The organism is Janthinobacterium sp. GW823-FHT03B06 (assembly GCF_058796955.1).
The window spans coordinates 708,444-763,747 of record NZ_JBXAJE010000003.1 but is presented as its reverse complement, the minus strand read 5'-3'; the positions used below and the strand labels follow the sequence as shown (position 1 = coordinate 763,747).

Here is a 55,304-nt window from a genome sequence, read left to right as displayed (position 1 = left end):
GCCTGCTGTTTGCCGCGCTCGACGCCGACCAGGCGCGCCAGCTGCGCGTGGCCATCGGCAACGACCTGCCCCTGTATGGCACCTCGTCACTGAACCCCGGCGCCGGGCGCGGCGCCAGCGGCCCCGAGCTCGATGGCGCGCGCCTGCTGGACCTGCCTTGGCAAGTGCAGCGCGACCATCCGCAAGTGATGGTGTATCCGCAGCCGCCGCAGTCAGGCGACGTCCGCCCGACAGCCGATATGGAACGCCTGTACGCACTGGGCATCGACGCCTTCCGCGTGGCGCGCGAAGTGGCGCTGCGGCCGAACACACCATTCACGCTCGACGGCGTGACGGGCCGCCTGGCCGTGCGCTTTGAGAATGATCAAAGCGTGTTCGAACGCACGGAACAGGCCGCCACCTACCAGCAGGGCGTGCTGGGCACCTGGCCACCGGCTCCGCCTGCCGCGCCGCCGGTACAATAAGGACACCGCCATGCCGCCCTTCTGGAACAAACGGGAACGGGGACGGCAGGGGGAAGACGATGCGCTCGCGTATCTGTTGCTGCAAGGCTTGGTGCTGCTGGAACGCAATTATCTATGCAAGGGCGGCGAGCTGGACCTGATCATGCGCGATGGCGCCTCCATCGTCTTCGTCGAAGTGCGGCTGCGCAGCAGTGCGGCCTTCGGCGGTGCCCTGGCCAGCATCACGCCCGCCAAGCAGCGGCGCATGGTGGTGGCCGCGCAAACCTGGCTGCTGGGACAAAAAACCGTGCCGCCATGCCGCTTCGACGCGCTGGCCATCGATGGCGGGCGCATCAGCTGGCTGAAGAACATCCTCGATATGTAAGCATTTTTAACAGTGCTTGTCCGCCACGCCGCGCGCCTGCACTATAATCGGCAGACTATGAATAATCAACGCATCCTCTCGCACTTCCACGAAAGTGCCGAACTCAAGATCCAGGCAGCCACCGTACTGGCGCAACCCATTGCGCAGGCGATCGACCTGATGTTTTATGCATTGTCCAACGGCAACAAGATCCTCGCCTGCGGCAACGGCGGTTCCGCCGCCGACTGCCAGCATTTCGCAGCCGAGCTGGTGGGACGCTTCGAACGCGAGCGCTTTCCGCTGCCGGCCCTGGCGCTGACGACGGATACGTCGATCCTGACGGCCGTGGCGAACGACTACAGCTACCGCGAGATCTTCTCGAAGCAGGTGCAGGCCTTCGGCCAGGCCGGCGACATCCTGCTGGCCATCTCCACGTCGGGCAATTCGGCCAACGTGATGGCCGCCGTGGAAGCGGCGCTCGAGCGCGAAATGCGCGTCGTGGCGCTGACGGGCAAGGACGGCGGCGCCATCGGCAAGATGCTGACGGACGCCGACGTGCATATCTGCGTGCCGGCCGAGCGCACGGCGCGCATCCAGGAAGTCCACCTGACCACCATACATTGCATCTGCGACGGCATCGACGTCGCGCTATTCGGAGGAGACGTGAATGACTAAATTCGGTACTGGCCCAGGCTGGAAACGCGTACAACGCCCGCTGGCCACCGCACTGCTGTGCGGCGCCATGCTCACTTCGCTCACCGGCTGCATCGAATTGATGGTCGGCGGCGCGGTGATGGGCGGCGTTGCCGCGGCGGACCGCCGCACCCTGGGCGCCCAGACCGAAGACAAGTCGATCGCCGTCAAGGGCGAGGCGCGCATCCCGTCCATCGTCGGCGATGCGGGCCACGTGAATGTCACCAGCTTCAACCGCCGTGTCCTGCTGACGGGCGAAGTGCGCGACGAGGCGATGAAAAATGCCGTCGAGCGCGAAGTGCGCAATATCGAAGGCGTGGAATCGGTGGCCAATGAATTGATCATCGCCGGCCCGGCCAGCTATACCTCGCGCTCGAACGACGCGCTGATCACCACCAAGGTCAAGGCCAGCCTGGTCGACATGAAAACCATCTCGGCCGCCTCGTTCAAGGTCGTCACGGAAAACGGCACCGTCTTCCTGATGGGCCGCGTGACCCAGCGCGAAGGCACGGTCGCGGCCGACGTGGCACGCGGCGTGGGCGGCGTGCAGAAAGTGGTCAAGCTGTTCGACTACATTTCGGAAGCGGAACTGAAGCAATTGCAGCCCGATCCGCCGCAGCAGCGCACGACCAGCACGGTCAGCGATACGGTCCAGCAATAAACGCCTCCGCCGTTTGACCTACGGCGCCAGACTGACGATGCGTCTATAATGGCCGCATCGTTGCTCTACATTAGTGAAACTTTGCCATGTCCACTTCGCCCTCCGCAAGCAAGTCCTGGATCAAGCCAGCCCTCATCGCCGTGTTCGTGGCGGGCGTGGCGGCGGCAGGCTATCTGTCGCTCAATGACAAGCAACGCGCGCCGGACGTGACTTTCCACGGCATCCATGGCGAGAAAATTACCTCGGCCAGCCTGCGCGGCAAGGTGGTGATGGTCAATTTCTGGGCCACTTCGTGCACCACCTGCGTGGCGGAAATGCCGGACATGGTCGACACCTACAACAAGTACAAGGGGCAGGGACTGGAATTCGTGGCCGTGGCCATGAAATACGATCCGGCCAACTACGTGCTGAATTTCGCCGAAACGCGCCAGCTGCCATTCAAGGTGGCGCTCGACGTGACGGGCGAGGCGGCCAAGGCCTATGGCGACGTGGCCCTCACGCCCACCACCTTCGTGCTCGACAAGCAGGGCAAGATCCTCAAGCGCTATGTGGGCAAGCCGGAATTTGCCGAACTGCACAAGCTGCTCGAAACGGCCATCGCCGGCTGATCCAGTCCCCCGGTACCGCACAAAACCTTGTTGCTAAAGCTTGGCAACTTGTTATAACCTTCACAAGCGTGATCCCACTCACCTTGTGAAAGCCAGCCGTGTCCCCAGCCGCTCAATCGCTCGACCCGCAGCAACTGAAAGCCTGGCTGCTTGCCACCGGGAACAAGGACGCCACGGCGTTCCGCCAGCTATATAACTCCACATCATCGAAACTGTTTGGCTTCGCGCTGCGTATATTGCATAAGCAAGAGCTCGCTGAAGAAGCCTTGCAAGAGGGTTTTGTCGCCATCTGGAACAACGCCGCCGCTTACCAGAGCCATCTGGCCGCGCCGATGACCTGGATGGCCACCATCGTGCGCAACAAGGCGTTCGATGTGCTGCGGCGCAGCGACGATACCGTGGAAATCGATGCCGAACAGTTTGATAGCGAAGTCATGAATGCACTCCGGGATCCCCAGGCCACGCCGATCGAATCGCTGCAGATGAGCGGTGACGCCAAGGCGCTGGCGTTTTGCATGTCGGCCCTGGAAGGGCTGCACCGGCAGGTGGTCGCCCTGGCGTTCTATCACGATCTGTCGCACAGCGAAGTGGCGCAGCAGATGTCGCTGCCGATCGGCACCGTGAAGACGTGGATACGCCGCAGCCTGGAACGGCTGCGCACGTGCCTGGCGAAACGGGAGGCATCATGAATATCCGCGGCAATGACGCGCTGCGCCAGAAACTGGCGTCCGAATACGTGCTGGGCACCCTGAAAGGGGGCGCGCGGCGGCGTTTCGAAGGCTGGCTGCACAACGATGCCGATTTGCGCAATATCACGGCCGAATGGCGCCAGCGCCTGGAACCGATGGCGGAATTCGCCACGCCCGTGGCGCCGCCCAAGCGCGTGTGGCAGCAGATCGAGCAGCGCCTGCACCTGAAGCCGCAGGGCCGCTGGTCCTGGTTCCGCGATGCGCTGTCGTTCTGGCGTGGCCTGGGCATGGCGTCGAGCGCCATCGCCGCGCTGCTGGTGATCGTCGTGGCCACGCGCGTGATGGACGCGCCGCAGATCAGCTATGTCGCCAGCCTGACGGACGAGAAGGCGCAAACGGCATTGCTGCTGACGGCCGACAGCCGCCACGGCGCGCTCGAGGTGCGCATGGTGGCCAACGCGCCCGTGCCAAGTGATAAGGATCTGGAACTGTGGGCCGTGCCGAAGAGCGGCAACCCGCGCTCCCTGGGTTTACTCGCCGACAAGGGCAACGTGAAACTGGCCCTGTCCCAGCGCGCCATCGGCAACGACGTGGCCTTGCTGGCCGTCACCCTGGAGCCGAAAGGCGGTTCGCCGAATCCGAACGGACCGACGGGACCAATCTTGTATAAAGGTAACTGGGTAAAAATTTAACCCTAACGCAAAAATCCGGGGTCACACCCGTCGGGTCTGACCCCAGCAGTTGATTTGGGTTGCTTACCTTACTTTGGATACAGAATCATCTGCGTGCAGCGGAACAGGGCAATCGTCTTGCCCGTTTCCTTGCTTTTCACCACGGCATCCCACACTTGCGTGTTGCGGCCCTTGTGCTCGACCTTGGCCGTGCAAGTGAGCGTGCCTTCGCGGGCCGTGCCCAGGTGGTTCGATTTCAATTCGATGGTGGTGAAGTTGATCGCGCCCTCGGGCAGGTTGACGATGCAGCCATAGCCAGACGCCGTGTCGGCCAGGGTCACCACGCTGCCCGCGTGCAGGTAGCCGTTCGGCGCCAGCAGGTGGGGCAGCACGGGCAATTCCGCCGTCAGCTGGCCGTCGCCCACGGCCGTGATGACGATGCCCAGATGGCCGGGCAGGCGGCCCGTGCCGCGTTCATTCAACATTGCTACGGTGATCTCGGGATTGCTCATGCTGGTCCTTGTGCGGGTCGGTCCGGACAGCGGATCTGCCGGAAAATACTATGATGATAGCAACTTTCCCGGCAACGGTTTGAGCGCAGCTATTTTTTGCCGCGCCGCCGTTTCCACCACACTAGGGTCCCCGTCAGCAGGAATAGCAAGGGCATCAGGCCGAACAGCGTAATGAAGGCGCGCCCGGCCACGCCAAAGGCCTGGCCCGAATGCAGGGGGAATTGCCAGCCCAGGAAGACGTCTCCGGCCGGCGCCCGCAAGGGATCGCGTATGCGCAGGGGCAAGCCGCTGCGCGCGTCGAGGGTGATGCGCGTGGCGCCGTCGCCCTCGGCGATTTCGCCGGGCTGGCGCACGCGCACGTCGTACGGCTGGTCCTTTTTGGCCGGCAGCACGATGCGCGACACGCGCGCCTGCGGATACAGCTGCTGCGCGGCGGCCATCGCCTGGCCCGCATCGAGCACGGCGCCGTCCTGCTGCACATTCTTGAGTTTTGCCGTGTCCGGCACCGTCGACACGAACTCCACCAAGGGCACGATCAGCTGCGGCAAATTGAAATAGATGCCGGAAAAGGCGAGGACGGCCAGCACGGGCGCGGCAAAGAAGCCGGCCGCCTTGTGAAACGTGTAATTAAAGCGGGGCCAGGAGCCGCCATGCGACACGATCAGGGCGCGCCGGATCGCCGTCCACTGCAGGCGCGGCCACCACAGGTAGATGCCGCTCAGGGCCATCAGCAGCAGGGCCACGCCGGAAATGCCCGTGATGGTCTTGCCCATGTCGCCGGACAATAAATAGCGGTGCAAATGAAACATGCCCGACATCAGCAATGGCCGCGTGAGGCCGAAGCGTCCCCAGTCGCGCTCGCCTTTGACTTGCAAGGTGTAGGGGTCGACCATCACCTGGCGCACGATGGCCTGGCTGAAGAGGGATGGCTTGCCTGGCTGACGGTACGAGGCCACATACACGTCACGCGCATCGGCGGGCGGATTGAGCTGACTCGGCTTGCCATAGGCGGGGTCGGCCGCGAGCTGGTCCACCACCGCCTGCAGCGTGCGCGGCGTCATCTGGAACACCTGGCCAGGCGCGGGCGTGCTCGCCTGTAACAAGTTGGGATTCAGATACGCGTCGAGTTCCGGCATCCAGGCGATGGCGGAACCCGTCAAGCCCAGCAGGACGAACAGGGCGCCGAACCACAGGCCCACGTACAGGTGCAGTTTGCTGAGCAACCACTTGATCGAGCGTTGTGACATGGAAACTTTGGGAAATTTGGGCTGCGAAACGATAGCATGAAAGCCCCACAGTGAAAATCATGCACGGTCAGAAAGCGGCAAACCGAACAACACGCTCATGCGAACGTCTGAAATAGGATAAAACGAGCGTTTCGGCACCATTAGCGAGCGCATCGGCATCGCGCGGTTATGTTGCGCGACATACACTTTCCCCTATACTTATCGAAAGGAAAACTATGACCGCCTCCCGCTTCCTCGCCGCCACCTTGGGCCTCGCTCTTCACCTGGGCGCCCACGCCGCCGATTTCACGGTCACCAGCACCGACATCGCCCCCGGCCAGCGCCTCGCGAGCGCGCAAGTGTTCCAGGGCTTCGGCTGCACGGGCGGCAACCTGTCGCCGCAATTGTCGTGGAGCAATGCCCCGGCCGGCACGAAAAGCTACGCCATCACCCTGTATGACCCCGACGCGCCCACGGGCAGCGGCTGGTGGCACTGGAGCGTGTTCAATGTGCCGACCAGCACTACGTCCTTGCCTGCGGGAACGACAACCGCCACCTTGCCGGCCGGCGCCGTGCAAGGGCGCAACGATTACGGCGACAGCGCCTACGGCGGCGCCTGCCCGCCACCGGGCGACCAGGCCCACCGCTACCAGATCACGGTGTGGGCGCTGAAAACAGACAAGCTTCCCTTGGACCGGCACGCCAGCGGCGCCATGCTCGGCTACATGCTCAACGCCAACGCGCTGGGCAAGGCACAGCTGACGGGACTGTATGGCAGATGACATGGAGGCGGTGGCCCTGAGCGAGCTGCGCATCGCCCACGGCACCATCGAGGCGCGCCGCGCGCAAACCCTGCGCCGCGTGCCCGTCTTCCAGAGCGCCCTGTGCCGCGTGCGGCAAGGAACGAAACTGCTGGAATGGGGCGCCCGCCAGGCGCGCGCCGGCACGCACGACGTGGTGCTGATGCCGGCCGGACAGGAACTGGGCGTGGCCAACCTGCCCGGCGCGCAAGGCTACCGGGCGGAAGTGCTGAGTTTTTCGCCGGCCCTGATCGCCCGTTTCCGCGCGCGCCATGGCGGCCTCGTCGATACTCAGCTGCACCAGGCGGCCACGGCCAGCCTGTGCGTGCCGCTCGACCCGCACGCGGCGCTGGCCTGGGACCAGCTGACGGCCAGCCTGGCGAGCAGCATGCCGCCCGCGCTGCTGGCGCACCAGGCGGAAGGCTTGCTGCTGGCCCTGGCACTGGGCGGCCATTGCGGCCCGCTGCTGCTGGACCGCCGCGATCCGCTGGCCGCGCGCGTGCAGCAAGTGCTGCTGCTGGACCCGGGCGCCGACTGGAGCGTGGCCAGGGTTGCCAGCCATCTGCACCTGGGCGCCTCCACCCTGCGCCGCCAGCTGGCCCTGGAGCGGCGGCACTTCCGCGCCATCCTGGAAGACGTGCGGCTGGGACTGGCCTTGCAGGAATTACAATCTGGCATCTTACCCATCGGCGACATCGCCGCCGCCTGCGGCTACGCCTCGCCCTCGCGCTTCGCGGCCCGTTTCCGCCAGCATTACGGCCTGTCGCCGCGCGACCTGCGCGCCACCTTGTAAGCCCGCTCTGGCGCAAATCAAGCAACAAGCGCTGACAGCGGGACGATTTTCTTGCTACTATGCGCCCATGTCTTCCCGCCAGCCATCCCGCAAGCCTTACCCGGCGTCCGCCCTCGCGCGCACGCCGTGGCAGTTCTGCGTGGCGCTGTTCAGTGCGCTGGCCCTCGTGTTCCTGCTGTCGACGGCCGCCTCGCACCTGCACAAGACGACGCTCGACGCGGAAGAGTGCGCGCTGTGCGCCACGGTCATCGACAAGGTGGCCGACATCGCCGTGCCGCCGGCCATCGCCGAGCCGCCCGCCCAGTTACTGCCGTACCGCCTGCTGGCCCTCGCGCCCGCTACCCTGGCGCCCGTCGCCGCCCTCGTCCTGCCGCCCGTGCGCGGCCCGCCTGCCGCCTCGCTGTAGTTCCCACGCTGTTTTTATCCTTTTCAGGCTGCCCCTTGCCGCGCTTTGATGCGCGCCGGGCCGCCTGGCGTTGACTATTTTCGAGGTTTACCATGCAACACACACCACGCCTGAGCGCGCTGTCGCTCGCCCTTGCCAGCCTGTTTACGATGTCCGCCCATGCCGCCGAGCCTGCCGAAGCCAGCACCGATGCCGCCCCGCCAGAAATGCAAAAGGTGGAAGTCACCTCCGCCCATCTGAAAAGCGCGCGCATCGAACTGTCGCCGAAAGTCGGCACCACCATCTACAGCATCGACAGCCACATGGTCGACATGCTGGGCCAGGGCGACAACACGCCGTTCAATGAAGTGCTGCTGCGCTTGCCGGGCGTGTCGCAGGATTCGAAGGGATCAGGTGCTTTGCATGTACGCGACGACCATGCCAACGTGCAATACCGCATCAACGGCGTGCAGTTGCCCGAAAGCATCAGCGGCTTCGGCCAGTCGATCGACACGCGATTAATCGACAAGACGGATTTCATGACGGGCGCCTTGCCGGCCCAGTTCGGCCTGCGCACGGCCGGCATCGTCGATATTGAAACGAAGGAGGGCGGCATGACGCCGGGCGGGCGCATCGGCATCATGGTCGGCAGCCACGACCATGTGGAGCCGAGTGCCGAATTTTTCGGCAGCGTGGGCAAGTTCAATTACTACCTGTCCGGCAGCTACCTGGGCAATGCACTGGGCGTGGAAAACCCGCAAGCCACGCGCAGCGCCCTGCACGACAAGACGCGCCAGAACAAATCGTTCGGCAGCCTGTCGTATTTCCTCGATGACAATACCCGCCTGGGCGCCATGTTCGGCACCTATAACGGCCGCTTCCAGATCCCGAACAACCCGGACCAGGCGCCGGGCTTCTCGCTGGCCGGCCACAGCGATGCGCAGGCGGGCACGTCCAGCATCGCTTCATCGCAGCTGAATGAAAACCAGCGCGAAGTGAACCGTTTTCTCGTGCTGTCGCTGCAAAAAAGCCTGGGCGACGTCAATTACCAGGTGTCGGCCTTCCACCAGAATTCGGAACTGCACTTCACGCCCGATGCCATTGGCGACCTGATCTACAACGGCGTGGCCTCGGACTCGCGCCGCGCGAACAGCGCTTCCGGTGCCCAGTTCGACATCAGCTACAAGTTGCACCAGGACCACACCGTGCGCGCGGGCCTGGCCTACACGCGCCAGAAAACGACGAGCGACAACACGGTGGCCGTCTTCCCGGCGCTGGACGGCGCGCAAACCTCCACCACGCCGATCAGCATTCTGGACAACAGCGGCAAGACGGGCACCCTGGCCAGTGTCTACCTGCAGGATGAATGGCATATCAGCAAACCGCTGACCCTGAACTACGGCGCCCGCTTCGACAAGGTCTCGGCCTACACGAGCGAACAGCAATGGAGCCCGCGCGTCAACCTGGCCTACCAGATCGCGCCGGGCACGGCCCTGCACGCCGGCTATTCGCGCTACTTCACGCCGCCGCCGCAGGAACTGGCCGCCCAGGGCAGCATCGACCTGTACGCGAACACGACGAATGCGCCGGCAATCGGCCGGTCCGACAACGTCAAGGCCGAGCGCACGCATTACTACGATATCGGCATCAGCCACCAGGTCAATTCAAAACTGACCGTGACGGCCGATGTGTACTATAAAAAGATCAACAACCTGCTGGACGAAGGCCAGTTCGGCCAGGCGTTGATCCTGACGCCGTTCAACTATGCGGATGGCTACGCCAAGGGCCTGGAGCTGTCTGCCATCTACAGCGAGAAAAACTGGGGCCTGTTCCTCAACGCCAGCACGCAAAAGGCGCAGGGCCGCAACATCAATTCGGGGCAAGCCCTGTTTGGCGCCGATGAGTTGAACTACATCAGCCAGCACTATGTCTACCTCGATCATGACCAGAAATACACGCTGTCCGGTGGCGGCCACTATCACTTCGGCGATTCGCAAGTGAGCGCTGACTTCCTCTACGGCAGCGGTCTGCGCATGACGCCGGACGGCGGCGCACCGAATTCCGGCCATTTGCCCAGTTACTTCACCGTCAACACGGCGCTCACGCACACGTGGAAGAACACGCCGGTGGGCAAGGTGGAAGGACGGCTGGCCCTGATCAACCTGTTCGACAAGTCGTATTTGCTGCGCGACGGTTCCGGCGTGGGCGTGGGAGCGCCGCAGTATGGCGCCCGCCGCAGCATCTACGCCGGCCTGTCGACCAGTTTTTAACCGTTACCACCGTTACGCGCGAAGACAGCGGCAGGGAGCAACGCCTGCCGCTGTCGGTTGCCGTTAAGAAACGATCTCGTGGCGTCTATCGGGATGCTGTTTTAATGGGGAATATCGGCGATTGGTAGCAGCATGGTCAGCGGATCATCGGGGAGGGGCGTAAAACCATACTGTTGATAAAATTGCGTGCCTTGCGGCTCTTTGGCATCGACAAACAGGGCAAAACCGCCCACCTCCGCTGCGACCGATTGCACACGCTTCATGGCCGCTACCAGCAGCAATCGGCCAAAGCCGCGACGCTGATGCCGCTGCGCGACAGCAAGCCGCGCCAAGGTAAAGCCGGGTACGTTGCTGGGCAACTTCTTCATCATGGCGATGGGAATAGCCTCCTTGGGGGTCATGGTACGAATCGCCAGTGAAAAATAGCCAATAATTTCCGTAGGATCAGTTTCATCGACCAGCACGAACGTTCGCGATGCGCCATGCCGCTGATGCTGCCTTGCTATTGTCTGCAACCACGTATCCAATACCGGTGTGCCGCAATGAAACCTTGTTACATCATGTATTGCTTTCAGTGCTGTCACGAAGTACGCCATTCTCTACTTTCTGTGCATAATTTTCAAAAGCCTTCGTCAAAGCCGCATTCGGCCCCTGCGGGTTTTCCAGCAAATCGATCATCATGGCGGCGTCACGACGGGAATAGCGGATCAGGTATTCGCGATCGATGATCATTTCCGCCTTTTCCAATGCAGCTTGCACGAGGAATTGATTCAAGGTAGCGCCGGTCAGCTCAGCCGCTTCTTGAAGTTTCTCGGCAATTGAGCCGGAAACCCTGGCCGTAATACGGCCGCGTTCTTCAGTCACACTCATTATTTAGCTCGTGTCGTCGGGTTTGTTCGGGTGTCGTCGGGTATCCCAATGAGCATAGCACATGATGGGGACAAAGCAACCCTTACTGGAGACAAAATGTCACCATTATTCATTGCCCCATTTGATTTCGGCATGATGATGCGCCTGCAAATACGCATTTGCCTGGCTGAACGGCTTACTGCCAAAGAAACCTTTGCTGGCCGACAAGGGAGATGGATGGGGCGCTGCCAGCACCAGGTGCTTGCCGGGGTCGATCAGGGTGCGCTTGGCTTGCGCATAGCCGCCCCACAGGATGAACACAAGGTGTTCGCGCTCGGCGGACAGGTGGCGGATGGCGCTGTCCGTCAGCTTTTCCCATCCCTTGGCCGCGTGCGAACCGGCCGCCCCGGCGCGCACCGTCAGCACGCTGTTGAGCAGGAACACGCCTTGCTGCGCCCAATCGGACAAATCCGTGCGCGTGCGCGCCACGCCCACGTCGCTGTGTAATTCCTTGAAGATATTCTGCAGGCTCGGCTGCGGCGGCGTGCCTTCGGGAATCGAAAAGCACAGCCCCATGGCGGCACCGGGCGTGTGATACGGGTCTTGCCCCAGGATCACGACTTTGACTTGCTCGAACGGCGTCAGGTCGAAGGCGCGAAAAATGTATTTACCCGGAGGAAAACACGGCCCCGCCGCGTACTCTTCCTTCACGAAGGCGGCCAGGCGCTCCCAGTAGGGCTGGGCAAACTCCCCCTCCAGCCGCGCCTTCCACGATGCGTCGATGCGTACGTCCATGGCTCCCCCGTCAATCATGTTTTTAAAACATCATTGATCAGTATAGCCGCGTCACGTCCGGTACCGCGTTACGGTACGGCTGGGCAATGCCTATTTGTCGTCATAGTGATAACGGCAGGCCGCCACGTAGATGCAGCCCGCGTCGGGCAGATACACGAGCCGGTGCTGGCGGTCGATGCGGCGCGACCAGAAACCCGTCAGGTCGCCTTTCAGCGGTTCCGGCTTGCCCGTGCCCTTGAACGGATCGGCCAGGCATGCATCGAGCAAGTCGTTGATTTTTTGCAGGATTTTCAAGTCGTTCTCTTGCCAGAACAGATAATCCTCCCAGGCATGATCGGTCCAGGCCAGCACGGCGGCGCGCGCCTGCTGCTTGTTTTCAGTCTTCCGGTTTTTCATGCCGCGCCAATGCCCGTGGCTGCGCCTTGCCCGCCTTGATCTGCGCCACGGACGCCATCAGCCGGCTGGCATTCTTTGCCGTGCCCAGCAAATACAGGGTTTCCTCGATGCTGTTGTAGTCCGACAAGGACAGCATCACCACATGTTCGCCATTCACGCGCGTGATCACCGTAGGCGTATGGTCGTTGCAGACGTCGTCCATCACGCTTTTCAGGCCCGCGCGCGCCTCGCTGAAAGTCAGGATATTCATGCCGTGCCACCACTCCATGGAAAGTACATGCCAATAATTGTACAGGATATTGTACATCACCTCAATCAGGCAAAAAAAAGCCGCCACGCTATCGCGGGCGGCTTTGATGTGGCGCAAACGGCTTAGAAATTCAGCGCCGATTCCACGCCGGCGCTGTGCGCCTGTTCATCCGCGTGGTACGAGCTGCGCACCATGGCGCCCACGGCGGCGTGGGTGAAGCCCATTTTATAGGCTTCTTCCTCGAACATTTTGAAGACGTCCGGGTGCACGTAGCGGCGCACGGGCAGGTGGCTGTTCGATGGCGCCAGGTACTGGCCGATGGTCAGCATGTCGATGTCGTGCTCGCGCATGTCGCGCATGACTTGCAGGATTTCCTCGTCCGTCTCGCCCAGGCCCACCATGATGCCGGACTTGGTTTTGACGTCCGGGTACATGGCCTTGAAATCCTTCAGCAGTTTCAGCGAGTGCATGTAGTCGGAACCGGGACGGGCTTCCTTGTACAGGCGCGGCGCCGTTTCCAGGTTGTGGTTCATGACGTCAGGCAAGCCATCCTTGAACAGATCCAGGGCTTTTTCCAGGCGGCCACGGAAGTCGGGCACCAGCACTTCGATGCGGGTGTTCGGCGACAGGGCGCGCGTTTGCTGGATGCACTCGACGAAATGGCCGGCGCCGCCGTCGCGCAAGTCATCGCGGTCGACGGAGGTGATGACGACGTAGTTCAGGCGCAGCTTGGCGATGGTTTTCGACAGGTTGGCCGGCTCTTCCTTGTCCAGCGGGTCCGGACGGCCGTGGCCCACGTCGCAGAACGGGCAGCGGCGCGTGCACTTGTCGCCCATGATCATGAAGGTGGCCGTGCCCTTGCCGAAACACTCGCCGATGTTCGGGCAGCTGGCTTCCTCGCACACGGTCACGAGCTTGTTTTCGCGCAACACATCCTTGATTTCATAGAAACGGGTCGAAGCCGAAGCGGCCTTGACGCGGATCCAGTCCGGCTTTTTCAGGCGCTCGACTTGCTCGATCGGAATGATCTTGATCGGGATGCGCGAAGTCTTGCTGGCGCCTTTTTGCTTTTCGCTCGGGTTGTAGGCGGGAGCGGCGGGGGCGGTGCTGGAAATGGTCTCAGAAGTCATGGCTGCAAGCCCTTGACGGGCATGTTGGTTTGTTTGCTCAGGCATCCGCTGCCTGAGGCGCGCCTGCGGCGCTGTTTACTTCGCTTACATCGAGTAATACGGTCAATTCCTGGGCCAGGGCCCGCTGCACCTCGGCCAGCGGCGCCACGACGCCCATGCTGCGCATGTCCACCGTCTTCAGGCCGGAATAGCCGCAAGGGTTAATCCAGGAAAACGGCGCCAGGTCCATCGCCACGTTGAGCGATACGCCATGGTAGGTGCAGCCGTTGCCGCGCACTTTCAATCCCAGCGCGGCGATCTTCGCACCCTTGTCTGGCCCGCCGGCAATGTAGATGCCGGGCGCGCCATCGATGCGCTCGCCTGCGAGATTATACGCCGCCAGCACGTTGATGATGGCTTGCTCGATTTTATGCACGAACTGGCGCGCATACAGCTTGCCGCCCGGCTTGTTGCGGCGCAAGTCCATCAGCAGGTAAATCACCACCTGGCCGGGGCCGTGGAAGGTGACTTCGCCGCCCCGGTCCGTCTGCACCACGGGCACACTCTCGGCGCCGGCCAGCAGATGGCCGCGGTCGGCCGCCAGGCCCAACGTAAAGACGGGCGGATGCTCGACGATCCACAGTTCGTCGCGCGTGTCCGTCGTGCGCGCGTCGGTAAAGGCGCGCATGGCGGCAAAGGTCGGCTCGTAATCGACGCGGCCCAGCTCGCGGATCAGCGCCGTTTCGGTGCGGGTGGTGGTCATGACAGATTCTGTAATCAGCTGCCGGCGCCCTGCGGACGCTGCGGCGAAGCCGTGATTATAAGCCAGGCCGCCGTTTCATTCAGCCGCGGGCGCCGGCGACAACAGCAATCTGCCCAATTTTTGTGCAGCGTGGCGCACCTGGGCCAGGCTCAGGGCCGTGTAACCGAGCAGCACGGCCGGCGCCAGCCTGGCGCTGTGGCAAAAGTCACCGAGCGGCTGCAGCGCCAGCCCGTCCTGCGCCGCGCGCGCGCAAAACGCCCGTTCGTCGCCATCGGGCGGCAGCCACAGCACGCAATGAAAACCCGCTTGCTGGCCGGAAATCGTGTAGCGCCCGGGCGCCGTCTGCTCGAGGCAGGCCAGCAGCAGGTCGCGCCGCTCCTTGTAGGCCAGCCGCGCCTGGCGCAGATGGCGCACGAAAGCGCCTTCTTCCATCCAGGCGGCCAGCGCCAGCTGTTCCGTCACGCCCACGGACCTGCCCGTCAATTGCACGATGCGCAGCAGTTGCGGGCGCAAGGCGGGCGGCAGCACCATGAAGCCCACGCGCAGGCCGGCAAACAGGGTCTTGTTGAAACTGCCGCAATAAATCACGCGCTGGTACTGGTCCAGTGCCTTCAGGGCCGCCAGCGGCGCGCTGTGGTAATTGAATTCGCTGTCGTAATCGTCTTCCACCACCCAGGCGCCGCTGTCGTTCGCCCATTCCAGCAAGGCCAGGCGGCGCGTGACGGACATGGTCACGCCCAGCGGCGACTGGTGCGCCGGCGTCACGTAGGCGAGGCAGGCGTCCGTGTGCGCAGCCAGGACGGCGCAATCGATGCCCCCGGCATCGACGGCAATGTCCACGGGCACGGCGCCGGCCAGGGCGAACAGGGCGCGCGCAGCCGGATAGCCCGGTTCTTCCAGGCACACCTTGTCGCCATCGCGCACGATGCCGCGCGCCAGCAAGTCGATCGCGTGGCGGATGCCGGTGGTAACGACAATGTCTTGCGGGTCGCAGCGGATGCCGCGGTACTTGGCGAGGAAGTCGGCGATCTGCTGGCGCAGCTGGGGCAGGCCGGCCGGATCGGCGCTGCACAGCTGCTCCGGCGTGGCGGCCGCCAGCGCCCGCGTGGCGCACTTGGACCAGGCAGCCATGGGAAACAGGCTGGCGTCGGCACGCCGCGCCACGAAGGGCAAGCCGTCGCGCACACCCGTGTCCAAGGCAGGCGCGGGCACGCTGGCCGGCGCGGCCGGGGCGGTATCTGCAAATCCTGCCATCAAAAAGCGCTCCGGCACCACGGCGCACACGCGCGTGCCGGAACCGGGCACGCGCGTCACATACGCTTCCGCGTGCAGGCGGTCGAACACGGTTTCGATGGTGCCGCGCGACAACTCCCACCGTTCGGCCAGGGTGCGGCTCGATGGCAGCCGGCTGCCCGCCGGCAGCATCTTCGTCAGGATGGCCGAGCGCAGCGCTTCATACGCGCCATCCTGCTTGTTGACGCCTGCCTTGTCGAGCCAGCTGGTGGGACGAGGCAAGTCCAGGGCGTGCGGTGATTTTCCTCGCGGCATGATGATCGTCCAAGTGGTCCAATAAGTTTTCTGATGAGTGGCACTTCGCATTACACCACAACCAACCTACTCTCACCGTTCCGGTGCGCCAGCGGGGCGCACCCTTGCAAGGATCGTATAAAACAATGCAGAAACACATCGCTTTATGGGCCTGGGGCGGCATCGTGCTGCTGCTGGTCTGCCTGTCGCGCATCAGCATCGACATCTATCTCCCTTCGCTGCCGGCCATGGCCGATGCCCTGCATGCCAGCGATGCCCAGTTACAACTGACCCTGAGCCTGTTCATGGCCGGCTCCGCCGCCTCGATGCTCGCCTGCGGGCCGCTGGCCGACCGCTACGGACGCCGACCCGTGCTGCTGGCCGGCACGGGCATTTTTGTGCTCGCCAGCATCGTCTGCACCTTCACCAGCGATGTGCACGTGCTGATCGCCGCGCGCGTGCTGCAGGCGTTCGGCGGCTGCAGCGGCACCATCATCGGCCGGGTCATGGTGCGCGACCGCTTCGACCCCGCCACGCAGGCGCGCATGCTGGGCAGAATATCGATGGCGATGGGTTTGTCGCCGATCCTGGCGCCGCTGGCCGGCAGCGTGCTCGACGCGGCATTCGGCTGGCGCGCCGTATTTGGCGTGCTGTGCCTGCTGGGTGCGCTGTCGCTGTGGCTGATCGCCGCCTGGGTGCCGGAAACCAGGCCGGCCAGCGTCGTACCACAGGGCAATACCCTGGCGCTGTACTACCGCCTGCTGGGCGACAGATATTTCCTGCGCTATGCGCTGGCCATCGGCTGCGTGTATTGCACGTATTTCCCCTTCATCGCGGAATCGTCCGTGCTGCTGCAAAGGGGCATGCACCTGTCGCCTGGCGCGTATGCGCTGGTGTTCGGGCTGACGGTGAGCGGCTATATCGCGGGGTCGAGCCTGTTCCGCGCGCTGGGACCGCGCCTGGGCGCCGATCACATGCTGGGCGTGGCTGTGCTGCTGAATGTGGCGGGGGCGGCCAGCCTGTTGCTGGCGGGGACGTTGGCGCCGCAGCATGTGGCGTCGCTGGTGGCGCCCATGCTGCTGGTGATGGTGTCGGTAGGCATGGCGATTCCCGCCTGCCAGCTGGCCGTGCTGCAGCCGTATGGCACCCAGGCGGGCAGCGCCTCGGGCCTGTTCTTCTTCGTGCAGATGGCCATCACGGCCGCCTGCGGCGCCGTCATCGCCGCCATCACGGACGGCAGCGAAAAACCGCTGCTGTGGGTGACGGCGGCGGCCAGCGGCGCCTTTGCCGCCGTCTGGCTGCTCACGAAGAGCCGGGCCAGCGTGGCGGCAGCCAGCCTTACATGACGATCTTGACCATCGGGTGGCCCGACAGCGCCATGTACAGGGCGTCGAGCTGCTCGCGGCTGATGGCGCGCACGGTCACGGTCAGGCCCGTGTAATTGCCTTTGCCCGATGGACGCTCTTCCATGCGGCCCGCATGGAAGGTCGGGTCGTGGCTGATGACCAGCTCGAGCATGGTCGGCGCGAAATCGACATGCGTCGGACCCATGATCTTGATGGGAAAGTCGCTCGGATATTCGATCAGCGATTCGCTGGGAGGAATCGTCACTTCGGTCGGTGGGGTGGTTTGCATGGGAAATCCAATCAGTGCCGGTCAGAACAGGCAGCGCTTATCGCGCGGCGGCTGCATAAAGGCGTATTGTAGCCAACTTTGGCAGCGCCTGCGCCGGCCGCCATGGCCCCAGGGGCGCGGAAAAAAAAAGCCAGCTGGGTAAGCTGGCGAAAACTATTTCGTTTGGACAAAATAGCCGGAAAAGTCGATGCTGTCACTTGGAGGATAAGCAGTGGCCGTACTGTAGCCAAACCACGGCAGCTTTACCTCCGGTATGTGACGAACTGCGCATTTCGCGGCTTGAACGTCGATACGGCGCGACAGACGGCACGGCCGTCAGCGCTCCACTTCCTGCATCCGGCCATTGCGGCCGGGACCGCCGCGCTCGTTGTTGCGCTCAATGTTGCGCTCATTGTTGCGTTCACGGGGCGGATTGGGACGCTCGGCGCTGCGCGCTTCCTGGGGCGGACGGGCGGCAGGAGCCGGCATCGGCGGCGGCGCGGGCCGCGGCTGTGCCACCGGCGGCGGCGCAGGCAGGGATGGCGGCGGCGCCGTCTGCAGCACCTCGCGGCGGGGGCCACGCTCGGCGCGGGGCCAGTCGGCGCGGGGCCGCTCCTCGCCACGCCAGCCGGGACGGGCCGCATGGTCTTGCACAGGTGGCAAGGCCGGCATCGCCGGCATCACGGGCTGTTGCGGCACGGGCGGCTGCTGCGATTGCGCCGGCACGGGCGGGCGGTTCGGCTGCATGGGATGCGGCGCCAGGTGCGTCTGGCCGTCGTCCGTCTGCAGGCGGCCAGGGCGGCTGCCCCAGTCGCGCCGGGGCTCCCGGTCGCCGCGCGGCGCCTCAACGGGACGCTGCCAGTTGCCGGCCGGTGCAGGCGCGGTGCTCAACGGCAAGCTTTGCATGACGGGCGGCGGCATGGTGGTGCGGTTGCGGCGCGGCACGTCGACCGTGCGCGAGGCGCCAAAACGCTCGCCCGGCAGCATCGTCATGCCTTCGCGCCGTTCGCGTTCGCCCGCCACGAAACGGCGCCCTTCGGCGACGCGGTTGATGCGGCGTTCATAGTCCGCGCTGGCGCGGTAGCCGGGCACGTAGCGGTCGTGCGGCGACAGGGGGAACCAGCCGATACCGGGTCCCGGCCGCTGGCCGTGCTGCTGCCCATGGTTGCCGCCGACCCAGCCCACCAGGGCCGGCGCCCACGGCACGCGGCCGCGCTCGCGGCCCGGCGCCCAGCCCCAGCGGTGGCCCAGCAGCACCCAGCGGCCGTAGTGCGAGGGCGCATAGCCCCACGGCGCATTGTCGACCCAGGTCCAGCCCCACGGCGCGATCCACGTCCAGCGCCCGTCGCTGTACGGCGCCCAGCCGGCCGGCACCGCGCTGGGCAACCACAGGGGCCCGTATTGTGCGTCTTCCTGCCAGGCGCCGTAGCGGTCCAGCTCTTCATAGCCGGTGGTATCGTCCGTGACATAGCGCAAGGCCGGCGCGGCGGCGGGCAAGGCTTCGGGCCAGTGGTCGAACGCCACGCGCTGCACGGCGCCCGTGCGCAATTCTTCGTCCGTCAACTCGGCGCGCTTGCCGGCACGCAAGGTCACGCTGCCCGTCGCGCCATCCACGTCGGCCGCGCCGTCGAGCACGCTGACGACGCTGGTGCCGGGCTGGCGTCCCGCCTCGATGCGCACCCAGCCCGGCTGGGTCAGGATCACACGGGCCTGGGCCGTGGTCAGCTCGAAGCCGCGCAGCGCGTCCGGGTTGCGCACGCGCACGCTGACCGTGCCATAGCTGAGGTGCAATTTGAAACTGTCGTCATCGAGTTCGCTCACTTCCAGCTCGGAATCGCCATCGAGGCGCACGGCGGCCGCGCCCACGCGAAATTCCGCCAGCGCACCGCGCAGGGTGCTCAAGCGGTTATCCGTCGTGACGGGCCAGTTCAAGAGGGCGTTTTGCGCGTCGCCATCGCCGGCGCGCACCAGCACTTGCCCTTCGACGGTGGAAATGCGGCCCACGCGGGCGGGCGGGTCCTGCGCCAGGGCGAAGGCGCACGCCGACGACAGCAGCACGGCGCACACGGTGCGCAGGAAGGGGAGAGTCAGGGTCGGACGCATGGCAGCGCTCCAGGCAGGACTTACAGGGATGATTGCTACCGATTACATCCGCATTCGACGGACCTCGCAAGCGGGCTTACAAATGTTTGCATATTGACTTCGTTCAGGATGCCGCCTGGCTGCCCCGCTTGACGAAGAACAGGGCCGCGCCGACGGCCATCAGCAAGCCGCCAAAGAAGCGGTTCTGCTTTTTCACGGCGCGCGCATCGCGGAAAAAACGCTGCATCGACGAGGCAAGGAAGGCGTAGCTGTGCATGACGATCTGATCGATCGTACACATGGTGACGGCCAGGATCAGCAGCTGCGGCAACAGCGGCGCTGCCGGGCTGATAAATTGCGGCAACACCGCCACCATGAAAATGATGCCTTTCGGATTCGTCACGTTGGTCAGAAAGCCCGTCAGCACGCGCCGGCCCATGGAAGGCACCACGGCGTCGGCATGCAGGTCGCCCGTGACGGCCACCTTGGCGCGCCATTGCGACAGGCCCAAATAGATCAGGTACAGGGCGCCCACCGTCTTGACGATATTGAACGCCACTTCCGAGGCCAGCAGCAGGGAACCGACGCCGGCGCCGGCGATGCCCAGCACCACCAGCAGCCCCAGCTGCAGGCCCAGAATCGTGGCGCTGGCCTTTTTCACCCCGTACGACAGGCCGTGCGACATCGACAGCACGGCGCCCGATCCGGGCGAGACGGCGATGATGGAAGCGGCGATGACAAAGGTGATCCAGGTGGCGAAGTGCATGCGGTGTCCAAAAAATGGTGACGATGAGCAATTTTAACCCGGTCGGTGCGGCCTTGCCGGCCCGCCCTGAGGTAAGATCGCAGTCACACACTTCCTTGCCGTACAACCAAGAATAACATCATGAAAAACAACACTTTCCTCGCTCCACAATTTCCTGCCGCTACCGTGGGAGCGCACTGAGATGGCCGGCTCCAGTCTGCTGGCCCTGCTCGACGACATCGCCAGCATCCTCGATGACGTTTCCCTGATGACCAAGGTGGCCGCCAAGAAGACGGCCGGCGTGCTCGGCGACGACCTGGCCCTGAACGCGCAGCAAGTGGCCGGCGTGCGCGCCGAGCGCGAACTGCCCGTCGTCTGGGCCGTCGCCGTCGGTTCGCTGAAGAACAAGGCCATCCTCGTGCCCGCCGCGCTGGCCATCAGCGCGTTTGCGCCGTGGGCCATCACGCCATTGCTGATGGTGGGCGGCGCCTACCTGTGCTTCGAAGGTTTCGAAAAGATTGCCCATAAATACCTGCATCCGGACGACAGCCACAAGGCCGAGCTGGCGCAGGCGCTGCGCGACCCGCAGGTCGACCTCGTCGCCCTGGAAAAGGACAAGATCAAGGGCGCCATCCGCACCGACTTCATTTTGTCGGCGGAAATCATCGTCATCGCGCTGGGCACCGTGGCCGCGGCCACCTTTGCCGAGCAGGTGGCCGTCGTCGTCGGCATTGCCATCATCATGACGGTGGGCGTGTACGGCCTGGTGGCCGGCATCGTCAAGCTCGATGACGCGGGCTTTTATTTGTCCGCGCGCAAGGGTGCGGGCGCGCTGATGGATGGCGTGCGCGGCTTGGGCCGCATGCTCGTGTCGGCGGCGCCGAAACTGATGAAATTCCTGTCCGTCGTGGGCACGCTGGCCATGTTCATGGTCGGCGGCGGCATCCTGACGCACGGCTGGCCGTGGGCCAGCGCCATGCTGCACCATGTGGAAGAAGCGGTGGGCAGCGTGGCCGGCATCGGCCCCGTGCTGGCCGCCGTCACGCCCAGCCTGATCAACGCGGTGGCCGGCCTGATCGCCGGCGGCCTGGTGCTGGCAGGCGTCACCGCCGTGTCCGCTTTGTTGCGAATGATCAAGCCAAGCAAATAAACTTTCTGGTCTGATGAGGCGGCAGGCGCATCCGTGCCTGCCGCCCCGGCCATGCCGGCGGCGCCCGCTGCCCATGGAGACCTTATGCAGACTTCCCCCGCCCCACGCCCCAGCAGCGCCTTTATCGGCGCGTCCTGGGCGGCATTGCTGATCGGCATCGTCACTTACCTGTCCGGCCTGTGGAACGCCAGCATGGCCCTCAACGAGAAGGGCTATTACTTCACGATCCTCGTGTACGGCCTGTTCGCCGCCATCTCGCTGCAGAAATCCGTGCGCGACCGCGCCGAAGGCATCGCCGTGACGGGGATTTACTTTGGCCTGTGCTGGATTTCCGTGCTGCTGGCCTTGCTGTTATTGACTGTCGGCCTGTGGAACGCCACCCTGCAAAACAGCGAAAAAGGGTTCTATGCCATGGCGTTTTTACTCAGCCTGTTCGCCGCTGTGGCCGTGCAAAAGAACGTGCGCGACGTGGCGCGCGCCACGCCGCTCGCGCCGCAGGACGTGGCGGGAACTTAAACGCCACCGCCCCGTCTATCTCCGTATCCATGTCGGGAGGGGATGATGGGCGACCAGCAGAAACGTTTGCAGATGGCACTGGAGGCGGCGCACATGGCCATCTGGGATTCGCGCATCGTCGATGGCCAGGTCATCGACGGCACGGTCAGCTGGTCGGCCAAGGGCGCTGCCTTGCTGGGCCTGGAAGAACGCGCGCTGACGCAGCCGTTCCGCGCCTTTCTCGACTGCGTGCACGCCAGCGACCGCGACAAGGTCATGACCGTGCTGCAGGACGGCGTGCGCCGGCGCGAAGGCTACGCCCTGCAATACCGCGTCGTCTGGCCCGACGGCAGCGAACATTGGCTGGCGGCCAAGGCGCAAATTTTCATGGATGCCGACGGGCATCCCGAACGCACCCTGGGCATCATCTGGGATATCACCGAGCACATGGAGCGCGAACTTCTGATCGCCGAAAGCAAGGAACTGGCCGAAGTGACGCTCAGCTCCATCGGCGATGGCGTCATCACCACCGATCCTCAGGGCAAGACGCGCTACCTGAACCGGGTGGCCGAGCAATTGACGGGCTGGAGCAACGAGCTGGCGCAGGGCCTGGACATCTGGGAAACCCTCAAGCTCGTCGATGAACACACGGGTGCGCCGCTCGAACACGTGGCCATCAAGTGCTTGCGCCAGCGCCAGGCCATCGGCATTTCCACGCATGCGCAGCTGGTCACGCGCGAAGGGCGGCATATCGCCGTGGAAGACTCGGCCGCGCCCATCTGGTCGCGCGACGGCGAGATCCTCGGTGCCGTCGTCGTGTTTCGCGACGTCAGCCACGAACGCAAGCTGAGCCAGCAGCTGTCGTGGCAAGCCACGCACGACGCCCTGACGGGCCTGATCAACCGGCGCGAATTCGAACATCTGGTGGCCGGCGCCCTGCACACGGCCAAGCAGGACGGCCACACGCATGCGCTGCTGTACCTGGATCTGGACCAGTTCAAGGTCATCAACGACACCTGCGGCCACGGCGCCGGCGACGTGCTGCTGCAGCTGCTGGCCAAGATGCTGCAGGGGCGCATGCGCGACAGCGACATCCTGGCGCGCCTCGGCGGCGACGAACTGGGCGTGCTGCTGCCCCACTGCCCGCTCGACCATGCGCGGCAGATCGGCGAACAGCTGCGCCAGTCCATCCGCGATTTCCGCTTCGCCTGGGATAACCGCAGCTTCGAGCTGGGCGTGAGCATCGGCATCGTGGAAATCAACCAGGACAGCAAGTCCATGAGCGAGCTGCTGAGCGCTGCCGACCAGGCTTGCTACCTGGCCAAGGAGCAGGGCCGCAACCGCATCCATGTCTACCAGGAATCGGACGTCATGCTGGCGCAGCGGCATGGCGAAATGCTGTGGATTTCGCGTCTGAACGAAGCGTTCGCACACGATTATTTCCGCCTGTACGCCATGCCCATCGTGCACCTGCACGACCGCGAGGAACATCACGACGAAGTGCTGATCCGTATCCGCAACAGCAAGGGCGACCTGATACTGCCCGGCGCCTTCATTCCCGCCGCCGAACGCTACGACATGATGCTGCCCATCGACCGCTGGGTCATCCGCGCCGTCTGCGCGCATATCGAAAGCGTGCGCGACAGCCTGCCGCCGCTCGAGGCGCTGGCCGAAAGCCGGCGCCGCGCACCGGCCCTGTATTCCGTCAACCTGTCGGGCATGTCGCTGGCCGACACGGGCTTGCACGACTACATTACCGAGCAGTTCGTGCAATTCGCGATTGCGCCCGAGCAAATCTGTTTTGAAATCACGGAAACGGCCGTCATCGCCAACCTGCCCAAGGCGCAAGTATTCATGCGCCAGCTCAAGGCCATGGGCTGCCGCTTCTCGCTCGACGACTTCGGCAGCGGCTTTTCCTCATTCGGCTACCTGAAGGCCCTGCCCGTCGACTATCTGAAGATCGACGGCGTCTTCGTGCGCGACATCGCCACCAACGCCATCAACCGCGCCATGGTCAAGGCCATCAATGAAGTGGGCCACGTGATGGGCCTGCAAACGGTAGCCGAATACGTGGAAGACGAAGCCACCCTGGCCGTCATCCGCGAGCTGGGCATCGACTATGCGCAAGGCTACGCCGTGGGCGGCTTGCGGCCGCTGACGGCGGGCGTGGATTAGCGGCCAGGCTTCAGAGCTCGCAGGCCGGCGCCGCCGCCACGCACTGCGCATCGGGAAACGCGCGCACGCGGTAGCGCACCGGGTAGCAATCGATTTGCTCCATCAGGCCGCCGCCGATGGCTTGCGCCTCGTCCCACGCCAGCAGCTTGCTGCCGCTGCGCTCGCCATGCTCGTCGCGCACCTCGAGCGCCACGACATCGGTGCGCGGCAGCAAGGTATGCACGTCGCGGGCCCAGCTGCTCACGGAAACGACGCGCTCGCCCGGCTGCCGTTCGATCAGCAGGCAGCTGGCGACGAAGACATCTTCGCCCGTGCTCGTGTTGAGTTGCTCCCACTCTTCCTTCTGTTGGTTGTAGAGATCGGCGCGCACGATCGTCTGGAAACGCCGCAGCGCCGTGGCGACGGCCGCATCGGCCGGTTCGCAGGCGACAATTTTCCCGTCCCGCACGCCATACAGGGCGGTCGAGACCTGCCGCCCCTCGTCGCGCGCCAGTTGGTCGGCCAGGGCCACCATGGCCAGCTGTCCCGCCGCATGGTGCGACGACGCCAGCAGGAAGCGGCCGCGCGTGGGCACCATCACCAGCGGTTCGCCGCCTTCGCAGGCGCGGTACAGCAAGTCCGGCAGCAACAGGCGCGAAGAATCATAGGCGTCGTTCCAGTCGCCCAGCAGCAAGCCGTTGCCCAACGCGACGAAACTGTGCGCCGTGCGGTCGCGCAAATTGTCCATGGCCGCCGCCAGCGCCTGTTCGAACGTCACGCCCCACTGCGCCAGCGTAGCCTGGCCGATGGTGGCCATATTCGCTTCCGTATCGTAGGCCAGCATGACGACCGCATCCTCGCTGAAGTCCTGGCAGGCAGTGGCAAATGCCGGACGCTGCGGCTCGGTCTGCGCCAGCAGGCGCAGATGGTCGCCCTGCCGGCGGCTGCGCAGTACGGGCATCAGGCTGGCGCGGGCGTCGGCAAAGCTGGATGGCACGCCGGGAGCCGAGTAGATGCTCAGGTAGTGCTGCACGACGTGTGCCCGCTGCTTGCGCGGCGCGGCGCAATAGTCGCGGTAGGCATTGTCCAGATTGAAAACATGCCCGTCGTCGCTGCCCGACACGATGCGAAACTGTTCCCGTTCATAGCGGCTGTCGGATGCCAGGCCATCCTGGCCGATCTGCCGCAGGACGAGCTGCGCAAAGGCATCGCGCGAGGGAGGGCTGCGGAAAAAATCGAATAAACCCATGGGTCTCCTGAATCCAAAGAAAGCCGCCAAGGCAAATAGTGCCAATTAGCAAAAGAAATAGCCAATTTGGCACTATAAACGAAAAGCTGCCGAGACGAAATGGGACTGGCTTGAGAGCTGCGGCAAATTACCCGAGCCAATCTGGAGGATTTTGATCTACATCAATAAATTTGCGCAGGCGACTCCTTACACTAATCTCCATTCTTGCAATCGTGCAAGTCTTACTTACCAATTGCTCATTTAACCGACCAGGAAGCCGCGACCATGCGACAAAATTTGCCAGTGACTAACCGTGAAGTCCTCGTCCAGGACGACCAGGCCATCGTGTCGAAAACGGATATGAACGGCAATATCGTCTACGTGAATCCGTACTTCAGCCAGGTCAGCGGCTTCAGCGAGGCAGAGCTGCTCGGTTCGCCCCAGAACATCGTGCGCCACCCGGACATGCCGGCCGAGGCGTTTGCCGACCTGTGGGCGTCGATCCAGGCCGGCACGCCGTGGACGGGCCTGGTCAAGAACCGCTGCAAGAACGGCGATTTTTACTGGGTGCGCGCCAATGTCACGCCCATCCGCGAAGCGGGCAAGACCATCGGCTACATGTCGGTGCGCGTGAAGGCAGACAAGGACCAGGTCAAGGCGGCAGAGGAAGCCTACGCGGCCATCCGCAACAAGGAAGGCGGCAACATCGTCATCAAGCATGGCCAGATCGTGCGCCCGGGCCTGGCGCACCTGCTGCACAACCTGACGCACATGTCGCTCAACCTGCGCATCTGGGCCGCCACCTCCATCGTCAACTGCCTGCAGCTGCTGGTGTGCATCATCAGCCTGTTCGCCAGCGGCGGCAAGATCACCAATTACGCCATCTTCGGCGCCACCCTGTTCGGTTTCCTGATCAACGTCTTCCTCTGGTACACCTTGCGCATGTCCGTGCTCAAGCCGCTGGGCAAGGCTCTGAACGGCGCGCGGGCCATTGCCGCGGGCGACCTGTCGGGCAGTTTTGAAACGGACAGCACGGATGAAATGGGCCAGCTGCTGCGCGCGCTGCAACAGATGAACAGCAACCTGATCGCCACCATCCGCGACGTGCGCATCAACGTGGAAACCATGGCCGTGGCCACCAAGCAAATCGCCGTCGGCAATATGGACCTGTCGGGCCGTACGGAATCGCAGGCGGCCAGCCTGGAAGAGACGGCGTCGAGCATCGAGGAATTCTCGTCGACCGTGAAACAGAACGCGGACAACTCGGTGCAGGCGAATGAACTGGCCGTGGCCGCCTCGAAAGTGGCGGTGCAGGGCGGCGAGATCGTTTCCGAAGTGATCACCACCATGGACGACATCAACACCTCGTCAAAGAAGATCGTCGACATCATCGGCCTGATCGAAGGCATCGCCTTCCAGACCAACATCCTGGCCCTGAACGCGGCCGTGGAAGCGGCGCGCGCCGGCGAGCAGGGCAGGGGCTTTGCCGTGGTGGCGGGCGAAGTGCGCAACCTGGCGCAGCGCTCGTCCGTGGCGGCCAAGGACATCAAGCAACTGATCGAAATTTCCGTCGGCAAGGTGGGCGCCGGCATGCTGCAGGTGAACCGCGCGGGCGCCACCATGGAGCAGGTGGTCAGCTCCGTCAAGCAGGTGACGGCCATCATGCAGGAAATTTCCATCGCCTCGCGCGAGCAGAGCATCGGCGTCGACCAGGTCAACCAGGCCATCGCCCACATGGACCAGGTGACGCAGCAGAACGCGGCCCTGGTGGAAGAAGCCGCCGCGGCCGCCACGCGCCTGGCGGAAGAAGCAGCCAGCCTGTCGCAAGCCGTGAGCCTGTTCAATTTCGGCAAGATGCCGCCACCGCGCCGCGTCGCCATGCCCGGCGGCAAGGGCGGCGCCGCGAACGCCGGCAAACCCGCCATGAAACGCCTGGCCGCCTAAACCTTTCAAGACATCAAAACACATCATGCCTACACTCCTCAGCAGTGCTTCCGCCGACCTGGACGCCGTCGTCGAATTCGACCCGGTCATCATCGGCAAGATGAGCCAGTCCGGCCCCCGCTACACGTCGTATCCGACCGCCGACCGTTTCAGTGCCGACTTTGGCTACGGCAATTTCCTCGAAGCGCTGGCCGCCCTGCGCATGCGCGGCGGCCGCCGTCCGCTGTCGCTGTACGTGCACGTGCCGTTCTGCGACACCCTGTGCTACTACTGCGCCTGCAACAAGATCATCACGAAAGACCGCAGCAAGGCCGCCACCTACCTCAGCTACCTGAAACAGGAAATCGCCATGCAGGGCAAGCTGTTTGCCGGCATGAACCAGATCGAGCAATTGCACTTCGGCGGCGGCACGCCCACCTACCTGAGCGAAAAGCAGATGGACGAGCTGATGGCGCACCTGCGCCAGCATTTCGAGTTCGCTGCCGATGAAGACGGCGAATATTCGATCGAGATCGACCCGCGCACCGTGTCGCGCGAGCGCGTGTTTTCCCTGCGCGCGCAAGGCTTTAATCGCATCAGCCTGGGCGTGCAGGATTTCGACGCGGACGTGCAAAAAGCCGTCAACCGCATCCAGCCGGAAGCGGAAACGGTGGCCATCATGCAGGCGGCGCGCGACGCCGGTTTCCGCTCGATCAGCATCGACCTGATCTACGGCCTGCCCAAGCAAAACCTGGACACGATGACGGAAACCTTGCGCAAGGTGATCAACGCCAGCCCCGACCGCATCGCCCTGTACCACTACGCGCACATGCCGCACCTGTTCAAGCCGCAGCGCCGCATCCTCGACGCCGACATGCCTGACAGCGCCACCAAGCTGGCCATGCTGGGCCTGTGCATCGCGCGCCTGACGGCCGCCGGCTATGTCTACATCGGCATGGATCATTTCGCCAAGCCGACGGACGACCTGGCCGTGGCGCAGCGCCAGGGCCGCTTGCACCGCAATTTCCAGGGCTATTCCACGCGCGCGGAAGCGGACCTGATCGCCTGCGGCGTGTCGGCCATCAGTTCCGTCGGCGCCGTCTACAGCCAGAATGAAAAGACGCTCGACGCGTACTATGAAAAGCTCGACGAAGGCGTGCTGCCGATCGCGCGCGGCATCAAGCTCGATACGGACGATTTATTACGCCGTATCATCATCCAGATGCTGATGTGCAATTTCGAATTGTCGATCGCCACCATCGAGCAGGCACACCCCGTGAAATTCCGCAGCTACTTCGCCACGGAACTGGAAAAGCTGCGCGAACTGGCGCGTGACGGCTTGCTCGTCATCGAGGAAGACTGGCTGACGGTGACGCCGAAAGGGCGCTTGCTGATCCGCAATATCTGCATGGTTTTCGACCGCTACCTGACCATGGCGCGCGCCAACGCGGCGCCGGACGCGGTGCAGCCGCTGCGCTACTCGAAAACGGTGTAACACCGCCCGATGGACGCCCTCAGCCTCGTGCCCATGTTCCTGGTCGGCCTGGCCGGCAGCGTGCACTGCATCGGCATGTGCGGCGGCATCGTGGGCGCCCTGTCGATCAGCGGCGGTGCCGCTCCCGCGCCAGCGCGCCCGGTGATCGCCATCGCCGTGGCGCGCCCGGCATTGCAGACAACCGTGCAGGCCAATGTGCTGCGCGTGCTGGCCTACAACGGCGGGCGCATAGGCAGCTACATGCTGGCCGGCGCCCTGGCCGGCAGCCTGGCCGGCGCCGGCATGCTGCACATGGCGTCACTGCAAGTGGCCGGCTACTGGCTGGCCAACCTGATGCTGGTGGCGTTGGGCCTGTACCTGATGGATGCCTGGCGCGGCCTGGCCCGCCTGGAAGCGGCGGGCAACGTCGTCTGGCGCCGCGTGCGTCCCCTGCTGAAACCGCTGATGCCCATGGATACCCCTCTAAAAGCGCTGGCCGTGGGCGGCCTGTGGGGCTGGGTGCCGTGCGGCATGGTCTACAGCGCGCTGCTGACGGCCATGATGCAAGGCTCGGCCCTGAGCGGCGCGGCCACGATGGCCGCCTTCGGCCTGGGTACCCTGCCCACGTTGCTGGGCATGGGACTGCTGGGCACGCGCCTGCGCGCACAGATGCAGCGCCGCCCCGTGCGCATCGCCAGCGGCTTGCTGGTGCTGGGCTTTGGCTTGCTGGGCCTGCTGCGCGCCGCGAATGGCGTCTCGCTGGGCTGGCTCGACGCCCTGTGCGTCACGGGCCATCCATGAAAAGACGCATGAAAACAAACTTATGAATGCAGTTTTACAACCCTCCGCCTGCTTCCATTGCGGCTTGCCCGTGCCCAGCGGCTCGAGCTGGCACGTCACCATCGACGACGTGCCGCGCGCCATGTGCTGCCCCGGCTGCGAAGCGGTGGCGCAAACCATCGTCGACATCGGCCAGAGCGCGTATTATCGCGACCGCGACGAATACGCCGTCAACGCGGCTGACGCCACCATGGTGCCGCCCGAACTGCGTTTGTACAGCAATGACGACGCGCAATTCGCGCGCGACGCCAGCAGCTGCGAAGCGACCCTATCTGTCGAAGGCATCCGCTGCGCCGCCTGCGTCTGGCTGATCGAACGTCAATTGACGCGCCTGCCAGGCGTGCAGGCGGCCAGCCTGAACGTCGCCACGGAGCGCCTGTACGTGCGCTGGAGCCGCGCGCAGTGCGAGCCGGGCGACATCCTGCAAGCCGTGCGGCAAGTCGGTTACACGGCCTATCCGTATGATGCCGTGCGCCATGGCGAACGCCTGCAAAAAGCCAGCAAGACGCTGGGCCGCCAGCTGTTCGTGGCCGGCCTGTCGATGATGCAGGTGATGATGTACGTGGCACCCGCCTACCTGGCGGCCGAAGACGGCACGCTGGACGACAATATGGCCAGCCTGATGCGCTGGGCCAGCCTGCTCTTGACCCTGCCCGCCATCTGCTATTCGGCCATGCCGTTTTTCCAGGGCGCCTGGGCCAGCCTGCGCGCGCGCACCCTGGGCATGGACGTGCCCGTGGCGCTGGGCATCCTGGCAGCGTTCTTCGGCAGCGTGGTGGCAACCTTTACGGGCCGCGGCGAGGTGTATTACGACTCGGCCACGATGTTCATTTTTCTACTGCTGTGCAGCCGCTATTTCGAGCTGCAGGCGCGCCGCAAGGCCGCCTCGGCCCTCGAGCGCTTGCAGCACGCCTTGCCCGCGTCCGCCTCGCTGATGGCGGGCTTTCCCGACAACCGCGCCACCACCCTGGTGCCGGCCGGCAGCCTGGCCGTCGGTGACATCATCCTCGTCAAGCCGGGCGAGGCGATCGCCGCCGACAGCGTCATCATCGAAGGCACGAGCGCGCTCGATTTATCGCTGCTGACGGGCGAGAGCGCGGCGCAGCGCCGCAAACTGGGCGAGCGGGTGCCGGGCGGCGCAATCAATGCCAGCGCGGCACTGATCTTGCGCGTACTGAAACCGGCGCGCGAAAGCACCTTGTCCGACCTGTTGAAGCTGATCGAGCGGGCCGGCAGCGGCAAGCCGCAGATCGCGCAGTGGGCCGACAAGGTCGCCGCCTGGTTCGTGCTGGGCCTGCTGTTGTTCGCCGTCGCCGTGTTCGCCTTCTGGAGCTGGCACGATCCGTCGCAGGCGTGGCCCGTGGCCATCGCCGTGCTGGTCGTGTCGTGCCCCTGCGCGCTGTCTCTCGCCACGCCGACGGCGCTGGCGGCCGCCACCGACAGCCTGCTGCGGCGCGGCGTGCTGATCGTCCAGCCGCACGTGCTGGAAACCCTGCACCGCGCCACCCACATCGTCTTCGACAAGACGGGGACATTGACCCTGGGCCGCCCCGTGCTGAAACAGATCGAGGGCCTGGACGGCATGACGGAAGACGACTGTCTGCAGGTGGCCGCCGCGCTGGAGGCGGGCAGCGCCCATCCGCTGGCACAGGCGATCCTGGCAGCAGCGGGAGAAACGCCGCGCACGCATGCGGAAAACCTGCAGGAAGTGCAGGGCCAGGGCCTCGAAGGCATCGTCGACGGCGTGCGCTACCGCCTGGGCAATGCGGCCTTTGTCGCCGCCATCGCGGGTCCGCCGCTGGGCGACACGGCCGTCGGCATGCAGGGCATGACGCCGCTATACCTGGGCACGCAGGGGCGCTGGCTGACGCGTTTCCTGCTCAGCGACGCGCTGCGCCCGGAAGCGCGCGACGTGGTCGCGTATTTCCACCGGCACGGCAAGCAAGTCGTGCTGCTGAGCGGTGACCAGGAAGCGCTGACGCAAAGCGTGGCGGCGGAGCTGGGCATCGCCACGGCGTGCGGCGAATGCCTGCCCGATGAAAAGCTCGATTTCGTGCAGCAATTGCAGGCGACGGGCGCCGTGGTGGCGATGGTGGGCGACGGCATCAACGACGCCGCCGTGCTGAGCGGTGCCGACGTGTCCTTCGCCATGGGCTCCGGCGCCGCGCTGGCGCAAGCGCATGCGGACACGGTGCTGCTGTCGAGCCAATTGGTCTCCGTGCTCGACACGGCCAAGACGGCCGCGCGCAGCATGCGCATCATCCGCGAGAACCTGGGCTGGGCCACGCTGTACAATCTGACGGCCATCCCGGCCGCCGCGCTGGGCTTTTTAAACCCCTGGCTGTCCGGCGTCGGCATGGCTGCCAGCTCGGCGGTCGTCATCGCCAACGCCCTGCGCCTGCGGAAAGCCTGAACATGGAAGCACTGTATCTCCTCATCCCCCTGAGCGTCGTGGTCGTCTTCATCGCCCTGTGGGTGTATTTCACGGCCTCGGACAGCGGCCAGTTCGACGACCTCGTCGGACCGGGCCTGCGCGTGCTGCAGGACGACGATACGACGGTCAAGCCGGCGCCCGGCGAACCGCATCCCTGACCTCACCGCCCGGCCGGCGTCCCGCACGCCATGGCCGGCGCGTCTGCTCCACATGCCCTTTTTGCAGGGATCTTGTACGGCTTTTTTGATCGAAATATCACTTTATTTCGATGCCAGTTCGCTACGCTTATTTCATCCGGGGAATTTTGATCCACATCAAAGTTTTTTCGCGGTCAAACACTTACTCTCTGGCCACCATCATAAATAGTAATTCCAGGGAGAGTCTTTGTGGATCAATCGCTGAACTATAACTACAAGATCGTGAAGCAATTCGCGGTCGCTACTGTGGTATGGGGCATCATCGGCATGCTGGTTGGCGTTATCATCGCCGCTCAGCTGGCCTGGCCTGCCCTGAACCTCGACATACCATGGCTGACATACGGACGCTTGCGTCCGCTGCACACGAATGCGGTGATTTTCGCCTTCGGCATCTGCGGCCTGTTCGCCACCTCGTACTACGTCGTGCAACGCACCTGCCAGGTGCGCCTGTTTTCCGACAAACTGGCCGCCTTTACCTTCTGGGGCTGGCAAGCGGTAATCCTGTGCGCGGTCGTCAGCCTGCCCATGGGCCTGACCCGCGGCAAGGAATACGCCGAGCTGGAATGGCCTATCGCCATCCTCATCGCCGTCGTCTGGATCGCCTACGCCATCGTCTTCTTCGGCACCCTGATCAAGCGCAAGGTCAAGCACATCTACGTGGCCAACTGGTTCTTCGGCGCCTACATCCTGGCCGTGACGATTTTGCACGTGGTCAATGGCGCCGTCATGCCAGCCTCGTTCACCAAGTCGTATTCCGCGTATGCGGGCGTGCAGGACGCCATGATCCAGTGGTGGTACGGCCATAACGCGGTGGGCTTCATCCTGACCGCCGGCTACCTGGGCATGGTCTACTACTTCATCCCGAAACAGGCCGAGCGCCCCGTGTACTCGTACCGTTTGTCGATCGTCCACTTCTGGGCGCTGATCTTCACCTACATGTGGGCGGGCCCGCATCACCTGCACTACACGGCATTGCCTGACTGGACGCAATCGATCGGCATGGTCTTCTCGCTGGTCCTGCTGGCGCCAAGCTGGGGCGGCATGATCAACGGCATCATGACCCTGTCGGGCGCCTGGCACAAGCTGCGCACCGATCCGATCCTGAAATTCATGATCGTCTCGCTGTCGTTCTACGGCATCGCCACCTTCGAAGGTCCGATGATGTCGATCAAGACCATCAACTCGCTGTCGCACTACACCGACTGGACCGTTGCCCACGTGCATGCGGGCGCCCTGGGCTGGGTGGGCTTCATCACCATGGGTTCGATCTACTACCTGCTGCCGCGCCTGGCGGGCCGCACGCAGATGCACAGCACGCGCCTGGTCGACGTGCACTTCTGGGTGGCCACCATCGGCATCGTGCTGTACATCGCCGCAATGTGGATCGCCGGCGTGATGCAGGGCCTGATGTGGCGCGCGGTCAATCCGGACGGCACCCTGACCTACACCTTTGTCGAGAGCGTGAAAGCAACGTATCCGTACTACGTGGTGCGCGTGGCCGGCGGCCTGCTGTACCTGTCGGGTATGTGCATCATGGGCTACAACACCTGGATGACTCTGCGCGGCAGCAAACTCCCCGTCGCCCGCATTCCGGAACTGAACGCGGCGCACGCCTGATAGGAGCGAAAGCAAATGAAATTTTCACATGCATGGATTGAGAAAAACCCCTGGCTGCTGATCGCCCTGGTCACGGTGGTGATCAGCATCGGCGGCGCCGTCGAGATCGTCCCCCTGTTCTTCCAGAAGAGCACGACGGAGCCCGTCGCCGGCCTGAAGCCGTATTCGCCGCTGCGCCTGGCGGGCCGCGACATCTACGTGCGCGAAGGCTGCTACAACTGCCATTCGCAGATGGTGCGTCCGCTGCGCGCGGAAACGGAACGCTATGGCCACTATTCGGTCGCCGGCGAGTTCGTCTACGACCGTCCGTTCCAGTGGGGTTCCAAGCGCACGGGGCCGGACCTGGCCCGCGTGGGCGCCCGCTACAGCGACGAATGGCACCGCACGCACTTGAACAACCCGCGCGACGTGGTGCCCGAGTCGAACATGCCGGCCTACCCATGGCTGGCGAAGACCAAGCTGGTGCCTGACGACATCATGCCGAAGATGCGCGCCCTGAAACGCCTGGGCCAGCCGTACAGCGACGAAGAGATCGCCGCCGGCCCCGCGCAGCTGCAGGACAAGACGGAAGAAGACGCCCTGGTCGCCTATCTGCAAGGCCTCGGTACATTAATCAAAACAAGGAATTAGCATGGCAATCGAAAACCTGTTTGACAGCGCCAGCAGCGTCATGACGGTGGTTTCCTTTATGACATTCGTGGGCATCCTGTGGTGGACGTTCAGCCGCAGCAATGGCGACTTCGACGCGGCGGCACGCCTGCCGTTCGCCGACGAGGCGCTCGACTATCCGGCCGATGCCGCGCCGGCACAAGGGGAGCGCAACCATGGCTGACTTTACCAATGGCTTCTGGAATATCTACATCGTCGTGCTGTCCCTGCTGGGCATCATCGGCTGCGGCGTGCTGCTGTACTCGCAGTCGAAAGTGAAAGTGGCCGCCGGCGCCCCCGCCGACGGCACCACGGGCCACGTGTGGGACGAGGACTTGAAGGAACTCAATACGCCGATGCCGCGCTGGTGGATGTGGCTGTTCTACATCACCATCGTCTTCGCGCTGGCCTACCTGTTCCTGTACCCGGGCCTGGGCACCTACGCCGGCAGCCTGGGCTGGAAATCGACGGGCCAGTACGAGGAAGAGCTGAAGAAGGCGGAAGCCGACTACGGCCCCCTGTTCAACAAGTACCTGAGCCAGGACTTGAAGACGGTGGCCGCCGATCCGCAGGCGCAAGCCATCGGCCAGCGTCTGTTCCTGACCTACTGCGCGCAGTGCCACGGTTCGGATGCCCGCGGCAACAAGGGCTTCCCCAACCTGACGGACAAGGACTGGCTGTATGGCGGTGATCCCGACATCATCAAGACCACCATCATGCATGGCCGCAATGGGCAGATGCCGCCGATGGGCGCCGCGCTCGGTTCCGAAAAAGATGTCGAGAACGTGGCCCATTACGTGCTGAGTCTGTCCGGTTCCACGTCGGACCCCGTCAAGTCCGTGCTGGGCAAGGCCAAGTTCGGCGCCTGCATGGCCTGTCACGGCGCCGATGCAAAGGGCAACCAGATGCTCGGCGCGCCTAACCTGACGGACAAGATCTGGCTGTACGGCGGCAGCGCCGATACCATCATGGAAACCGTGCGCAAGGGTCGCAACAACACCATGCCGGCCTTCAGCGACTTCCTCGGCGAATCCAAGGTACACGTGCTGTCGGCGTATGTCTGGAGCCTGTCGAATCCCCAGACGCCCGTGAAATGATGTAATGGAACCTCAAGTCATCAAGATGTATGCGGCCCGCGAGCAAATCTACCCTCGCGAGGCCAAAGGACGCTACGCTACCTGGCGATGGGTATGCGTATGGCTTACCCAGCTCGCGTTCTACGGCTTGCCGTGGTTGACCTGGAATGGCAGGCAAGCCCTGCTGTTCGATTTGACCACGCGCAAGTTCTACATTTTCGGCGTCGTGCTGTGGCCCCAGGATTTCATCTATCTGGCGGCCCTGCTGATCATCTGTGCGTATTTGTTATTCCTCGTCACGGCCATTGCCGGGCGGGTGTGGTGCGGGTTTTCTTGCCCGCAAACGGTATACACGGAAATCTTCCTGTGGGTCGAACGCCGCATCGAGGGCACGCGCAGCGCGCGCATGGCCCTCGACAAGCAGGGCCCCTCCGTGCGCAAGGCGTTCAAGAAGACGGCCAAGCACCTGGTATGGGGCGCCATCGCCCTGTGGACGGGCTTTACCTTTGTCGGCTACTTCACGCCGATCAAGGAACTGGCGCGCGAGGTGACCACCCTCAATTTCGGTCCCTGGGAATGGTTCTGGGTCTTGTTCTACAGCCTGGCAACCTACGGCAACGCGGGCTGGCTGCGCGAGCAGGTGTGCAAATACATGTGCCCCTACGCGCGCTTCCAGAGCGCCATGTTCGACCAGGACACGCTGATCATCACCTACGATGCCAAGCGCGGCGAACCACGCGGCGCCATGAGCAAGAAGGCCGGCAACAACGACAAGCTGGGCGACTGCATCGATTGCACCCTGTGCGTGCAGGTGTGTCCGACCGGTATCGATATCCGCAACGGTCTGCAGTATGAATGCATCGGCTGCGCCGCCTGCGTCGATGCCTGCAATACGGTGATGGACAAGGTCGAGCGGCCGCGTGGCCTGATACGCTACAGCACCGACCATGCGATGGAAAACAACTTCAATTCGAAGCAGATCCGCCAGCGCGCCATGCGCCCGCGCGTGCTGATCTACACGTCCATCCTGGCCCTGATCATCATCGCCGTGTGTACGTCGCTGGCCCTGCGCACGCCCCTGAAGATGGACGTGATCCGCGACCGCGGTTCGATGGGACGCGAAGTGGAAGACGGCATGATCGAAAACGTCTACCGCCTGCAGATCATGAACACGTCCGAGCAAAGCCAGCATTTCAAAATCAGCGCATCCGGCTTGCCGGGTCTGACCTTGCTGACGCGCGACGAAGTGACCTTGCAGCCGACGGAAACGCTGGGCTGGCCGATCCGCCTGCGCGTGCCGCACGGCGTCGGCGAGAAGGGCTCGAACAAGATTGCGATCGAATTGCACTCGCTGGACGACCCGTCGCTGCATGTGCGCGAAAGCGCGGTGTTCATCGTGCCGCGGTGATGTTGATTTGGGGTCGGCCCCTCCGGGTCCGACCCCGTTATTTCGCCGTAGGGGTATCATCAATCATGCGTTAGGGTCACTTGATTTTCAACCCGGAAGCAAAAGCTGGGGGCGGACCCAAAGGGTCCGCCCCCAAGGAGAACACAATGTCCGACAGTCTGAAACTGCAACCTCCCGTTGCCCCGTGGTACAAACACCGCTGGCCATGGCTGCTGATGATCGGTCCCGGCCTGTCCGTGGTCGTCGGCAGCTTCATGGGCTATATCGCGTTTACGCAGCCCGATGCGCTGGTGGTGGGCGACTATTACAAGCAGGGCAAGGCGATCAACCAGGATTTGAAGCGCGACACGATCGCCAGCGACCTGGCCATGGATACGACCCTGTCGTATGACGTCGCTGCAGCGCGCCTGAGCGGCTCCGTGCACAGCTTCGGCAAGGCGTACCAGGGGCCTTTGCAGCTGCACCTGGCGCATGCGACCCTGCCGGAAAAGGATATCAAGCTGCTGGTGCAGCCCGATGCGGCCGGCAATTTTTCCGTGGCGCTGCCGATGCTCGAGCGCAGCCGCTGGCAAGTGCTGGTGGAAAACGACAAACGCGAGTGGCGCCTGTCCGGCATCTGGACCTGGCCCGTGCAACGCAGCATCGCGCTGCACGCGGATGAAGAGCTATAACGTACAGCGCCGGGAAAAAACCGTAGCGAGCGGCAGTGATTTGTGGCTGAGAAGCACAGCTGTGCTATAGCACAGCGAGCATCGCAGGCCGCAAAGCACGACGCGCAGTAGGTTTTGACGGTGCTGTTACTTGCAGACGTCGGTACCGGCCGTAATGGCTTTCAGCTTGGCCGGCTGCAAGATCTCGATCTCGCGGTTGGAGACGCGCAGCCAGCCTTCCTTCTTGAATTTCGACAATAAACGGCTGACGCTTTCGATGGTCAGGCCCAGGTAGTTGCCGATTTCCTCGCGCGACATGCGCAACTGAAATTTGCTGGCCGAATAGCCGCGCGCTTCATAGCGCGACGCCAGGTTGACGATAAAGGCGGCAAAACGCTGCGTCGCCTGCATGTTGCCCAGCAACAGCATGACACTTTGCTCGCGCGTGATTTCCTGGCTCATCATGCGGTGGAAATGGCGCAGCAGGGTCGGCATATTACCCAGCAATTGTTCCAGGCTGGAAAACGGGATTTCACACACTTCGCTGTCTTCCAGCGCCACCGCATTACAGTGGTGGCGGTCGGCGCTGATGGCGTCCATGCCCAGCAGTTCGCCCGCCATCTGGAAACCCGTCACCTGCTCTTCGCCGCCCGGATTGATCTGGTAGGTCTTGAAGTGGCCCAGACGGATCGCATACAGGTTCTGGAACGAGTCGCCGATGCGGAACAGCGAAGCGCCGCGCACGATCTTGCGGCGGCGGCCGATGATCTGGTCCAGTCTGTCCATGTCGCCCACGTCGAGGCCCATCGGCAGACACAATTGATGCATGCTGCAGGTCGAGCATCGCGCACGCAACGCTTCCACGGTCACTGTGGGCGAGGTTGGAGTGAGTAGCGCTTCAGTCATGTCGGTACCTTTTAGAAAATGCAACAACAAGTTTACTGCATACAGGGTTGCCGTGTGCCAATTTCACCGCAATTTCGCTGAATAAACGACGTTCCGACTTTAATTATATGGCAACATCGTCAAAAGCCCATGCGGAGAGGGCAATTTGCGTGGCGGCGCTTGCCAAGCTGGGGTATTGATAGGAAAATTCCTGACAGCATTATCTGCCGCCTGTGCCGCCCGGTACTGAAAAGGAAATCATGAAGCCTCTCGGCATCAAAGCAAAAGTCGCGCTGGCCACCAGCCTGACCTCGATCGCCATGATCGCGCTGGTCACCATGATCCAGGTGCAGCACATGCGCGACGATTTCACCAAGGTACTGTTGAGCCAGCAGTCGTCCCTGATCAGCCGCACCGCCGCCGAGCTCGACGACAAGCTGGGCATGCTGCTGCAGATCGTCACCCTGACGGCCCGGCAGCAGCCGCCAGAACTGATCACCCAGCCCGCCCAATTGCGCGAATACTATTCGCGCCGCTCGATGCTGGTGCTGTTCGACGACGTGCTGGTGCTCGACGCGCACGGCGCCGTCGTGGCCGACATGCCGGAAGTGGCGGGGCGCGCCGGCATCAACGTCGCCGAGCGCGAGTATTTCCAGACCGTGCTGCGCACGCGCCAGCCCATGATCACCGAGCCGATGCTGGGCAAATCGAGCGGCATGCCCATCGTGCAGATGGTCGCGCCCGTGCTGGGCGCCGATGGCCAGGTGGCCGGCGTGGTGATCGGCGTGCTGCGCCTGTACAAGGATAACCTGCTGGGGAGGTTGCGCTCGGAAAAGATCGGCAAGAGCGGCTATTACTTCGTCCTCACGCGCGGCGCCGTGCCGCGCTATGTGCTGCATCCCGACACCAGCCGTTTGCTGCAGCCGCGCCTGCCGAACGCCAACCTGACGACCACCCGGCTGCTGAAGGACGATGGCGAAGGCACCATGGTCAGCACCAACAGCCGCGGCATCACGGCCGTCAACAGCTTCAAGCGCCTGAAATCCGTAAATTGGCTGCTGGCCGCCTCGCTGCCCCTCGACGACGCCTTCGAACCGTTCGACGGCGTGCTGTACCGGTTGGTGCTGTGGAGCATCCTCGCCTCGCTGCTGGCCGCAGCCGTGCTGGGCTGGGTCACCGTGCGCCTGCTCTCGCCCCTGGTGCGCCTGCGCGACACCCTGCAGGCGCTGCGCACCAGCGGCAGCCGTTTCACTCCCGTGCCCGTGCAGCAGCGCGACGAGATCGGCGAGCTGACGGAAGCATTCAACGGCCTGATGAGCGAGCGCGACCGCTTGCAGCAGGAGCTCGAATCGCGCGCGGCGGAGCTGGAACAGGAGCGCGACCGGGCCGAGGCGGCCAACCGCGCGAAGAGCGATTTCGTGGCCAACATGAGCCATGAAATCCGCACGCCCCTCAATGCCGTGCTGGGCATGGTGTATTTGCTGGGCAATACCAAGCTCGATACGGAACAGCGCAAGTATCTGACCATGGTGCGCGTGGCGGGCCAGTCGCTGCTGGGCATCCTCAACGACGTGCTCGATTATTCGAAGATCGAGGCACGCCGCATGGAATTGTCGCCCGTCGAATTCGACCTCGACGAGGTCATGAACACGCTGGCCACGACGATGACGATGAACGCGGGCGAAAAGGAGCTGGAACTGGCGATTGCCGTCGAGCCCGACGTGCCGCGCCGCCTCATGGGCGACGCCCAGCGGCTGCAGCAAATTCTCGTCAACCTGGCCGGCAACGCCATCAAGTTTACCGAGAGCGGCGAAGTGGTGGTGGCCGTCAGCCTGGCAGAGAAAGACAAGGGCCGCGCCTGGCTGCGCTTCGAAGTGCGCGACACGGGCATCGGCATGACGGAGTTGCAGCAACAGCAGCTGTTTGCCGCGTTTTCGCAGGGCGACCAGAGCATCACGCGGCGCTTCGGCGGCACGGGCCTGGGCTTGGCCATCAGCAAACAGCTGATCCACATGATGGGCGGCGACATCGCCGTCGCCAGCAGCGAAGGCAAAGGCAGCCGCTTCTGGTTCAGCGTGCCGTTCGAGATGCTGGCGCAGCCGGCCGAAACGCGGCGCACGCCCACCCTGGGCCAGCTGCGCCTGCTGGTGGCCGACGACAACCGCACCACGCGCGAACTGATCGTCAAGCTGATCGAGGCGTGGGGCTGGCTGGCCGACGAAGTGGACTCCGGCTTTGCCGCTATCGAACTGTACCGTGAGCGCCTGGCGCAGCAGCAGCCGTACGACGTGGTGCTGGCCGACTGGCACATGCCCGTGATGGACGGCCTGGCCACGGCCAAGGCCATCCGCCAGGCAGCCAGCGGCCAGCGCCAGCCCATCGTGGTGATGGTCAACGCCTTCGCCCGCAACCACCTCGAGGAAATCTCCAGCGCGGCCGAGGCCGACGTCGTGCTGATGAAGCCCATCACGGGCTCGAGCCTGTTCGACGCCCTGCACCAGGCGCTGATTACCAAGCACGACGGCGGCGAGCAGCGCATGCTGCAGCAGCCGCTGGGCACGGAACTGGCCGGCGTGCATTTCCTGCTGGTGGAAGACAACCATTTGAACCAGGCCGTGGCGCGCGGCATCCTCGAACACATGGGCGCCACCCTCGACGTGGTGGGCGACGGCCTGCAAGCCGTGGAACGGCTGCGCACGGAAGCGCTGCGCTACGACATCGTGCTGATGGACATGCAGATGCCCGTCATGGACGGCTTCAGCGCCACCCACATCATCCGCACGGAACTACGCTTGAGCCTGCCCGTGATCGCCATGACGGCCGGCGTGCTGGCGTCCGAGCGCGAGCGCTGCATGACGGCCGGCATCAGCGATTTCATCGCCAAGCCCGTGGTGGTGGAAGAGATGATGGAAGTCATCCTGCGCCACCTGCCCAAGCGCCCGCCAGTGCAGACGGCGGGGCCGGCGCCCGTCGCCGATGAGGAAGTGTTTTCCATGGCGCCGCTGATGCGCGTGATGGGGCGCGACGCGAAGGGGCGCGGCGTGCTGCGGCGCATGGTGGAAGACGCGCTGAACAAGGGCATGACGCCCATGCGCGATGCCGAAACAGCCTTGCAGGCAGGCCGCCACAGCGACGTGGCGCGCATCCTGCACAGCGTGCGCGGCTCCGTCGGCACCCTGGGCACGAAACGCCTGATCCGCACCGCGTTCGCCACCGAGGAAGCCATCGATGCGGGCCGCCTCGACGAGGTGCCAGCGCTGCTGGCGCAGACGGCGCAGGAACTGGAGCAGGCGCTGGCGGCGGCGGCCGATTGGTTGTCCAGGCTGAAGGATTAAGCCTGCAACGTAAAACTGGGGTCAGGCCCCGGAACCTTGTCGGCTTACGCGCTTGCGCGCTAATCCGACCTACCCCATTTACGCCGGCACGCCCAGGATCACGCTGGACGCCTTGAAAATCGCCGTCACACTGCTGCCGATCTCGATGCCCAGCTCGGTGCTGCTCTGGTTGGTGATGATGGCGGCGATCGTGCCGCCACGGGGCAAGTCCAGCACCACTTCCGTGTTCACGGCGCCCGTCTGCACGCGCGTCACCAGCCCGGCCAGCTGGTTGCGTGCGGAAAAGCGCGCGCCTGCGCTGTCGGCCACGAGGATGATCGACGATGCCTTGATCAGCGCAAACGCTTCCGCGCCCGGCACCAGGCCCAGGCTGGCGCTACTGCCTTGCGTGACGATGGCCACGATGTGCTGGCCACCGGGCAATTCCAGCGTGACTTCGTCGTTGACGGCGCCCTGTTTCAGTTCGGCCACCTTGCCCAGGAATTGGTTGCGTGCCGTGGTTTTCATGGCCATTCTCCGTATGAGTAAAAGATCGTCGGCGATGCCTTCGGCCTGGCTGCCCAGCTGGCGCAGGTAGCGCGCATGCTCGCGCTCGATGATGCGGAAATTGTCGACCAGCTGGCGTCCCCGTTGCGTCAGCCGCGTGCCGCCGCCGCCCTTGCCGCCCGTCAGGCGTTCGACCAGCGGCTCGCCGGCCAGGTTGTTCATCGCGTCGATCGCGTCCCAGGCCGCCTTGTAGCTCATCTTGACGAGCTTGGCCGCCTGCGTGATGGAGCCGCACTCGGCGATGGCGCCCAGCAATTCCACCCGGCCGGCGCCACCCAGGTGCTCGCCTCCCACCGTCATCCATACCGAGCCTTGCAGGCCGATTTCCGCTGCCGCTGATTTATCCAATGCGTTCACCCAATGCCATGTGTTCTTCCCTGTTATCGATCTGTCCGTCGCGCAAGTACAGCACATGCTCGCCCAGGATGCGCGCATCTTCCGGATCATGAGTGATCAGGATCATGGGCACGTCCAGGCGCTGCTGCCACTGGCTCAGTTCCAGGCGCATTTTGACACGCAGGGCCGGATCGAGGGCGGCGAACGGCTCGTCGAGCAGCAGCGCGTTCGGCTCGGCCACGAGCGCCCTCGCCAGCGCCACCCTTTGGCGCTGGCCTCCGGACAACTCGTCGGGAAACTGGTGCGCCAGTTCCTGCAAGTGGAAGGCATCGAGCCAATGCTCGACCGTCTGCAATTTTTCGCGCGCACGCGGATTGAACCAGCCGCGCGCCAGGCCGAAGCCCACGTTCTGGCGCACCGTCAGGTGCGGGAACAGCGCGTAATCCTGGAACAGGTAGGCGACATTGCGCTGCTGCGGCGGCAAGTTGATGCCGGCGGCCGAGTCGAACAGGGTACGCCCGTTCAGGCGGATATGGCCCGCATCCGGTGTAAACAGTCCGGCAATGGCTTTGAGGGTCATGCTCTTGCCGGCGCCGGACGGGCCATACATGGCGATGCGCTGGCTGCCGGAGGTGCATTGCACGTGCAGGTCGAAACGGCGTTTGCCGGAGCGCAAGGTAGCGCGAATGTCGAGGTCGAGTTGCATGGGCGTCATCATAGGCCTCATTTGTGCGCGACGCGCCCGGGCGCCAGGCGGCCAGCCGACAGCAGCACCACGATGCAAACTAGCGAGATAATCACGACCAGCGTATTGGCCACCTCATCCTGACCCGCCTGCACGGCTTCATACACGGCCACCGACAGGGTCTGCGTCTTGCCGGGAATGCTGCCGGCCACCATCAGGGTGGCGCCGAATTCGCCGAGCGCGCGCACGAAGCCCAGCAGCACGCCGGCCAGGATGCCGCGCCAGGCCAGCGGCAAGGTGACGCGAAAGAAAATCGCCAGCTCCGAAATGCCCAGCACGCGGGCCGCCTGCTCCAGCTGGCCGTCAACCGCTTCGAAGGCGGCGCGCGCGGGCTTGAAGACGAGGGGAAAGGCGACCACCGTGGAAGCGATCACGGCGCCCTGCCACGTAAAGATCAGGTTGATGCCGAAGTTGTCCTGCAGCCAGATGCCCAAGGTGCCGCGCCGGCCCAGCAGCACCAGCAGGTAATAGCCGAGCACGGTGGGCGGCATCACCATTGGCAGGGTCAGCAGGGCGTCGAGCAGCTCGCGCCCGGGAAAACGCGTGCGCGCCAGCAGATAGCCCGTACCGATGCCGAACAGCAAATTGAGCGCCGTGGCCCAGGCCGCTACTTTCAGCGACAGGGCCAGCGCGGTCCAGGCGATATCCATGCGGGCGCGGTGGCGTTAGGGTTTCTTGAAGCCGTACTTGGCCAGGATGGCTTGCGCCGGCGCCGTCTGCAAATAGCTGACGAAGCGCTTCGCTTCGGCGGCATTGCCGCTGCCCTTGATGGTGGCGATCGGGTACAGCACGGGCGCGTCGAGCGGCACGTCCAGCACCACGTTCACCTTGTCTTTCATGATGGCCGCGTCGGTGGCGTAGACAAAGCCCGCATCGACTTCGCCGCGCGCCACATAGTCGAGCGACTGGCGCACGTTCTGCGTGCCGAGGGCTTTCGGCTGCACGGCTTCCCACAGCTTCGCCTTCTTCAGCGCGCCTTCCGAATAGCGGCCGACGGGCACGCTGGCCGGGTTGGCGATGGCCACGCGGGTCACGCCCTTGTGCGTCAGGTCGGCCAAAGCTTTGATGCCCAGCTTGCTATCGTGCGGCACGATCAGCACCAGGCTGTTGCCGACGAAGTCCATGCGGTCGGCCGGCAATACCAGGCCCTGCTTTTGCGCCGCATCCATGGTTTCCTGGTCGGCAGAGGCAAACACGTCGACGGGCGCGCCCTTGACGATCTGCTGCAGCAGCACGCCCGAGGCGGCAAAGTTCAGGGACACCTTGCTGCCCGGATACTGCGCCTCGTAGCTTTGCGCCGCATCCTTGAACGCGTTCGTCAGGCTGGCCGCGGCCGACACGACCACTTCGCCGGCAAGGGCGGAGGTAGCGGCAGTGGCGAGCAGGGTGACGCCAAGCAGGCGGGCGAGGGAGGTGAGGCGCAAGGTGAGGCACATGAGCGTATCCTGAATGAGAAGAGAACCAGGCCCGTAATATACACCGATATATAGCGTTCTGCCATTGCACAGATCAAGCCGGTACCAGGCCGATTCCCTGATATACTGTATATAAACACAGTATATCGAGGTGCACCATGGAATTGACGGACAAGCTGGAAATCCTGGCCGACGCGGCCAAGTACGACGCTTCCTGCGCCAGCAGCGGCGCGCCGAAGCGCGATTCCATCGGCAAGGACGGTTTTGGCGCCACCTCGGGCATGGGGATTTGCCACAGCTACACGCCGGACGGGCGCTGCGTCTCGCTGCTGAAGATACTGTTGACCAATTACTGCCTGTACGATTGCCAGTACTGCGTCAACCGCCGTACCTCGAACGTGCCGCGCGCGCGCTTTACGGTGGCCGAAGTGGTGAAACTGACCAGCGACTTTTACCTGCGCAACTACATCGACGGCCTGTTCCTCAGTTCCGGCATCATCCAGTCGGCCGACTACACGATGGAGCAACTGGTGCAGGTGGCGCGCGAATTGCGCGAAGTACACCAGTTCCGCGGCTACATCCACCTGAAAACCATCCCCGACGCCGATCCGGCCCTGGTCGCGCAGGCGGGCCGCTATGCCGACAGGCTCAGCGTCAACATCGAATTGCCGACCCAGGACAGCGTGCAGAAGCTGGCGCCGGAAAAGAGCGTGCACACGATCAAGCTGGCCATGGGCGCCATCCGCCGCAAGCTTGATGAAAAGGCGGAAGAACCGCGCTCGCCGCGCTTCGCGCCGGCCGGGCAAAGCACGCAGATGATCGTTGGCGCCGACGCCAGCGACGACCAGCAGATCCTCGCCACGGCCGAGACCCTGTACGGCAGCTATAAACTCAAGCGCGTGTACTACTCGGCCTTCAGCCCCATCCCCGACAGCCCGAAAAGCGTGCCGCTGGCGCCGCCGCCGATGCTGCGCGAACACCGGCTGTACCAGGCCGATTTCTTGCTGCGTAGCTATGGTTTCCAGGCCAGCGAACTGCTGCCCGCCAGCGGCGGCAACCTGGCGCTCGACATCGATCCGAAACTGGCGTGGGCGCTGGCGCACCGCGAACATTTTCCGCTGGACTTGAACCGCGCGGCGCAGCACATGATCGCGCGCGTGCCCGGCATCGGCCTGCGTAACGCGCAGCGCATCGTCGACCTGCGCCGTTTGCGGCAAGTGCGCTATGCCGACCTGTCGCGCCTGCGCTGCAGCATGAAAAAGATTGCCCCGTTCATCATCACGGCCGATTACTTTCCCGCACGCGACACCACCGCCTCGGAACAATTGCGCCGCGCCATGGCAGACGCACCGCAGCAATTGAACTTATGGCCGGAGCTGCAGGCAGCATGAGTACGTTCGTGCGGCTGGCGCAATCGTTCGACGCGTGGCGCGCGGCGGCGCGCGAACTGATCGCGCGCGGCGTGCCGCCTGCCGACGTGGCCTGGCAATCGCAGCCCGGCGACGGCGACCTGTTTTCCTCCACGCCAGAGGCCACGGATACCGGCGCGCCACCGCTGCGCCTGCCCCGCCAGCTGGTGGAACTGCTGGAGAGCGCCGCCTGTTTCAACGTGCATGACCGCTGGGCCTTCCTGTATCAGGTGCTGTGGCGCTGGCAGCAGGGCCAGCACGACGTGGTGTCCCCGGCCGACGCGGACGGCGCGCGCCTGCACGCCATGGTCAAGGCCGTGCACCGCGAGGAGCACGACATGCATGCGTATGTGCGCTTCCGCGAGCGGGCCGAAAGTGACGGCGCGCCCCGTTTTGTCGCCTGGTTCGAGCCCACGCACGAAGTGCTGCCGCAGGTGGCGCGCCACTTCGCGCGCCGCATGGGAAAGGCCAGCTGGATGATCGCCACGCCCGGCGCCAGCATGCTGTGGGATGGCGCCACCTTGCACGCGGGACCGGCCCTGCTGCGTGGCGCGGCAGACATCGACGATGCAGGCGAAGCGCTATGGCTGACGTACTACCGCAGCATCTTCAACCCCGCGCGCGTGAATGCCGACTTGCTGCACAGCCATATTCCCTCGCGCTTCTGGAAAAATTTACCCGAAGGCGCCATCGTGCCCACCATGCTGAGCGGCGCGGCCAACGGCGAGCGGCGCACGGGCCAAACCGCCAGCGTGGGACAGCGGCAGGGCGCCGCCATGATCCCGATCAGCGCAGAGCGGGCCCAGCCGATGCGCGAGGTAGCAACTAGCCTGGACCAGTGCCGCCGCTGCGCGCTGTGGCAGCACGCCACGCAAGCGGTGCCCGGCACAGGCCCGCACACCGCCCGCATCATGCTCGTCGGTGAACAACCGGGCGACCAGGAAGACCTGGCCGGACTGCCGTTCGTCGGCCCGGCCGGTGCGCTGCTGGACCAGGCCATGCGGGAAGCGGGCCTGGCGCGCGACAGCATTTATCTGACCAATGCCGTCAAGCATTTCAAGTGGGAACCGCGCGGCAAGCGCCGCCTGCACAAGACGCCTGCGCAGCGCGAAATCCTCGCCTGTCATGGCTGGCTGGAAGAAGAGATTGAACGTGGCAAACCACAGGTGATCGTGGCGCTGGGCAGCACGGCATTGAAATCCGTGCTGCAAGATGGCGCGGCCAGCATGACGCCGCTGATCGGCACGCCCATCGAACACGACGGGCGCTGGGTGGTGACCGTGTATCACCCGTCATATGTGCTGCGCGCACGGGACGAAGAGAGCCGGCGCCAGGCCTACGCGGTGATTGTCGATGGCTTGCGGCAGGCGCTGCGGCTACTGCACGAGCCGCATCACGGCGTCGCCGCCGGCACTTCCTGCGCCTCATCGCGCCGCGCATAGCGCTGCGCAATCACGGCGCAGATCATCAATTGAATCTGGTGGAACAGCATCAGCGGCAAAATCACCATGCCCAGCGAGTGCGTGGCGAACAAGACCTTGGCCATCGGTACGCCGCTGGCCAGGCTTTTCTTGGAACCGCAGAAAACGATGGCGATTTCATCTTCCTTGCTAAAGCCCAGGCGGCGGCTGATGAACGTCATCAGGCCCAGGACCAGGGCCAGCAGCACGATGCTGAACACGCCCAGGGCGACCAGGGTTTCCACCGAGATCGTGTGCCACAGGCCTTCGCTGACGGCTTCGCTGAAGGCCGTGTAGACCACCAGCAAAATGGAACCCTGGTCGACGAATTTCAGCATGGCCTTGTGGCGGTCGACCCAGCGGCCTATCCAGCGGCGCAGGAACTGGCCGGCCAGGAAGGGCAGCAGCAATTGCATGACAATCGATAAAACGGCGTCGACCGACGACTTGCTTTCCGCGCCCTTGGCCACCAACAGGCCCACCAGGATGGGGGCAAGAAAAATGCCGATGAAATTCGAGGCCGAAGCGCTGCAGATGGCGGCCGGCACATTGCCGCGCGCCATGGCCGTCAGCGCGATCGACGATTGCACGGTCGACGGCAAGGCGCACAGGAACAAAATGCCCACGTACAGCTCGGGCGTGAGGAAGGTCAGCGCCAGCGGCCGCAGGGCCAGGCCCAGCAGGGGGAACAAAATAAACGTGCTGGCCAGCACCAGCAAATGCAGGCGCCAGTGCATGATGCCGGCCACCACAGCTTCGCGCGACAGCTTGGCGCCATGCAGGAAGAACAGGGCGCCGATGGCGACGGTGGTGATATTGCCGAAGACCACGGCCGTCTGGCCCGTGCAGGGCAGGAAGCTGGCCAGCGCCACGGTGACGAGCAGGGCGATGGTGAAGTTGTCGGGTTTCAGATTGCGCAGCAGGGCGGCGGAAGAAAAAGAAGACATGCGGTGGCCTGGTAGCGGCCCAGCCTTGCAACACTGCGCCATGGATGACAAAAAGCGCCGGAATCGGCGCCAGTGCTGGCTATTCTAACCCTATCGCCAGACTACCTGCCTGGAAGCAAGCGTGGCTTGTGGACACAATGGCACAAAAAAAATGCCCTGTCCGCAGACAGGGCAACCCGGAGTAAAGTACAGCGCGAGGGATTAACCGGCGGCTTTGACTTTCAGCTCGTTCTTGATTTCTTTCACGCCGCTCACGGAAGCGACGATCTGCACGACGCGGTCACCCGCTTCGGCGCTCGGTACATCGCCCGACAGGACGACCACACCTTGCTGGGTTGCTACCTTGACTGGCAGGGCAGCGGCTTGCGCATCGGCGCTCAGGGCGGCCTTGGCCGAGGAAGTGATGGTTTCATCAGGGACGGCAGCGGCGGCGTTGGCGGCCACGACGGTGTCAGCAGGAGCTTGTGCTTTTGGGGCGGAGTCAGCTGCATGCGAAGCGGTGATCGAGGCGCCCGACAGTACGATAGCGGCGACCAGGGTATTGAACAGTTTCGATGTTTGCATGGTAGTTCCTCTCAATGAAGTTAAAAGCTTCTTACTTGGATAAAGCAACACTTTGAAGCGTCACATCTACCCATACAGCAAGCACCGTGCCAGATTTTAAATTTCATTCAAAATCAACGACTTACATGCAAACTCGATTTTTCCAGCCCGTTTCCGCCGGATCCGGCCCGAAAAACGGGGCTTTTTGTCGCCTGTCAGCGACAGAATGTGGCAACAATATCAATGTTTCAGGCTAAGCCGCTGATTTTTAACGCTTTATTTTTGTCGCTAATCAGCGACAGGGTCGCCGTCGGCCCGGAACAGGGCCGGCGTCAGCTCGTATTTCTGCAGTAAACGGTAGAACTCCGTACGGTTGCGGTCAGCCAGGCGGGCCGCGTCGGCCACGTTGCCGTCCGTCAGGCGCAGCAACTGGATCAGGTAGTCGCGCTCGAAGCGCTGCTTGGCTTCGTTATAGCTGAGCGCTTCGAGCGACGGCACGCGCAAGGCCCGTTGCACCAGCGACAAGGGCACCAGCGGCGCCGTGGCCAGCGCGCACACTTGCTCGACGACATTGACCAGTTGGCGTACGTTGCCCGGCCATGGCGCGGCCACCAGCGCCGTGAGGGCGTCGGGCGCGAAGCCGTTCAGGGTTTTTTGGTACTTGGCGGCCAGTTTCTGCAGGAAATGGTTTGCCAGCAAGGCGATGTCTTCGCGGCGCTCGGCCAGCGGCGGCAAGGTCAAGGTCACGACGTTGAGGCGGTAATACAGGTCTTCGCGGAATTGCCCTTCCGCCATGGCCACATCGAGGTCGCGGTGCGTGGCGGACAATAAGCGCACGTCGACGGGCCGCGTCTGGTCGGCGCCCACGGGCCGCACGGCCCGCTCCTGCAGCACGCGCAGCAATTTGACTTGCAGCGGCAGCGGCATGTCGCCGATCTCGTCCAGAAACAGGGTGCCGCCATCGGCCGCCTGAAATAAACCTTCGCGGTTGCCCACGGCGCCCGTAAACGAGCCTTTCACGTGGCCGAACAGTTCCGATTCCAGCAGTTGTTCGGGAATCGCGCCGCAGTTGACGGCGATGAACGGCGCCTTGGCGCGGCGGCTGGCGTTGTGCAGCGCGCGCGCCAGCAATTCCTTGCCCGTGCCGCTGGGGCCGCGGATCAGGATGCTGGCGTCGGAACCGGCCACCAGCTTGGCTTCGGCCAGCAGCTCGGCCATCTGCGCACTGCGGCTGATCAGTTCGGCACGCCAGCTTTCATCGCCGGACGCGGGCGCCGGCATGACGGTGGACAAGTTGATGGCGTACGCCACCTTTTCCATCAGCAACTTTCCGTCGAACGGCTTCGTCAGGTAGGCAAACGCGCCACGCGCCGTCGCATCGACGGCATCGGGAATGGTGCCGTGCGCCGTGAGCAAAATGACGGGCAGGGCCGCGTGCTGACGGCGGATTTCATCGAACAGGGCCAGGCCGTCGCGGCCCGGCAATTGCACATCGGTAATAACCAGGGCCGGCAATTCCACGGCCAGGCGCGCCAGCGCCGCTTCCGCGCTGCCCACGGCCGTCACGCGGTAGTTGCCCGCCTTCAAGCGGATGGTCAGCAAACGCAGCAGGTCGGGATCGTCGTCGACCAATAAAATGTGGGCGTGCTCGCTCATTTCGCCGCTCCCGCGGCAGGGCGCACGGACAGGCTGCGCTCGATGTTTTTCAGTGCTTCCAGCTTTTCATTGAGCAAGTCGTTGCGGCGCTGCGCGTCGCGCAACTGCGTGTTGAGCTTGTCGATGCTCTCTTCCTGGCGGCGCAGTTCCGCGTACTGGCTGCCGAGCAATTGCGCCAGCGGCGCCAGCAGCTGCGCATCCTTGCCCGTGGCCGTGGCCAGCGGTTCCAGCAACGCTTGCGCGCGGGCCAGGTCGCCGGGGCCGCGCACGGTCGCCTGCAGCATGGCGCGGCGGATCGTGTTGTGCGGCGCGTGGTCGGCCTTGGCCTGGTCCAGCTGCGCTTTCGCCAGTTCCGACGGCGTCATCAGGCGCAAGGCGCTTTGATACGCGAGCAGTTCGGCCAGCTGGGGGTCGGCCACGACCACCACGCGCGGCGGCGTCTGTACCAGCACGGGCGTCTGGGTGGGGGGCTTGGCGGCGCAAGCACCCAACAGCAGTGCACAGGCGGCCATGCCGGCCAGGGAAGTTCTCGTCATCATAAGGGCAGTTCTATCCGAAAATGCGCGCCAGCCTGGCGCGGTAAAAGAGTGACGCTGCCGTCGTGGGCGGCGATATATTCGCGCACGATGGACAGGCCAATGCCATTGCCGTTGCGCGCGCCGGCCGCCTGGCGCACTCCCTGGTAAAACGGTTCAAAAATGCGCGCGGCATCCTCGGGCGCCACGCCGGCGCCCTCGTCGATGCAATCGATGCGCACGCGGCCGCCTTCGCAAGACAGGGTGAAACGCACGGTGCCGCCCTCCGGGCTGAAACGCACGGCATTCGACAGCAAATTCGCCAGGGCGGTGGCCAGCTTGTCGCGGTCGGCCTGCACGATCAGGGACTCGCCCTGCACCTCGACCGTCAAACGGCGCGCCAGCCATTGCAGGCGCTGCGCGGCCACCACATCTTGCAGCAAGACCAGCAAGTCGACCTTGCTGTGCGCCAGATGCTGGGCGTCAAAAGCGGCGGTATTGTAGCGCAGCAAGTCTTCGATCTGGGTTTGCAGCGATGCCGTGTTTTGCTGCAGGATGCCGGCGATTTCGCGCTGGCCATCGCTGAGCTTGCCGGCCACCTCGTCTTCCAGCAAGGCCACGCCTTCGCGCAGGGCCGCCAGCGGCGTTTTCAGCTCATGCGAGATGTGGCGCAAAAAACGTTCCTTGTCGGCATCGAGGTCCGCCAGGCGCTGGCGCAGCCAGTCCAGCTGCTGGCCCAGGCGGCGCGTGTCGGCCGGGCCGCCGACGACGATGGGCTGGTCATAGCGCTTCTCGCCCAGGCGCTCGATGGCCGTCTCGATGCGGCGCAGCGGGCGCGAGAGTAAAAAACCGAAACAGGTGGCCAGCACGGCCGCCAGCAGCACGGCGCCGCCCACCAGCAGGCCCAGCAGGCGGCGCTGGCGCTCCAGCTCGGCCAGCAGCGCGTCATTGCGGCTGCCGATTTCCGTCTTGCTTTCGCGCGCCAGGCTGTCATTGATCTGCGTCATGCGGGCAAACGCGCGGTACACGACGGCGTGGCCATCGCGCTTGCGGCGTTTTCCAGCTTGCAAGACTTCCCACGCCGATTGCGCCTGCACCGTCCACTCGTCGGCCAGCTGGGGAGCGAACTCGGGCGTGGCGCGGTTCAGCACTTGCAGCGCCGCCGTCGCTTCCTCGCGGGCCGCCGCGTAGCGCTCGCGGAACACGGGATCGTCGAGCACAAGGAACTGGCGCGCGCTGCGCTCCATGGCCAGGGTGCGCTCGGACAGGCGCTGCGACTGTTCCGTCAGCGCAATCGCCTGCGCCGCCGTCTCGCGCCCCAGCCGGGCCAGGTGCTCCAGGGTCAGCAGGGCTTGCACGGAGGTGGCCGTCAAGATACCCGTCGTCAAAATGAAGGCGGCAAATAACAGTTGGCGAAAGGAAAGTCGGGACAAGGTAGGCGCCTTCGGTTCAGTCTGGAGTGCAAAAGGCGCATGGTACGCTAAGCCCCCATCCCGGGGCGCCACCTGTCCAAAAATAGTTTATTTTGCAACATTGTTGCTTTTCCGGCGAACAAGCAAGGCCCGGCGGCGGCGCACGAATACTCCTAGTACAATAGGGAAAAACTTCACGCAGGCATCAAAGTAGCCCACGGCCCTGGCATTGCGCCACTTTGCCCCCACATGTGATGCAGCCCCACCGACACTCCGAATCACCTACCGAAGAGATCCCATACCGCATGAGCACATTTGAAAAAGTCAGCAGCAACTTCATTCCAGTCTTGCAGGCAACCATCGAGCAATATGTCGAGCCAGCAACGGGCATGCGCCATATCCACATGCATACCGAGCAGGCTGAGATGGTGTTCCTGGTGGCCTTTCCCACTGTGCCGGAAGTGAGCGACGGACGCGCCCACATCCTCGAACACCTGGCCCTGTGCGGTTCGTCGCGCTACCCGGTGCGCGACCCGTTCTTCTCGATGCTGCGCCGCTCGACGGCCACCTTCATGAATGCGATGACCTATCCGGACCGCACCGTGTATCCGTTCGCCAGCACCGACCGCAAGGATTTCTTCAACCTGCTCGACGTGTACCTGGACGCCGCCTTCTTCCCCAACCTCGATTACCTGAATTTCCGCCAGGAAGGCTGGCGCCATGCCTTCGAAGGCGACAAGCTCGTGTACCAGGGCATCGTCTTCAATGAAATGAAGGGCGCCTTCAACAGCCCCATGCGTGCGCTCGACAGCGGCATCGCCAGCGCCTTGCTCAAGGGCACGACGTATGAAGTGGAATCGGGCGGCGATCCGCTGAATATCCCCGAGCTGACGCATGACATGCTGAAAGAATTCCACGCCAGCCATTATCACCCTTCGCAAGCCGTGATCATGACCGCCGGCAATATCGAAGCGTCGGCCGTGCAGGAGCAGGTCGCCGAGCGCGTGCTGTCCAAGCTCAGCGGCTTTAGCCCGCGCCGCCTGCCGCAGCTGGCGCCCGCGTGGACGGCACCGCAGGAAAACATCGTCAAGATTCCGTCGCAGGAAGCGCGCGACGATGAATTCGGCCTGCAATTTGCCTGGCTGATGGGCGAGTCGAGCGACCCCATCGCCTACTACCACGCGCATTTGCTGTCGCATGGCTTGCTGGGCGAATCGTCGGCGCCCGTCATGCGCGCCATGGAATCGGCCGGCTATGGCCGCCCATCGGACATGAATGGCCGCGACGCGGGCATCCGCCAGATGGTGTTCCACATCGGCATGGAAGGTTTAACCAAAGAACAGATCGCCGACGCGCACCAGCGCATCTGGGCCGCGCTGGAAGAAACGGCGGAAGAGGGCATACCCGCCGCCGTGCTGCACGCGGCCTTGCGCGACATCAAATACAGCCAGCGCGAAATCAGCAGCGGCCGCATGCCTTACGGCCTGGGCCGTTTGCTGCACGCCTTGCCGCTGGCCATGTACGACGGCAACGTGATGGACGCCTTCGACAATGCGGCCATCCTGGAAACGTTGGAGCAGCAGATCGACGACCCGGCCTTCTTCAAGCAGCTGGTACGCGAGCTGATCGCCAACCCGACCCGTTTGACGACGCACGTGGTGCCCGATGCCGCCTATTTCACGGACCGCGCCGCGCAGGAAGACGCCAAACTGGCGGCCCTGCAGGCAAAGCTGACGGATGCCGAGCGCGAACACATCGTGGCCGAGTCCGCCGCGCTGGAAGCGCATCAGCAACTGCCGTCGAATTCGGAAGTGCTGCCGCGCATCCGCCCGGGCGACGTCAGCGCCGCGCCGCGCCCGGCCCTGCCGATTCCACCGGCCGTCGATGGCGCCGTGGCCTTCAGCATTGCCTCGAACGGCATCAGCTATGCCAATGTGCTGTACGACGTATCGGGCTTGCCGGAAGCGTCGTGGCCCTGGCTGCGCCTGTACACGGACCTGGCGCCGGAACTGGGCGTGGGCGACATGTCGTTCGATGACGCCAGCGCCTGGCGCCAGAGCATGGTGCCGTCGTTCCACATCGGCCTGGAAGCCATCCCGCGCCCGCAGCAAGCGATGCGCGTGGAATTGTCGTTCTCGGCCAGCGGCTTGCGCGAAGAACACGCGGCGATCGCCGCCGTGCTGTCGGCCTGGATCGCCAAGCCACGCTTCGATGAAGAAGAGCGCCTGGCCTTCCTGATCGAAAGCCTGGTGCAGGACAAACTCTCCAGCCTGGCCGAATCGGGCAACCGCTACGCCATGCTGGCGTCGGCGGCCCCGCTGTCGCCAACGCGCCGCTTCGACGACATCGTCGGCGGCCCGGCAGCTTTGCCGTTCTACCGCCGTTTGCAGCAGTTGAGCAAGACGTCGGCAGGCTTGCAGGAAATCGCGCGCGAACTCGACACCCTGCATGCGCACATCATCGCCCAGCAGCCGACCGTGCTGTGCGCGGGCCTGGAGCAGGATGGCATCACGCTGGCACGTCTGCTCGAGTTGCCAGCGGCCAGCAAAGATGCGGCCGCG

The 55,304-nt window shown here is 64.2% G+C and carries 54 protein-coding genes (2 of these 54 cut by a window edge); 30 read left to right on the top strand and 24 right to left on the bottom strand.

Features of this window, described 5'->3' with window-relative positions; genetic code table 11:
• From AC1RBA_RS14530 to AC1RBA_RS14500, 7 genes are all read left to right on the top strand, one after another.
• Positions 1–464, top strand: partial view of a penicillin-binding protein activator gene (locus tag AC1RBA_RS14530; RefSeq protein WP_492418762.1) — the 3' end only. Its footprint begins 739 nt before the window's first position; the window shows 464 of its 1,203 coding nt (coding positions 740–1,203); the start codon falls outside the window, past its left edge; it ends in the stop codon at positions 462–464.
• Positions 465–474: 10 nt separating this feature from the next.
• Entirely contained in the window at positions 475–828 is a 354-nt protein-coding gene (locus tag AC1RBA_RS14525) for a YraN family protein (RefSeq protein WP_070288965.1), read from the top strand.
• A gap of 57 nt (positions 829–885) precedes the next feature.
• Positions 886–1,482, top strand: coding sequence for a phosphoheptose isomerase (locus tag AC1RBA_RS14520; protein ID WP_034752465.1), 597 nt, complete (start codon positions 886–888; stop codon positions 1,480–1,482).
• Positions 1,475–2,161 (top strand): BON domain-containing protein, encoded by a 687-nt coding sequence (locus AC1RBA_RS14515; protein WP_070223194.1) that lies wholly within the window; start codon positions 1,475–1,477, stop codon positions 2,159–2,161. The genes AC1RBA_RS14520 and AC1RBA_RS14515 overlap by 8 nt, the downstream gene beginning before the upstream one ends.
• A gap of 86 nt (positions 2,162–2,247) precedes the next feature.
• Positions 2,248–2,769, top strand: coding sequence for a peroxiredoxin family protein (locus tag AC1RBA_RS14510; protein WP_070223196.1), 522 nt, complete (start codon positions 2,248–2,250; stop codon positions 2,767–2,769).
• Between the two features lie 98 nt (positions 2,770–2,867).
• Positions 2,868–3,458, top strand: coding sequence for a sigma-70 family RNA polymerase sigma factor (locus tag AC1RBA_RS14505; RefSeq protein ID WP_070223198.1), 591 nt, complete (start codon positions 2,868–2,870; stop codon positions 3,456–3,458).
• Positions 3,455–4,150 (top strand): anti-sigma factor, encoded by a 696-nt coding sequence (locus tag AC1RBA_RS14500; protein ID WP_492418761.1) that lies wholly within the window; start codon positions 3,455–3,457, stop codon positions 4,148–4,150. The genes AC1RBA_RS14505 and AC1RBA_RS14500 overlap by 4 nt, the downstream gene beginning before the upstream one ends.
• 68 nt (positions 4,151–4,218) lie before the next feature.
• Here the strand turns inward: AC1RBA_RS14500 and AC1RBA_RS14495 are convergent, their stop codons facing one another.
• Positions 4,219–4,641 (bottom strand): PaaI family thioesterase, encoded by a 423-nt coding sequence (locus AC1RBA_RS14495; protein WP_492418760.1) that lies wholly within the window; start codon positions 4,639–4,641, stop codon positions 4,219–4,221.
• Between the two features lie 89 nt (positions 4,642–4,730).
• Positions 4,731–5,888 carry a PepSY-associated TM helix domain-containing protein gene (locus AC1RBA_RS14490; RefSeq protein ID WP_492418758.1) on the bottom strand — a complete coding sequence of 386 codons (1,158 nt, stop codon included), beginning with the start codon at positions 5,886–5,888 and terminating at the stop codon, positions 4,731–4,733.
• Between the two features lie 215 nt (positions 5,889–6,103).
• On the opposite strand from AC1RBA_RS14490, the gene AC1RBA_RS14485 reads away from it, so the two are divergent.
• The 4 genes from AC1RBA_RS14485 (at position 6,104) to AC1RBA_RS14470 (ending at position 10,115) form a co-directional block, all read left to right on the top strand.
• On the top strand, positions 6,104–6,649 hold the full coding sequence (locus tag AC1RBA_RS14485) for a YbhB/YbcL family Raf kinase inhibitor-like protein (RefSeq protein WP_492418756.1): 546 nt from the start codon (positions 6,104–6,106) through the stop codon (positions 6,647–6,649).
• Positions 6,639–7,460 carry a helix-turn-helix transcriptional regulator gene (locus AC1RBA_RS14480; protein ID WP_492418755.1) on the top strand — a complete coding sequence of 274 codons (822 nt, stop codon included), beginning with the start codon at positions 6,639–6,641 and terminating at the stop codon, positions 7,458–7,460. Before AC1RBA_RS14485 ends, AC1RBA_RS14480 begins: the two co-directional genes overlap by 11 nt.
• Positions 7,461–7,527: 67 nt before the next feature.
• A complete protein-coding gene (locus tag AC1RBA_RS14475) occupies positions 7,528–7,866 on the top strand; it encodes a hypothetical protein (RefSeq protein WP_492418753.1) in 339 nt (112 codons plus the stop codon).
• Between the two features lie 92 nt (positions 7,867–7,958).
• Positions 7,959–10,115 (top strand): TonB-dependent receptor, encoded by a 2,157-nt coding sequence (locus AC1RBA_RS14470; protein ID WP_492418751.1) that lies wholly within the window; start codon positions 7,959–7,961, stop codon positions 10,113–10,115.
• A 101-nt stretch (positions 10,116–10,216) separates the two neighbouring features.
• On the opposite strand, the gene AC1RBA_RS14465 is transcribed toward AC1RBA_RS14470, so the two are convergent.
• The 8 genes from AC1RBA_RS14465 to pdxR form a co-directional block, all read right to left on the bottom strand.
• Positions 10,217–10,699, bottom strand: a complete 483-nt coding sequence (locus AC1RBA_RS14465) for a GNAT family N-acetyltransferase (RefSeq protein ID WP_175444800.1) — start codon at positions 10,697–10,699, stop codon at positions 10,217–10,219.
• Entirely contained in the window at positions 10,674–10,985 is a 312-nt protein-coding gene (locus AC1RBA_RS14460; RefSeq protein ID WP_071650246.1) for a type II toxin-antitoxin system TacA family antitoxin, read from the bottom strand. Before AC1RBA_RS14460 ends, AC1RBA_RS14465 begins: the two co-directional genes overlap by 26 nt.
• A gap of 105 nt (positions 10,986–11,090) precedes the next feature.
• Positions 11,091–11,759: a uracil-DNA glycosylase gene (ung, locus tag AC1RBA_RS14455; protein WP_070288957.1), complete on the bottom strand. Its 669-nt coding sequence runs from the start codon at positions 11,757–11,759 to the stop codon at positions 11,091–11,093.
• 90 nt (positions 11,760–11,849) lie between these two features.
• Positions 11,850–12,155, bottom strand: a complete 306-nt coding sequence (locus tag AC1RBA_RS14450; protein WP_070223221.1) for a Txe/YoeB family addiction module toxin — start codon at positions 12,153–12,155, stop codon at positions 11,850–11,852.
• Positions 12,136–12,405: a type II toxin-antitoxin system Phd/YefM family antitoxin gene (locus tag AC1RBA_RS14445; RefSeq protein WP_070223351.1), complete on the bottom strand. Its 270-nt coding sequence runs from the start codon at positions 12,403–12,405 to the stop codon at positions 12,136–12,138. The genes AC1RBA_RS14450 and AC1RBA_RS14445 overlap by 20 nt, the downstream gene beginning before the upstream one ends.
• Positions 12,406–12,527: 122 nt before the next feature.
• Positions 12,528–13,535 (bottom strand): lipoyl synthase, encoded by a 1,008-nt coding sequence (gene lipA, locus AC1RBA_RS14440; protein WP_070312669.1) that lies wholly within the window; start codon positions 13,533–13,535, stop codon positions 12,528–12,530.
• 37 nt (positions 13,536–13,572) lie between these two features.
• Positions 13,573–14,277, bottom strand: coding sequence for a lipoyl(octanoyl) transferase LipB (lipB, locus tag AC1RBA_RS14435; RefSeq protein ID WP_070223225.1), 705 nt, complete (start codon positions 14,275–14,277; stop codon positions 13,573–13,575).
• A 75-nt stretch (positions 14,278–14,352) separates the two neighbouring features.
• Positions 14,353–15,825, bottom strand: coding sequence for a MocR-like pyridoxine biosynthesis transcription factor PdxR (pdxR, locus tag AC1RBA_RS14430; RefSeq protein ID WP_492418748.1), 1,473 nt, complete (start codon positions 15,823–15,825; stop codon positions 14,353–14,355).
• A gap of 125 nt (positions 15,826–15,950) precedes the next feature.
• Here pdxR and AC1RBA_RS14425 point away from each other — a divergent pair, with 125 nt between their 5' ends.
• Positions 15,951–17,150: a multidrug effflux MFS transporter gene (locus AC1RBA_RS14425; RefSeq protein WP_492418747.1), complete on the top strand. Its 1,200-nt coding sequence runs from the start codon at positions 15,951–15,953 to the stop codon at positions 17,148–17,150.
• Here the strand turns inward: AC1RBA_RS14425 and AC1RBA_RS14420 are convergent.
• From AC1RBA_RS14420 to AC1RBA_RS14410, 3 genes are all read right to left on the bottom strand, one after another.
• Positions 17,143–17,439: a DUF493 family protein gene (locus AC1RBA_RS14420; protein ID WP_070257888.1), complete on the bottom strand. Its 297-nt coding sequence runs from the start codon at positions 17,437–17,439 to the stop codon at positions 17,143–17,145. The genes AC1RBA_RS14425 and AC1RBA_RS14420 overlap by 8 nt on opposite strands.
• 315 nt (positions 17,440–17,754) lie before the next feature.
• Complete coding sequence (locus AC1RBA_RS14415; protein WP_492418746.1) at positions 17,755–19,521, bottom strand: DUF6600 domain-containing protein; 1,767 nt, start codon at positions 19,519–19,521, stop codon at positions 17,755–17,757.
• 103 nt (positions 19,522–19,624) lie between these two features.
• Positions 19,625–20,266: a LysE family transporter gene (locus AC1RBA_RS14410; RefSeq protein WP_070223237.1), complete on the bottom strand. Its 642-nt coding sequence runs from the start codon at positions 20,264–20,266 to the stop codon at positions 19,625–19,627.
• A 181-nt stretch (positions 20,267–20,447) separates the two neighbouring features.
• On the opposite strand from AC1RBA_RS14410, the gene AC1RBA_RS14405 reads away from it, so the two are divergent.
• The 3 genes from AC1RBA_RS14405 to AC1RBA_RS14395 all read left to right on the top strand — a co-directional run bounded on the left by AC1RBA_RS14405 (position 20,448) and on the right by AC1RBA_RS14395 (position 24,065).
• Positions 20,448–21,395, top strand: a complete 948-nt coding sequence (locus AC1RBA_RS14405; RefSeq protein WP_492418744.1) for a DUF808 domain-containing protein — start codon at positions 20,448–20,450, stop codon at positions 21,393–21,395.
• 84 nt (positions 21,396–21,479) lie between these two features.
• Positions 21,480–21,911, top strand: a complete 432-nt coding sequence (yiaA, locus tag AC1RBA_RS14400; RefSeq protein WP_230504440.1) for an inner membrane protein YiaA — start codon at positions 21,480–21,482, stop codon at positions 21,909–21,911.
• 72 nt (positions 21,912–21,983) lie between these two features.
• On the top strand, positions 21,984–24,065 hold the full coding sequence (locus tag AC1RBA_RS14395; protein WP_227742158.1) for an EAL domain-containing protein: 2,082 nt from the start codon (positions 21,984–21,986) through the stop codon (positions 24,063–24,065).
• A gap of 10 nt (positions 24,066–24,075) precedes the next feature.
• On the opposite strand, the gene AC1RBA_RS14390 is transcribed toward AC1RBA_RS14395, so the two are convergent.
• Complete coding sequence (locus AC1RBA_RS14390; RefSeq protein ID WP_070312674.1) at positions 24,076–25,293, bottom strand: DUF1444 domain-containing protein; 1,218 nt, start codon at positions 25,291–25,293, stop codon at positions 24,076–24,078.
• Between the two features lie 264 nt (positions 25,294–25,557).
• On the opposite strand from AC1RBA_RS14390, the gene AC1RBA_RS14385 reads away from it, so the two are divergent.
• The 11 genes from AC1RBA_RS14385 to AC1RBA_RS14335 all read left to right on the top strand — a co-directional run bounded on the left by AC1RBA_RS14385 (position 25,558) and on the right by AC1RBA_RS14335 (position 37,560).
• Positions 25,558–27,216, top strand: a complete 1,659-nt coding sequence (locus AC1RBA_RS14385) for a methyl-accepting chemotaxis protein (RefSeq protein WP_070223242.1) — start codon at positions 25,558–25,560, stop codon at positions 27,214–27,216.
• Between the two features lie 25 nt (positions 27,217–27,241).
• Complete coding sequence (hemN, locus tag AC1RBA_RS14380; protein WP_099408217.1) at positions 27,242–28,690, top strand: oxygen-independent coproporphyrinogen III oxidase; 1,449 nt, start codon at positions 27,242–27,244, stop codon at positions 28,688–28,690.
• Positions 28,691–28,699: 9 nt separating this feature from the next.
• Positions 28,700–29,470 carry a sulfite exporter TauE/SafE family protein gene (locus AC1RBA_RS14375; protein WP_230504434.1) on the top strand — a complete coding sequence of 257 codons (771 nt, stop codon included), beginning with the start codon at positions 28,700–28,702 and terminating at the stop codon, positions 29,468–29,470.
• A 22-nt stretch (positions 29,471–29,492) separates the two neighbouring features.
• A complete protein-coding gene (locus AC1RBA_RS14370) occupies positions 29,493–31,922 on the top strand; it encodes a heavy metal translocating P-type ATPase (protein WP_070312676.1) in 2,430 nt (809 codons plus the stop codon).
• 2 nt (positions 31,923–31,924) lie between these two features.
• Positions 31,925–32,101, top strand: a complete 177-nt coding sequence (gene ccoS / locus AC1RBA_RS14365; RefSeq protein WP_046681774.1) for a cbb3-type cytochrome oxidase assembly protein CcoS — start codon at positions 31,925–31,927, stop codon at positions 32,099–32,101.
• A gap of 228 nt (positions 32,102–32,329) precedes the next feature.
• Positions 32,330–33,757, top strand: coding sequence for a cytochrome-c oxidase, cbb3-type subunit I (gene ccoN, locus AC1RBA_RS14360; protein WP_046681775.1), 1,428 nt, complete (start codon positions 32,330–32,332; stop codon positions 33,755–33,757).
• Positions 33,758–33,772: 15 nt separating this feature from the next.
• Complete coding sequence (ccoO, locus tag AC1RBA_RS14355; protein ID WP_070223252.1) at positions 33,773–34,387, top strand: cytochrome-c oxidase, cbb3-type subunit II; 615 nt, start codon at positions 33,773–33,775, stop codon at positions 34,385–34,387.
• A gap of 1 nt (position 34,388) precedes the next feature.
• Positions 34,389–34,589 (top strand): cbb3-type cytochrome oxidase subunit 3, encoded by a 201-nt coding sequence (locus AC1RBA_RS14350; protein WP_070223255.1) that lies wholly within the window; start codon positions 34,389–34,391, stop codon positions 34,587–34,589.
• Complete coding sequence (gene ccoP, locus AC1RBA_RS14345; protein ID WP_046681778.1) at positions 34,582–35,502, top strand: cytochrome-c oxidase, cbb3-type subunit III; 921 nt, start codon at positions 34,582–34,584, stop codon at positions 35,500–35,502. Before AC1RBA_RS14350 ends, ccoP begins: the two co-directional genes overlap by 8 nt.
• Positions 35,503–35,506: 4 nt before the next feature.
• Positions 35,507–36,889, top strand: coding sequence for a cytochrome c oxidase accessory protein CcoG (gene ccoG, locus AC1RBA_RS14340; RefSeq protein ID WP_121670761.1), 1,383 nt, complete (start codon positions 35,507–35,509; stop codon positions 36,887–36,889).
• A gap of 146 nt (positions 36,890–37,035) precedes the next feature.
• Entirely contained in the window at positions 37,036–37,560 is a 525-nt protein-coding gene (locus tag AC1RBA_RS14335; protein ID WP_070223257.1) for a FixH family protein, read from the top strand.
• 126 nt (positions 37,561–37,686) lie between these two features.
• Here AC1RBA_RS14335 and fnr read toward each other — a convergent pair whose 3' ends face one another.
• Complete coding sequence (gene fnr, locus AC1RBA_RS14330) at positions 37,687–38,445, bottom strand: fumarate/nitrate reduction transcriptional regulator Fnr (RefSeq protein ID WP_070223259.1); 759 nt, start codon at positions 38,443–38,445, stop codon at positions 37,687–37,689.
• 239 nt (positions 38,446–38,684) lie between these two features.
• Here fnr and AC1RBA_RS14325 point away from each other — a divergent pair, with 239 nt between their 5' ends.
• The gene (locus AC1RBA_RS14325) at positions 38,685–41,759 is read left to right on the top strand and encodes a response regulator (RefSeq protein WP_492418741.1); all 3,075 of its coding nucleotides are present in this window, start codon (positions 38,685–38,687) and stop codon (positions 41,757–41,759) included.
• Between the two features lie 78 nt (positions 41,760–41,837).
• Here AC1RBA_RS14325 and AC1RBA_RS14320 read toward each other — a convergent pair whose 3' ends face one another.
• Genes AC1RBA_RS14320 through modA form a run of 4 tightly spaced genes read right to left on the bottom strand, consistent with a single transcriptional unit; the run spans position 41,838 to position 44,822 of the window.
• A complete protein-coding gene (locus AC1RBA_RS14320; protein WP_070223263.1) occupies positions 41,838–42,605 on the bottom strand; it encodes a TOBE domain-containing protein in 768 nt (255 codons plus the stop codon).
• Between the two features lie 40 nt (positions 42,606–42,645).
• Positions 42,646–43,356, bottom strand: a complete 711-nt coding sequence (locus AC1RBA_RS14315) for a sulfate/molybdate ABC transporter ATP-binding protein (protein WP_217494205.1) — start codon at positions 43,354–43,356, stop codon at positions 42,646–42,648.
• An 8-nt stretch (positions 43,357–43,364) separates the two neighbouring features.
• Positions 43,365–44,036, bottom strand: a complete 672-nt coding sequence (gene modB / locus AC1RBA_RS14310) for a molybdate ABC transporter permease subunit (RefSeq protein WP_099408209.1) — start codon at positions 44,034–44,036, stop codon at positions 43,365–43,367.
• Positions 44,037–44,051: 15 nt separating this feature from the next.
• On the bottom strand, positions 44,052–44,822 hold the full coding sequence (gene modA, locus AC1RBA_RS14305; protein WP_492418739.1) for a molybdate ABC transporter substrate-binding protein: 771 nt from the start codon (positions 44,820–44,822) through the stop codon (positions 44,052–44,054).
• 137 nt (positions 44,823–44,959) lie between these two features.
• Between modA and AC1RBA_RS14300 the strand changes: the two genes are divergently transcribed.
• Positions 44,960–46,192 (top strand): putative DNA modification/repair radical SAM protein, encoded by a 1,233-nt coding sequence (locus AC1RBA_RS14300; protein WP_492402500.1) that lies wholly within the window; start codon positions 44,960–44,962, stop codon positions 46,190–46,192.
• Entirely contained in the window at positions 46,189–47,652 is a 1,464-nt protein-coding gene (locus AC1RBA_RS14295; RefSeq protein ID WP_492418738.1) for a UdgX family uracil-DNA binding protein, read from the top strand. The genes AC1RBA_RS14300 and AC1RBA_RS14295 overlap by 4 nt, the downstream gene beginning before the upstream one ends.
• On the opposite strand, the gene AC1RBA_RS14290 is transcribed toward AC1RBA_RS14295, so the two are convergent.
• The 5 genes from AC1RBA_RS14290 to AC1RBA_RS14270 all read right to left on the bottom strand — a co-directional run bounded on the left by AC1RBA_RS14290 (position 47,604) and on the right by AC1RBA_RS14270 (position 52,764).
• Complete coding sequence (locus AC1RBA_RS14290) at positions 47,604–48,617, bottom strand: bile acid:sodium symporter family protein (RefSeq protein ID WP_070312682.1); 1,014 nt, start codon at positions 48,615–48,617, stop codon at positions 47,604–47,606. The two genes, AC1RBA_RS14295 and AC1RBA_RS14290, sit on opposite strands and share 49 nt — an antisense overlap.
• Before the next feature lie 201 nt (positions 48,618–48,818).
• On the bottom strand, positions 48,819–49,181 hold the full coding sequence (locus tag AC1RBA_RS14285; protein ID WP_034752546.1) for a BON domain-containing protein: 363 nt from the start codon (positions 49,179–49,181) through the stop codon (positions 48,819–48,821).
• 267 nt (positions 49,182–49,448) lie between these two features.
• A complete protein-coding gene (locus tag AC1RBA_RS14280) occupies positions 49,449–50,816 on the bottom strand; it encodes a sigma 54-interacting transcriptional regulator (protein ID WP_121670765.1) in 1,368 nt (455 codons plus the stop codon).
• Entirely contained in the window at positions 50,813–51,355 is a 543-nt protein-coding gene (locus AC1RBA_RS14275) for a hypothetical protein (RefSeq protein ID WP_492418737.1), read from the bottom strand. Before AC1RBA_RS14275 ends, AC1RBA_RS14280 begins: the two co-directional genes overlap by 4 nt.
• A complete protein-coding gene (locus tag AC1RBA_RS14270) occupies positions 51,352–52,764 on the bottom strand; it encodes a HAMP domain-containing sensor histidine kinase (protein WP_492418736.1) in 1,413 nt (470 codons plus the stop codon). The genes AC1RBA_RS14275 and AC1RBA_RS14270 overlap by 4 nt, the downstream gene beginning before the upstream one ends.
• Before the next feature lie 284 nt (positions 52,765–53,048).
• Between AC1RBA_RS14270 and AC1RBA_RS14265 the strand changes: the two genes are divergently transcribed.
• Positions 53,049–55,304, top strand: partial view of an insulinase family protein gene (locus AC1RBA_RS14265; RefSeq protein ID WP_492418735.1) — the 5' portion only. 615 nt of this gene lie beyond the right edge of the window; 2,256 of the gene's 2,871 nt are visible here — the first part of the coding sequence; its start codon is at positions 53,049–53,051; its stop codon lies off the right edge, out of view.

Excerpts from the sequence above, each read along its gene's own strand:
- AC1RBA_RS14525 (WP_070288965.1), top strand. The coding sequence starts at position 475 with ATGCCGCCCTTCTGGAACAAACGGGAACGGGGACGGCAGGGGGAAGAC.
- AC1RBA_RS14520 (WP_034752465.1), top strand. The coding sequence starts at position 886 with ATGAATAATCAACGCATCCTCTCGCACTTCCACGAAAGTGCCGAACTC.
- AC1RBA_RS14515 (WP_070223194.1), top strand. The coding sequence starts at position 1,475 with ATGACTAAATTCGGTACTGGCCCAGGCTGGAAACGCGTACAACGCCCG.
- AC1RBA_RS14510 (WP_070223196.1), top strand. The coding sequence starts at position 2,248 with ATGTCCACTTCGCCCTCCGCAAGCAAGTCCTGGATCAAGCCAGCCCTC.
- AC1RBA_RS14500 (WP_492418761.1), top strand. The coding sequence starts at position 3,455 with ATGAATATCCGCGGCAATGACGCGCTGCGCCAGAAACTGGCGTCCGAA.
- AC1RBA_RS14495 (WP_492418760.1), bottom strand. The coding sequence starts at position 4,641 with ATGAGCAATCCCGAGATCACCGTAGCAATGTTGAATGAACGCGGCACG.
- AC1RBA_RS14490 (WP_492418758.1), bottom strand. The coding sequence starts at position 5,888 with ATGTCACAACGCTCGATCAAGTGGTTGCTCAGCAAACTGCACCTGTAC.
- AC1RBA_RS14485 (WP_492418756.1), top strand. The coding sequence starts at position 6,104 with ATGACCGCCTCCCGCTTCCTCGCCGCCACCTTGGGCCTCGCTCTTCAC.
- AC1RBA_RS14480 (WP_492418755.1), top strand. The coding sequence starts at position 6,639 with ATGGCAGATGACATGGAGGCGGTGGCCCTGAGCGAGCTGCGCATCGCC.
- AC1RBA_RS14475 (WP_492418753.1), top strand. The coding sequence starts at position 7,528 with ATGTCTTCCCGCCAGCCATCCCGCAAGCCTTACCCGGCGTCCGCCCTC.
- AC1RBA_RS14470 (WP_492418751.1), top strand. The coding sequence starts at position 7,959 with ATGCAACACACACCACGCCTGAGCGCGCTGTCGCTCGCCCTTGCCAGC.
- AC1RBA_RS14460 (WP_071650246.1), bottom strand. The coding sequence starts at position 10,985 with ATGAGTGTGACTGAAGAACGCGGCCGTATTACGGCCAGGGTTTCCGGC.
- ung (WP_070288957.1), bottom strand. The coding sequence starts at position 11,759 with ATGGACGTACGCATCGACGCATCGTGGAAGGCGCGGCTGGAGGGGGAG.
- AC1RBA_RS14450 (WP_070223221.1), bottom strand. The coding sequence starts at position 12,155 with ATGAAAAACCGGAAGACTGAAAACAAGCAGCAGGCGCGCGCCGCCGTG.
- AC1RBA_RS14445 (WP_070223351.1), bottom strand. The coding sequence starts at position 12,405 with ATGAATATCCTGACTTTCAGCGAGGCGCGCGCGGGCCTGAAAAGCGTG.
- lipA (WP_070312669.1), bottom strand. The coding sequence starts at position 13,535 with ATGACTTCTGAGACCATTTCCAGCACCGCCCCCGCCGCTCCCGCCTAC.
- lipB (WP_070223225.1), bottom strand. The coding sequence starts at position 14,277 with ATGACCACCACCCGCACCGAAACGGCGCTGATCCGCGAGCTGGGCCGC.
- pdxR (WP_492418748.1), bottom strand. The coding sequence starts at position 15,825 with ATGCCGCGAGGAAAATCACCGCACGCCCTGGACTTGCCTCGTCCCACC.
- AC1RBA_RS14425 (WP_492418747.1), top strand. The coding sequence starts at position 15,951 with ATGCAGAAACACATCGCTTTATGGGCCTGGGGCGGCATCGTGCTGCTG.
- AC1RBA_RS14420 (WP_070257888.1), bottom strand. The coding sequence starts at position 17,439 with ATGCAAACCACCCCACCGACCGAAGTGACGATTCCTCCCAGCGAATCG.
- AC1RBA_RS14415 (WP_492418746.1), bottom strand. The coding sequence starts at position 19,521 with ATGCGTCCGACCCTGACTCTCCCCTTCCTGCGCACCGTGTGCGCCGTG.
- AC1RBA_RS14410 (WP_070223237.1), bottom strand. The coding sequence starts at position 20,266 with ATGCACTTCGCCACCTGGATCACCTTTGTCATCGCCGCTTCCATCATC.
- AC1RBA_RS14405 (WP_492418744.1), top strand. The coding sequence starts at position 20,448 with ATGGCCGGCTCCAGTCTGCTGGCCCTGCTCGACGACATCGCCAGCATC.
- yiaA (WP_230504440.1), top strand. The coding sequence starts at position 21,480 with ATGCAGACTTCCCCCGCCCCACGCCCCAGCAGCGCCTTTATCGGCGCG.
- AC1RBA_RS14395 (WP_227742158.1), top strand. The coding sequence starts at position 21,984 with ATGGCACTGGAGGCGGCGCACATGGCCATCTGGGATTCGCGCATCGTC.
- AC1RBA_RS14390 (WP_070312674.1), bottom strand. The coding sequence starts at position 25,293 with ATGGGTTTATTCGATTTTTTCCGCAGCCCTCCCTCGCGCGATGCCTTT.
- AC1RBA_RS14385 (WP_070223242.1), top strand. The coding sequence starts at position 25,558 with ATGCGACAAAATTTGCCAGTGACTAACCGTGAAGTCCTCGTCCAGGAC.
- hemN (WP_099408217.1), top strand. The coding sequence starts at position 27,242 with ATGCCTACACTCCTCAGCAGTGCTTCCGCCGACCTGGACGCCGTCGTC.
- AC1RBA_RS14375 (WP_230504434.1), top strand. The coding sequence starts at position 28,700 with ATGGACGCCCTCAGCCTCGTGCCCATGTTCCTGGTCGGCCTGGCCGGC.
- AC1RBA_RS14370 (WP_070312676.1), top strand. The coding sequence starts at position 29,493 with ATGAATGCAGTTTTACAACCCTCCGCCTGCTTCCATTGCGGCTTGCCC.
- ccoS (WP_046681774.1), top strand. The coding sequence starts at position 31,925 with ATGGAAGCACTGTATCTCCTCATCCCCCTGAGCGTCGTGGTCGTCTTC.
- ccoO (WP_070223252.1), top strand. The coding sequence starts at position 33,773 with ATGAAATTTTCACATGCATGGATTGAGAAAAACCCCTGGCTGCTGATC.
- AC1RBA_RS14350 (WP_070223255.1), top strand. The coding sequence starts at position 34,389 with ATGGCAATCGAAAACCTGTTTGACAGCGCCAGCAGCGTCATGACGGTG.
- ccoP (WP_046681778.1), top strand. The coding sequence starts at position 34,582 with ATGGCTGACTTTACCAATGGCTTCTGGAATATCTACATCGTCGTGCTG.
- ccoG (WP_121670761.1), top strand. The coding sequence starts at position 35,507 with ATGGAACCTCAAGTCATCAAGATGTATGCGGCCCGCGAGCAAATCTAC.
- AC1RBA_RS14335 (WP_070223257.1), top strand. The coding sequence starts at position 37,036 with ATGTCCGACAGTCTGAAACTGCAACCTCCCGTTGCCCCGTGGTACAAA.
- fnr (WP_070223259.1), bottom strand. The coding sequence starts at position 38,445 with ATGACTGAAGCGCTACTCACTCCAACCTCGCCCACAGTGACCGTGGAA.
- AC1RBA_RS14325 (WP_492418741.1), top strand. The coding sequence starts at position 38,685 with ATGAAGCCTCTCGGCATCAAAGCAAAAGTCGCGCTGGCCACCAGCCTG.
- AC1RBA_RS14320 (WP_070223263.1), bottom strand. The coding sequence starts at position 42,605 with ATGACGGTGGGAGGCGAGCACCTGGGTGGCGCCGGCCGGGTGGAATTG.
- AC1RBA_RS14315 (WP_217494205.1), bottom strand. The coding sequence starts at position 43,356 with ATGACGCCCATGCAACTCGACCTCGACATTCGCGCTACCTTGCGCTCC.
- modB (WP_099408209.1), bottom strand. The coding sequence starts at position 44,036 with ATGGATATCGCCTGGACCGCGCTGGCCCTGTCGCTGAAAGTAGCGGCC.
- modA (WP_492418739.1), bottom strand. The coding sequence starts at position 44,822 with ATGTGCCTCACCTTGCGCCTCACCTCCCTCGCCCGCCTGCTTGGCGTC.
- AC1RBA_RS14300 (WP_492402500.1), top strand. The coding sequence starts at position 44,960 with ATGGAATTGACGGACAAGCTGGAAATCCTGGCCGACGCGGCCAAGTAC.
- AC1RBA_RS14295 (WP_492418738.1), top strand. The coding sequence starts at position 46,189 with ATGAGTACGTTCGTGCGGCTGGCGCAATCGTTCGACGCGTGGCGCGCG.
- AC1RBA_RS14290 (WP_070312682.1), bottom strand. The coding sequence starts at position 48,617 with ATGTCTTCTTTTTCTTCCGCCGCCCTGCTGCGCAATCTGAAACCCGAC.
- AC1RBA_RS14285 (WP_034752546.1), bottom strand. The coding sequence starts at position 49,181 with ATGCAAACATCGAAACTGTTCAATACCCTGGTCGCCGCTATCGTACTG.
- AC1RBA_RS14280 (WP_121670765.1), bottom strand. The coding sequence starts at position 50,816 with ATGAGCGAGCACGCCCACATTTTATTGGTCGACGACGATCCCGACCTG.
- AC1RBA_RS14275 (WP_492418737.1), bottom strand. The coding sequence starts at position 51,355 with ATGATGACGAGAACTTCCCTGGCCGGCATGGCCGCCTGTGCACTGCTG.